Below are 41,691 nucleotides of genomic sequence, written 5' to 3' on the forward strand. Positions count from 1 at the left end.
GAGCGGCGTGGGCGCACTCGGGTCGGCCGGTCTCCTGGGGTTCGTCGGGGTCTCGGACCTGGACGCCGCGCAGCGCTTCTACGGCGACGTGCTGGGCCTCGATCTCTCCGACGAGCGGCCGTTCGCGCTGGTCGGCGACGTCGGCGGGACGATGCTGCGGATCACCGAGGTCCCGGAGCCCGCCGCGGCGCCCTACACGGTGCTCGGCTGGTCCGTGCCCGACATCGCCGCGGCCGTCGACGAGCTCACCGCCCGCGGCGTGGCGTTCACGCGCTACGAGTTCATGGACCAGGACGAGCGCGGCATCTGGACCGCGCCGGGCGGTGCGCGGATCGCCTGGTTCCTCGATCCCGACGGCAACAACCTCTCGCTCGCCGAGCTCGCGCCGGGCCGCTGACGGTCACGGGCCCCTGCACCGGGCCGCAGTTCGTCACCCGGGCATGAAGAAGGCCCATCGTCGCTGGTGAGCGAGGCGATGGGCCTGGTGGTGGCGGGTGAAGGATTCGAACCTTCGAAGCTTTCGCGACGGATTTACAGTCCGCTCCCATTGGCCGCTCGGGCAACCCGCCAGGGTGTGCCACCCCGCAGGATGACGTCGTAGAGACTACAGACCCGGGTGGTCCGCCGGTGCAGGCGGGGCCCGACGAGCGTCAGCCGACCCGTCAGGAAGGACGATCATGGCGAACCCCTCGTTCGACGTCGTGAGCAAGGTCGACCGCCAGGAGGTCGACAACGCGCTCAACCAGGCGAGCAAGGAGCTCTCGCAGCGCTTCGACTTCCGCGGTACGGGCGCCGACGTGACCTGGGCCGGCGAGGAGGCCATCACGATCAGCGCCGAGACCGAGGAGCGCTGCACGGCGGCGATCGACGTCTTCAAGGAGAAGCTGATCAAGCGGGGGATCTCGCTGAAGGCCTTCGACGTGGGCGACCCGGCGATCTCCGGCAAGACCTACAAGGTCACCGGCTCGCTGGTGCAGGGCATCAGCAAGGACAAGGGCAAGGAGATCTCCAAGGTCATCCGGGACGAGGGCCCCAAGGGCATCCAGGCCCAGATGCAGGACGACCAGCTGCGCGTGACGGGCAAGAAGAAGGACGACCTGCAGGCCGTCATCTCGCTGCTCAAGGAGCGCGACTTCGAGATCGCGCTGCAGTTCACGAACTACCGCTGACCGGCGCGCCCGGGTCCACCGAGGCGCGGAGGGCGACGAACCGTCGCCCCGCCTCGGTGATCTCGACGAACTCGGAGAGATTTTCACCGCGCTGGGGAATGGCGCGGATGCCCTCGACGTGGACGTAGCCGTGGCTGCGCAGGTGTCGCAGGTCATTGTCGAGGCCGCCGGACATGACGTAGTCACCGAAGTGGCCGCTCGCGAGCTTCTCGAGGTTCTCGCACTGCCACGGGGACATCGAGATCGCGAACAGGGAGTCCAGGCGGTCGTTGGTCCGCTCGAGCTCGGAGGTCACCTCCTTGAGCTGGGCCTCGACCCCACCCGGCAGCTTGATCGACACGAGGTCGGCCAGCCGCGGGACCACGAGGGCGACGACCAGCACGGCGGTGACGGCGACGATCAGCTCCGCGGGCGCGCCCGGGGCCACCACGAGCTCGTAGAGCAGGATCGCCTCGACGACCACGCAGAGCGCGAAGACGGCGTGGGTCCAGCCCCATTTCCCGGGCGCATTCACCATGATCCCCCGCGCTTCCGCGTCGTCGACGGATCCAGAAGGTTAAAATGTCGGGAACGGGCGCCGCAACACCTCACGAGTGGTAGCAGAGACGCACCCCACGGTGACATTCTGCCGCCCCCAGAATGGCTCCGACGAATCGAGTGCCGATGGCCGTCGCCGCGGTCCGTGACCGTCGTCCCGCCGACCTCGACGCCCTCGCCGCCGCGCTGGTCGAGGTGCACCGGGCCGACGGCTACCCCGTCGAGGGGGTCGCCGAGCCGCGCACCTGGCTCACCCCGCCCGGCACCCTGCGCGCCTGGGTCGCGACGCTCGACGACGCCGTCGTCGGCCACGCCCTCGCGATGACCGCGCAGCCCGCGATCGCCGCGGTCGAGGCGTGGGCGCAGCTCGGCGGGGACGTCGCCACCACCGTCGTCGGCGCCCGCCTCTTCGTCGCCCCCGCGGGTCGCGGGCACCACCTCGGCACGCGGCTCGCCCGCACCCTCACCGACTGGGCCACGCGGCACGCGCTCGACGTCGTCGGCGACGTGATGGTCAAGGACACCGTCGCGATCGCGATCTACGAGCGCCTCGGCTGGCACCGGATCGGCAGCGCGATGCACGACACCGGCCGCGGCGACCGCGTCCCGGCCCACCTCTACGCCAGCCGACTGATCACGGCCGGCCAGTACGCGTAGAGCGGGACGACCGCGTCCGCTGCGCCCGTGTCTCTCCGGGGAGACGTCAGGGTCATCCCGGAGCCCCGCGCCCCGACAACCGAGCAGTGTCGAGGCATGACGTCCGGACGGTCGTGGCTCGCGGTGGTCGCCCTGCTCGTGGCCCTGCCGCTCGGCCCCGCGACGACCGACCCGCCGCCGGCACCGACCGGCGAGATCGTCGTCGGCACCGTCGGCGGGGACGGGGAACCGCGCGTCCTGCCGGCGCCCGGCCGGACCCGTCCGTACCCCTGGCCGGAGCTCGAACGCGGCACAGTCCCCGACTCGCCCGCGTGACACCGACGCGGCGGACCCGCCGCGTGGGGTAGGCAGAGCGCCATGAGCGAGCGGATCGTCGTCGTCGGGGGCGGCTTCGCGGGGGCGGGTGTGGCGCGGCGGCTGGAGAAGCTCCGGCCGGAGGCCGACATCCGGCTCGTCTGCCCCGACGACTACATGCTCTACCTCCCGCTGCTGCCCCAGGTGGCGGCCGGTCTGCTGCCGGCGCCGGCGGCGGTCGTGTCGTTGTCGCGACGGCTGCGCCGGACGGTGCTGGTGCCCGGGCGGGCGACGGGCGTCGACCTGGACGCCCGTCAGGTGCTCGTCCGGAGCATCACCGGCAACCCGCAGGTCCTCGCCTACGACCGGCTGGTGCTCGCGCCCGGCAGCGTCACGAAGGTCATGGACGTCCCCGGCCTGCGGGAGTACGGCCGCGGCTGCAAGACGCTCGCCGAGGCCGCGTACCTGCGCGACCACGTGCTGGGCCAGCTCGAGGTCGCGAACACGTCCGACGACCCCGAGGAGCGCGCGCGCCGCTGCCGCTTCGTCGTCGTCGGCGGCGGTTACGCCGGGGTCGAGACGGCGGCCAACCTGCAGCTGATGACCACCGCGCTCGCCCGGCGGTTCCCCCGCCTCGACCCGGAACTCGTGCAGTGGCACGTCGTGCAGCACCACGACGGCCTCATGCCGGGCCTCGGCGACCGCCTCGGGGAGGACACCAGGCGGGTGCTCGAGTCGCGCGGCATCCACGTCGACCTCGGGACGAGCCTGACGGCGGTCGACGACGCGTCGGCGACGCTCTCGGACGGCCGCCGCCTCGCGACGCAGACGCTGATCTGGACCGCGGGCGTCTCCCCCAGCCCGCTGATGTCGCACCTGGACGCCGCCACCGACCACGGCCGGCTGGTGGTGGAGGCGGACCTGTCGGTGCCCGGACGCCCGGAGGTGCTCGCCATCGGGGACGCCGCGGCGGCGCCCGACCTCGCGACCGGGCACGGCGCCGTCTGCCCGCCGACGGCCCAGCACGCCGCCCGTCAGGCGCCCGTCGCCGCCGACAACGTCGCCGCCGGCCTGGCCGGGCGCCCGACGCGGGAGTACCGCCACCGCGACCTCGGCATGGTCGTCGACCTCGGGGGTGCCGACGCCGTCGCCAAGCCGTTCGGGATCGATCTCACCGGCGGGGTCGCGGCGGGGGTGACCCGGGCCTATCACCTGTGGGCCATGCGGGCCCCGGCGGCGATGGCGCGGGTCGCGTCGGCGTGGGCGCTGGATGCGCTGCACGGCGCGAGTGCGGTCCGGCTCGGTTTCCTGACGGGCGCGAGCGGGCGCCTCGCGGAGTTCGAGCACACCGACGAGTACCTCGACCCCGCGGCGACCCGGGCGGCGATCGCCGAGCTCACGCCGGGCGGCTCCCCGTGAGCTCGCGGCGGGCCAGCGTGCGCAGGTGCTCGACGTCGACGTCGAGGGCGTGCAGGACCTGCGACGCGTCCTCGGCGTCGTCGTGCAGGACCGCCACGAGCAGGTGGCGGACGCCGGGCGTCGGGTCCGCGGACCCGTCGGCGAGCCGGACGTCCGGTGCGGTGATCGTCATGGGGACACCGTCGCGGGCCGCGGGAGCCGGCACCTCGGGGTCGAGCCCCGGTCCGTCCCGGGGTCGTCACCACTCCTTGGCGTAGTAGTAGCTCGGCTCGGTCGCGCCGGGCTCGATGAACGCGTAGCCGTGCGCGGCGTAGAAGCGGCGGGCGTCGGTGTCCTCGCCGTCGACGTTGACCTCGACGATCCGCCCGCCCCGCTCGGCCGCCAGGGCCTCGACGGCCGACAGGAGCGCGTGCCCGATCCGCCGGCCGCGACGGTCCGGGCGCACGTAGAGCTCGTCGAGCAGCGCGACCGGGCCGTCGAACCAGGCGTTGGGCCGGAACGAGACGACCGCCAGCCCGTCGGGAGGGTCCCCGTGGAGCAGGGCGACGAGGCCGTCGCCCGGCAATCGCTCGGTCAGCCGGCGCGTCAGCACCTCGACTCCCGGCGTCGGGGTGTCGAACTCGGTGTTGAAGTCGTCGAGCAGCGTCGCGACGATCCCGGCGTCGGCGGGCCCGGCCCGCCGGACCTCACCCACCGGAGCCGTAGCGGCGGGTGATCACCTCGAAGTGGTGCCCGCCGGGGTCGTCGAAGTACAGGCCGCGGCCGCCGTCGTGGGTGTTGTACTCGCCGACCCACCGTTGCTGCGGGTCAGCCCAGTACGTGATGCCGCGGTACTGGAGCTTCGCCAGGACGACGTCGAACTCGTCCTCGCTGATCAGGAACGCGACGTGCTGGCCGGGCCATTCGATGGGCGGGGCGGCGTAGTCGATGGTGAAGGTGTCGTCGACGTCGACGGCGATGAACGGCCCCCAGGGATGTGGGTCGGGCAGGCCGAGGACGTGGGCGAGGAACTGGGCGGATTCCTGCGCGTCGTGGGCGGCGAGCGCGAGGTGGTCGATGCGAACAGCCATGGGGTGGGTGACTCCAGGGCTCCGGCGCCTCCATCCGCCGGCCTGACACCGGCCCGGACGCGACGCTGGGCCCATCCGACCGTGACCGGCGGGCCCCGTCAAGGCCACCGCGAGGTGGGGGATTTCCTGACGTTGAACGTCAGCGTCCAAGTCCCAGGCTGACACACCCCGTGTCTCAGCGGGCGAGGGCCTCGAGGCGGGCGATGCGGTCCTCGAGCGGCGGGTGGGTCGAGAACAGGCGCGAGAGGCCCTCGCCCGGCCGGAACGGGTTGGCGATCATCAGGTGCGACTGGCTCACCAGCTGCGGGTCGGGCGGCAGGGGCGCCACGGCCGTGCCGTACTGCAGCTTGCGCAGCGCCGAGGCCAGGGCCAGCGGGTCGTGCGTCAGCGCCGCGCCACTGGCGTCGGCCTGGTACTCCCGCGACCGGCTGATCGACATCTGGACGATCGCGGCCGCGAAGGGCCCGATGATCGCGACGGCCAGGGTCGCCAGGACGTTCCGGTTGCCGCCGAAGAGCTGGGCGGCGAGCACGAGATAGGACACGACGCTCGAGAGCGCGCCCGCGACCGAGGAGATGAGGATGTCGCGGTGGTAGACGTGCGAGAGCTCGTGGCCCAGGACGCCGCGCAGCTCGCGCTCGTCGAGCAGCGTGAGGATGCCGGTCGTCGCGCACACCGCGGCGTTGCGCGGGTTGCGGCCGGTGGCGAAGGCGTTGGGTGCCTCGGTGGGGCTGACGTAGAGCCGCGGCATCGGCTGGTGCGCCCCGGTCGCGAGCTCGCGGACGATCCGGTACATCGCGGGCTGCTCGGCCTCGCTGACCGGGCGGGCGTGCATCGCGCGGAGGGCCAGGCGGTCGGAGAAGAAGTACGCGTAGCCGTTGACGCCGAGGGCGACGACGAGCGCGACGAGCAGGCCGGTGCGGCCGAACAGCGAGCCGATGACCAGCACGATCGCGCTGAGCACGCCCAGCAGGGCGGCCGTCTTCAGCCCGTTCTTCACGACGACCTCCCCAGGCGGATCTCCCGCAAGGGACAACGTGGCCGCCGCAACGGCCGTTCCCTGCTCAGGGCGCCGCGCGGGCGGCCTCGATCACCTCGCGGGACGCACCGAGGGCCTCGAGGTCCTCGGGACGGCCGTGGCGCAGGAAGTGCTCGACGCCGACCTTGAGGAACAGCGCCCGGGCGGTGCCGGCCACCTCGCCGTCGAGCCCGCCGAGGTGGGCCGAGCCGGAGACGTAGATCTTGCGGCCCACCTTGGCGTCCACGCGCGAGCGCAGCCACAGCGTCGTGCCGACCGGGACCGGGCGCCGGAAGTCGGTCTCCAGGCGCGCGGTCACCGCGGAGCGCGTGACCTGCGTGTAGGCCGTGCCGAGGGCGTCGTCGAACGCGGTCATCAGCATCCCGCCGTGCAGGAGGCCGGGCGCGCCCTGGTGCTCGTCGAGGACGTCGAAGCGGCTGACCACGGAGATCCCGTCGTCGCCGACCCACGAGCGGACGCGCAGGCTGCCGGGGACGTCACCGCAGCCGCGGCACCCCTCGTAGTGCGAGGTGGTCCGCTCGCCCGGCGCGGGCGCCTTGGGGTTGCGCTGCGGCGGCTCGGCGTCCGCCGGCGGGTCGATCGAGATCGGCACGCGCCAGACGTTACCCATGGCAACGACTCCCGGGCCGCGAGCCGCGTCACGTGCACGGCATGCTGAGGGCCATGGCCGACCCCGATGTCCGCGTGGAGCGTCTCGACGGCGTGGCGCTGCTCACCGTCTCCGACCCGAAGCGCCGCAACGCGATGACCGGCGCCCTCTCCGAGCGCCTCGTGGCCGTCCTCGACGAGGTCGGGGCCGACGAGTCGGTGGGCGCCGTCGTCGTCACCGGCGACGACGACCCGAAGCCCGCGTTCTGCGCCGGCGGCGACCTCGACGAGCTCGCGGCGGCGGGCGAGGCGGGGCCCGACGCGCTGCAGCACATCTACGCGGGCTTCCTGGCGCTCGCCGAGTGCCCGCTGCCGACGTTCGCGGCCGTCGACGGGCCCGCCGTGGGCGCGGGGCTCAACCTCGCGCTCGCCGCGGACGTCCGCATCGCCGGCGAGACCGCCCGCTTCGAGCCCGGGTTCCTGCGCCTCGGCGTGCACCCCGGGGGCGGGATGACGTGGATGGCGCAGCGGATCGTGGGCCCGCAGGTGACGACGGCGATGCTGCTCGGCGGCGAGGGCCTCGACGCGGCCCGGGCCGCCGAGCTGGGCCTGGTCGTCAAGGTCGCCACCGGGGAGGGCGCCGACGGTCGCTCCGCGGCCGTCACCGAGGCGCTGCGCATGGCGGCGACGTCGGCGCAGGCGCCGCGCGAGCTCGTCGTCGCCACCAAGGCCAGCATCCGTGCCACCGGGCAGCTCGACCGGCACCGCGACGCCGTCGCCGTCGAGGTCGGGCCGCAGCTGGAGTCGCTGCGCTCGGAGGGCTTCCGCGAGGGGCTCGCCCGGGTGCGCGCGGCGACCGGGAAGAAGTAGGCGTCCGAAGGGACCAGGCAGGACCGCCACGCGGAACACCGACCGTGCACGATCGTCCTTTTTCGGTCCAGCCTGTGACCCACGACCAGCCGCCCGACGGTGACGGAGCGGTGAGGTTAGCCTGAGTAGTCCGCTCCTGATCGAGGGGACGTACCACGAGGAGTGCGAAGGGACGGAAGAGCTCGATGAGCACTGACACCGCCGTCGGGCCGCCGAGTCGGGAGGTGCGCCAGACCCATCGGGTCGTCATCCGCTTCGCGGGCGACTCCGGGGACGGCATGCAGCTGACCGGTGACCGGTTCACCTCCGAGGCCGCGGCGTTCGGCAACGACCTCGCCACACTGCCCAACTTCCCCGCCGAGATCCGCGCCCCTGCCGGGACGCTCCCCGGGGTGTCGAGCTTCCAGCTCCACTTCGCGGACTACGACATCCTCACCCCGGGCGACCGCCCCGACGTCCTGGTGGCGATGAACCCGGCCGCGCTGAAGGCGAACATCGCCGACCTCCCGCACGGCGGGATGCTCATCGTCAACACCGACGAGTTCACCAAGCGCAACCTCGCGAAGGTCGGCTACGAGTCCAACCCCCTCGAGGACGACTCGCTCGAGCCCTACACGACGCACCAGGTCGCGATGGCGACGCTGACGCGCGGGGCGCTCGAGCCGACCGGGATGAGCAAGAAGGACGCCGAGCGCGCGAAGAACATGTTCGCGCTCGGCCTGCTCTCGTGGATGTACCACCGCGGCACCGAGGGCACCGAGCAGTTCCTGCGCGAGAAGTTCGCGAAGAAGCCGGAGCTCGCCGAGGCCAACATCCTCGCCTTCCGCGCCGGGTGGAACTACGGCGAGACCACCGAGAGCTTCGCGGTCACCTTCGAGGTCGCCCCGGCGCGCCTGGCCGAGGGCACCTACCGCCAGATCACCGGCAACCTCGCGCTCGCCTACGGCGTCGTCGCCGCGGGGCAGCAGTCGAAGCTGCCGGTGTTCCTCGGGACCTACCCGATCACGCCGGCCTCGGACGTCCTGCACGAGCTCTCGAAGCACAAGGGCATGGGCGTCACGACGTTCCAGGCCGAGGACGAGATCGCCGGCATCGGTGCGGCGCTCGGCGCGTCGTTCGGCGGCGCGCTCGGCGTCACGTCGACGTCCGGTCCCGGTGTCGCGCTGAAGTCGGAGACGATCGGTCTCGCGGTGGCCCTCGAGCTGCCGCTGCTGATCCTCGACGTGCAGCGCGGCGGCCCGTCGACGGGCCTGCCCACCAAGACCGAGCAGGCCGACCTGCTGCAGGCGATGTACGGGCGCAACGGCGAGGCGCCGGTGCCGATCATCGCCCCGCAGTCGCCCGCCGACTGCTTCGACGCCGCCCTGGACGCGGTGCGGATGGCGCTGACCTACCGCACGCCGGTGTTCCTGCTCTCCGACGGCGCGATCGCCAACGGCTCCGAGCCGTGGGCCATCCCCGACGTGGCCGACCTGCCGGACCTCTCCACGACGTTCGCCACCGAGCCGAACGCCCCCGACGGGTCCGGCGAGTTCTGGCCCTACCTGCGCGACGCCGACACCCTGGCCCGCCCGTGGGCGATCCCGGGCACGGCGGGCCTCGAGCACCGCATCGGCGGTCTCGAGAAGGCCGACGGCCGCGGGACGATCTCCTACGACCCGGACAACCACGACCGCATGGTCCGGCTGCGCCAGGCCAAGATCGACGGCATCCCGGTCCCCGACCTCACCGTCGACGACCCCGACGGGGACGCCGAGGTCCTCGTCATCGGCTGGGGCTCGTCGTACGGCCCGATCGGCGCGGCGTGCCGCCGCGTCCGCGCGGCCGGCATGTCGGTGGCCCAGGCCCACCTGCGCCACCTCAACCCGATGCCGAAGAACCTCGGCGACGTGCTGCGCTCCTACCGCCGGGTGGTCGTGCCGGAGATGAACCTCGGGCAGCTCTCGATGCTGCTGCGCGCGCGGTTCCTCGTGGACGCGCACTCGTACACCAAGGTCGCCGGCCTGCCGTTCCAGGCCGAGGAGCTCGCCGGCGTGCTCACCGACGCCGTGAAGGGGGACCTGCCCGCATGACCGCCGTCGAACTCGGCCAGCCCTCGTTCGGTGGGGGTCTCGACCTCGTCCCCACCACCGACGAGACGCAGAAGGCCAAGGACTACACCTCCGACCAGGAGGTCCGCTGGTGCCCGGGCTGCGGCGACTACGCCGTGCTCGCGTCCGTGCGCGGGTTCCTGCCGGAGCTGGGGCTCAAGCGCGAGAACATCGTGTTCGTCTCGGGCATCGGCTGCTCGTCGCGCTTCCCGTACTACCTCGACACCTACGGCATGCACTCGATCCACGGGCGTGCGCCGACGATCGCGACCGGCCTGGCCGTGTCGCGCCCGGACCTCTCGGTCTGGGTCGTCACGGGTGACGGCGACGCGCTGTCGATCGGGGGCAACCACCTGATCCACGCGCTGCGCCGCAACATGAACATCACGATCCTGCTGTTCAACAACAGGATCTACGGCCTGACGAAGGGCCAGTACTCGCCGACCTCCGAGGTCGGCAAGGTCACCAAGTCGACGCCGATGGGCTCGGTCGACGCCCCGTTCAACCCGGTGTCGCTGGCCCTGGGCGCCGAGGCGACGTTCGTGGGCCGGGCGCTGGACTCCGACCGCAAGGGGCTCACCGAGGTCCTGCGCCAGGCCGCCGCGCACCGCGGCGCCTCGCTGGTCGAGATCTTCCAGGACTGCCCGATCTTCAACGACGGGTCGTTCGACGTCCTGCGCAAGGGCGACGACGTGGCCGAGCGGCTGATCAAGCTCGTCGACGGCGAGCCGATCACCTTCGGCAACGAGGGCGAGCACGGCGTCGTGCGGTCGGCCTCGGGCGGGCTCGAGGTCGCCCGGGTGGCCGACGTCGGACAGGACGCGATCGTCGTCCACCGCGCCGGCGAGCAGGACCCGACGCAGTCGTTCGCGCTCTCGCGGCTCTCCGACCAGGACCTCACCCACACCGTCACGGGCATCTTCCGCAAGGTCGACCGCCCGACCTACGACGACGGTGCGCGGGCGCAGGTCGCGACGGCCACCGAGCAGGCGCAGCAGCGGGGCGACACGCTCCAGGCGCTGCTCTCCGGCAGGGACACCTGGGCCGTGATGCCGGAGCCCGAGAACGAGCAGTAGCACCGCACCCGACACGGCGCCCCGCACCGGGGCGGCCGTGCCGGGTGCGGGTCGCGGGTACGCCGCGGCGATCACCGCGTACACGCTGTGGGGCTTCTCGCCGGCGTTCTGGCCGTTCCTGGCCCCGGCGAGCGCCCTCGAGTCCCTCGCCCACCGCGTCGCGTGGACGCTGGTCGGGATGCTCGGGGTCATCACCGTCGCCCGGCGGTGGTCGGACCTGCGGGGGCTGCCGGCCCGGACGTGGCTGCTGATCACCGCGGGCTCGGTGCTGATCGCGGCCAACTGGGGCACCTACATCTGGGCGGCCACCCACGACCACGTCGTCGACTCCTCGCTGGGCTACTACACGACGCCACTCGTGTCGGTGCTGCTCGCGGTGCTCGTGCTGGGCGAGCGGCTGCGGCCCGCGCAGTGGGTGGCGATCGGGATGGCGGTGGCGGCGGTCGTCGTCCTCACCGTCGGCACCGGCCGCCTGCCGTGGATCTCGATCGTGCTGGCGCTGAGCTTCGGCACCTACGGCCTGGTCAAGAAGCGGGTGCCGCTCGACCCGATCCCCGGGCTGACCGCCGAGGGCTTCCTGCTCGGGCCCGTGGCCATCGCGTTCCTCGTCGTCCTGCAGGTCGTCGGCGCCGGGACCTTCACCGGCCACGGCGTCGGGCACGTCCTGCTGCTCATGGCCGCCGGGCCGATCACCGCGATCCCGCTGCTGCTCTTCGCGGCCGGGGCGCAACGGCTGACGCTGGCGACGCTGGGCGTGCTGCAGTACATCAACCCGACGCTGCAGTTCCTCTACGGCGTGGTGGTGGGCGACGAGCCGATGCCGGTGTCGCGGTGGATCGGGGTGGGCCTGGTCTGGGCGGCCCTGGTCCTGTTCACCACCGACGCGCTCCGCGCCCGCGCGTGACCTTCCCGGCCGTCACCGGGAAGATCACCCCTGTTGGCCGGCTGCGGTGGTGCGTCCTCCTCGTCGTCGTGGAGTTCACCGCGGGGCCTCGTCGGCCGCGCCGAGCCGCGCCGCCTCGTGGGCTACCAGGGCTGACCCGTCCGGCTATGTGAGCACTTTCCGGGCCTATCGGCCCGGAAAGTGCTCACATGGGTCAGCCGGTGCGCGCGACCGTGTAGTCGAGGAGGGCCGCGAGGGCCTGGCGGGCGGGGCCGTCGGGCAGGGTCGCCAGCTCGGCGCGGGCCTCGTCGGCGCTCGCGGCGAGGGACGCCCGTGCCTCGTCGAGCCCCCGCGAGCCACGCAGCAGCTCCAGCGCCTCGCCGACCTCCGGGTCGCCCAGCTCGCGGGTGCCCACGCCCAGCTCGCGCAGCCGCGGCACCTCCGGACCGTCGCCCGCGAGCGCGTAGAGCACCGGCAGCGTCGCGACGCCCTCCCGCAGGTCGGTGCCCGGGGTCTTGCCCGAGTCCCCGGACGGCGAGGCGATGTCGATGATGTCGTCGGAGACCTGGAACGCCGTTCCGATGATCTCCCCGAAACGGCGCATCGCGGCCACCTGCTCCGGCGTCGCACCCGCGAACATCGCCCCGAAGCGTCCCGAGGTGGCGATCAGCGAGCCCGTCTTCTCCGCCACCACGGCCAGGTAGTGCTCGACCGCGTCCTCGCCGTCGCGGGGACCGCGCGTCTCGCGCATCTGGCCCGTGACGAGCTCGGCGAACGTCTCGGCGATGATCCGCACCGCCTCCGGCCCGAGCTGCGAGACCAGCCGCGAGGCGTGGGCGAACAGGTAGTCGCCGGTGAGGATCGCGACGGAGTTGTCCCACCGCGCGTTGGCGCTGTCCGCGCCGCGGCGCATGACGGCCTCGTCCATGACGTCGTCGTGGTAGAGCGTCGCCAGGTGCACGAGCTCCACCGACGTCGCCGCCACCACGACGTCGTCGGAGGTCCCCCCGGCCAGCTGCGCGGCCAGCAGGGTCAGCAGCGGCCGGAACCGCTTCCCGCCGGCCTCGATGAGGTGCAGCGAGGTGTCGGTGACGAACCGGTAGTCGCTGTGCACCTCGCGGCGCAGCAGGTCCTCGACGCGGTCGAGGCCGTCGGTCACGGCCGCGGCGAGCTCGGGGTCGGAGATCGGCAGTCCCGCGACCTGGGTCAGTTGGGGGCCGGTCATCAGCCCAGGAAGGACAGGCCGTCGGCCCATCCGAGGACGGCGGTCGGCACGACGCCGAGCAGCAGGGTCACCACGACCCCCAGTGTGATCGCCACCGTCGTGAAGGGGCCAGGCACGCTGACGGTCGGGCCGTCCGCGGCGGGCTCCGAGAAGTACATGAGCACGATGAGCCGCAGGTAGAAGAACGCGGCCACCGCGCTGACCACCAGGGCCACGATGACCAGCGGCGTCATGCCGTCGGCGAGGGCCGCGCTGAACACCGCGAACTTGGCGGTGAAGCCGCTGGTCAGCGGGATTCCGGCCAGCGCCAGCATGAGGAACGTCACCGCCGCGGCGACCACCGGCGAGCGCTTCCCGAGCCCCGCCCACGCCGAGAGGTGCGTCGCCTCGCCGTCGGACCCGCGCACGAGCGAGACCAGCCCGAACAGCGCGACGGTGGTGAACCCGTAGGCCAGCAGGTAGAACAGCGTCGCCGAGAGCCCCGCCGGCGTGATGGCCATCGCGCCCAGCAGCAGGAAGCCGGCGTGGGCCACCGACGAGTACGCGATCATGCGCTTGACGTCGGTCTGCGTGAGCCCGAGCACGGCCCCGACCACCATCGACACGATGGCGACGGCCCACAGCACCCCGCGCCACTCCCACACCGTGGAGCCGAACGCGACGGTGAGCACCCGCAGGATGGCGCCGAACGCGGCCACCTTGGTGCAGGCCGCCATGAACGCCGTCACCGACGTCGGCGCGCCCTGGTAGACGTCCGGGGTCCACGTGTGGAACGGGCCGACCGACGCCTTGAACAGCAGGCCGACCACGAGCAGCGCGAGCCCGCCGAACAGCAGCGAGTCCGGGCGCAGCGAGCCGGCGGCCGCCTGGGAGATGTCGGTGAGCTTCACCGAGTCCGCGTAGCCGTAGAGCAGCGCGAGGCCGTAGAGGAAGAACGCCGACGAGAACGCCCCGAGCAGGAAGTACTTGACCGCCGACTCCTGGCTCATCAGCCGCCGGCGCCGGGCGAGCCCGCACAGCAGGTACAGCGGCAGGCTGAGCACCTCGAGGGCGATGAACATCGTCAGCAGGTCGTCCGCGGCGCAGAAGACGAGCATGCCGCCGAGGGCGAACAGGACCAGCGGGTAGACCTCGGTCTGGCCCGCGACGGCGTCGCGGCCGCGCCGGTTGCGGGAGCCGTCACGCCCGGAGCCACCCGACCCGCCCGCGCGCGCCCGACCCGACGAGCCGCCCCCGGACCGGGCGCCGACGGCCACCCGCTCTTTCTCCTCGGCCTCGCCGAGGGCGATCGGGTCGGCCACGAACGCCCCGCCGGGCTCGACGGAGCGGTCGGCGAGCAGCAGCACGCTCGGCACGGCCAGGGCGAGCAGCGTGCCCCACAGGAACAGCGACGGGCCGTCGACGGCCAGCGCGCCGGACAGGGTCGTGACGGCCGGGGCGCCCGACGTGGCCCGCACGATCACGGCGAGCAGGCCCACGACGACGATGGTGAGCGTCAGCCCGAGCTGCACCCGGCCGCGCGAGCGCCACGGCAGCAGGGCCTCGAGGAGCACCGAGACGCACGCCCCGCCGAGGACGATCAGGACGGGCGCGATCGCGCCGTAGTCGACCGTCGGGAACGCGGGCGCCAGGGGTCCGGTCATCGCGGCACTCCGTTGGTCGGGGCGGGCGGGGTCACGGGATCGGGCACGCCGACTTCGGTCATGGTCGCCGCCACCGTCGGCTCGAGGACGTCGAGCACGGGGCCGGGGAAGAAGCCGAGCACCAGCACGAGGGCGACCAGCGGGGTCAGCAGAGCGACCTCGCCGCGGGTCAGGTCGCCGAAGCGGGCGGTGGTGCGCCGCATCCACGAGTCGTCACCCGTGTCGGCCCCGAGAGTGGCCGCCGAGGCTGCGCCCGGTCCGTCGCCGACGACCGCGGCGCCGCGCAGCGGGCCGGTCATCGTGCGCTGGAAGACCCAGAGCATGTAGAGCGCGGCGAAGACGATGCCGACCGTCGCGACGACCGTGAACGCCGGCTCGCGCGGGAACGACCCCAGCAGCACGAGGAACTCGCTGACGAAGGAGTTCGTGCCGGGCAGGGCGATCGTGGAGAGCCCCGCGACGAGGAACATCCCGGCCAGCAGCGGCGCGGCCCGTCCGACGCCGCCGTACTCGGTCATGTCGGCCGTCCCGCCGCGGCGGATCAGCAGGCCCACGACGAGGAACAGCATGGCCGTCGAGATGCCGTGGTTGACCATGTAGAGCGCCGACCCGGTGAGCGACTGCGACGAGAACGCGAAGATGCCCAGCGCGATGAAGCCGAAGTGCGCGATCGACGTGTAGGCGACGAAGCGCTTGAGGTCGGTCTGCGCGGCGGCGAGCAGGGCGCCGTAGAGCACGCCGATGACGGCGAGCGTGAGCACCAGCGGGGCGAGCTCCTGCGACGCGGCCGGGAACAGCGGCAGCGTGTAGCGCAGGAAGCCGAAGGTGCCGACCTTGTCGAGCAGGCCCAGCAGGATGATGCTGCCCGCGATCGGGGCCTCGGCACCGGCGTCGGGCAGCCAGGTGTGGAACGGCACCAGCGGCGCCTTGATCGCGAACGCGGCGAAGAACCCGAGGAAGAGCGGGATCTGGGTCGACAGCGGCAGCTGCGCGGCCATGCCCTGCAGCGCCGTCCAGTCGAACGTGCCCTGGCCCAGGCGGGTGTCGCTCGCGACGAACAGCCCGATCACCGACGCGAGCATGATCAGGCCGCCGAGGAACGAGTACAGGAAGAACTTCACCGCGGCGTACTGGCGGCGGGGTCCGCCGAAGCGCCCGATGAGGAAGTACATCGGGATGAGCATCGCCTCGAACAGGACGTAGAACAGGAACACGTCCGTCGCGGCGAACACGCCGACGAGCACGCCCTGGGTCGCGAGGATCAGCGCGGTGAACCCGGCCCCCGTGCGGCCGGCGGGCAGCTTGTCGGCCGCCGCGAACACCAGCACGATCGGGACGAGCACGGCCAGCAGCGCGATCATCGTCAGCGCGATGCCGTCGAGCCCGAGCGCGAAGCGCGTGCCGAACGCCGGGATCCAGTCCACGGCGAGCTCGCCCTGGAAGCGGGGTGTCCCCGGGCCGGTCCGGAACAGCGACCAGATGATCACCACGAGCACCAGCGAGACGCCGGCGACCCCGAGGCCGACCGCGCGGGCGGCCCGGTCGAGGTCCTCCCGGCGCGCCATGACGCCGCACACCGCGGCCCCGACCAGCGGGACCAGCAGCAGGGCCAGGAGCAGCGCGCTCATCCGATGCCGCCCACGGCGAGCAGGGCCGCGACGAGCACGACGGAACCTCCGAGGATGGTCAGGGCGTAGGAGCGGACGAAGCCGGTCTGCGTGCGCCGCAGCCGGCCCGACGTGCCGCCCAGCAGGGCGGCGGTGCCGTTGACGGCGCCGTCGACGCCGCGGTTGTCGAGGTAGACCAGCGCGCGGGACAGCCAGATGCCCGGGCGGGCGATGAGGCCCTCGTTGATCGTGTTGGCGAACAGGTCGGCGCGGGCGGCCCGCACCGGCAGGCTGACCCGCTGCGGGCGCTCGACCGGCACCTCGCGGCGCCCGACGAGCAGGTAGGCGAGGCCGGCCCCGGCCAGCATCATCACGGTCGCGACGTAGGGCACCAGCCCGACCGGGAACGCCGCGGGCAGGTCGTGGGGCTCGACCGGGACGCCGATCGAGGCCTCCAGGTAGTGGCCCAGACGCTCGCCCCCGACGAGGAACGCCCCGGCCCCCACCGAGCCGATCGCGAGCAGCACCATCGGCGCCGTCATGGACGCGACCGACTCGTGCGGGTGGTAGTGCTCGGGCGGGTCCTCGAGGTCGGCGCCGTCGATCCGGCGGGGGTGCAGGTCCTTCCAGCGCTCCGGCCCGAAGAACGTCATGAGCATCAGGCGCGTCATGTAGAACGCGGTGAGCCCGGCCGCCCCCAGCGTGGCGATGCCGAAGATCCAGCCGGCCACCGGCCCCGCCGTCAGCGAGGCCTCGATGATCAGGTCCTTCGTGTAGAAGCCCGACAGGAACGGGAAGCCGATCAGGGCCAGGAAGCCCGCGGTGAACGTCCAGAACGTCACCGGCATGTGACGCCACAGCCCGCCGAAGCGGCGCATGTCGGTCTCGTCGGCCATCCCGTGCATCACCGAGCCGGCGCCGAGGAACAGCCCGGCCTTGAAGAAGCCGTGGGCGAGCAGGTGGGCGAGCGCCGCGGCGTACCCGACCGGCCCGAGCCCGACCGCCAGCATCATGTAGCCGATCTGGCTGACCGTGGAGTACGCGAGGACCTTCTTGATGTCGTCGTACGCGCAGCCGATGATCGCGCCGAGCACCAGGGTGATCGCGCCGATGATCGTGACGACGAGCTGCCCGACCGGCGCCAGGTCGTAGAGCGGGTTCGCGCGGGCGATGAGGTAGACGCCGGCGGTGACCATCGTGGCCGCGTGGATGAGCGCCGACACCGGGGTCGGGCCCTCCATGGCGTCGGGGAGCCAGGCCTGCAGCGGGAACTGGCCGGACTTGCCGCAGGCGCCGAGCAGCAGGAGCAGCGTGATCGCGGTCAGCGCGCCCGGCGAGATCTCCCCGGCGCGCGCGAACACCTCGCCGTACTGGGTGGTGCCGAGCTCGAGGAACAACAGGAAGATCGCCAGCGCGAGCCCGACGTCCCCGACGCGGTTCATCAGGAACGCTTTCTTGGCCGCGCTGCCCGCCGAGCGGCGTCCTGTGTAGAAGCCGATGAGCAGGTACGACGCGAGACCGACGCCCTCCCAGCCGAGGTAGAGCGTCACGAACCCGTTGCCGAGCACCAGTACGAGCATCGCGGCGACGAACAGGTTGAGCTGCGCGAAGAACTTGCGCCGGTCCGGGTCGTGGGACATGTAGCCCACGGAGTAGATGTGGATCAACGAGCCGACGCCGGTGATGAGCAGCGCGAACGTCAGCGACAGCGGGTCGATCCGCAGCCCGAACTCGACGTCGAGCGCGCCGACCGCGATCCACTCGTAGAGCCCGAGGTCGCGCACGCGCTCCTCGGCGGGCAGCGCGAGCGAGCCCGCGAACAGCACGACGGCGACGGCGAACGACGCGACGACTCCTGCGACGCCGAGGAGGTGCCCCCAGCGGTCGGTGCGCCGCCCGCCGACGAACAGCACGAGCGCGCCCAGCGCCGGCAGCGCGACGAGGAGCCAGGCGGCGCCCGCGGCGCCCTCGGCGGGGAGCACCTCGGGGAGCGGGGCGGCGGCCATGAGAGGCGACACGTCTCTCCCTCTAGTACTTGAGCAGGTTCGCGTCGTCGACCGAGGTCGTCCGGCGCGTGCGGAAGATGGCCATGATGATCGAGAGGCCGACGACGACCTCGGCCGCGGCGACGACCATGACGAAGAAGGCCATGATCTGGCCGCCGAGCGACCCGTTGATGCGGGAGAACGTGACGAGCGTCAGGTTCACGGCGTTGAGCATGAGCTCGATGCACATGAACACGACGATCGCGTTGCGCCGCACCAGCACGCCCACCGCGCCGATGGCGAACAGCAGCGCGGAGAGCAGCAGGTAGACGGTGGGGCTCATCGGGCTCCCTCGCTGTCGCCCTCGCTGAGGCGGTCGTGGGTGCTGCCGGCGCCCACCTCGGTGCCGTCGCCGCCGCGCAGGGCACGCGCGTCGACGTCACCGGCGGGGCCGCTGTCCGACTGCACGTCGGCGATGTCGGCGTCGAGCCGCTCGCGGCGGGTCGCCTCGATGATCTTCGAGAGCGACGCCGGGGCGACCGAGCCGTCGGGCAGCAGCGCCGGGGTGGCGACGGAGTCGGCCGTCGCGAAGACGCCGGGCCCGGAGCGGGAGCCGTAGCCGGACAGCGGGCCGTGCAGGCGCTCGACCACGCGCTCGCGCTGGCCGGCCTGCTTGCGGCGGGCCTGCCCGGCGAACGTGTAGACCATCGCGCCGACCGCCGCGGTGATCAGCAGCGCCGAGGTCAGCTCGAAGGGCAGCAGGTAGTCGCGGAAGATGCTCGTGCCGAGCGCCTGGACGTTGCCGCGGGCCTCCGGGCCGTAGCCCGGGCCGAGCCCGACCGGCCCGACGGCCGTGAGCGTCTCGGTGACGGCGGCGACCGCGAGGCCGCCGAGCCCGACGCCCAGCACCGCCGCCGCCAGGCGCTGGCCGCGCAGCACCTCGACGACGCTGTCCGACGCGTCGCGCCCGACCATCATGAGCACGAAGACGAACAGCATCATGATCGCGCCGGTGTAGACGATGATCTGCGTGAAGCCGAGGAACGGCGCCTGCTGGACCATGTAGAGCACGCCCAGCGAGAGCATGGTCATCACGAGCCACAGGGCCGAGTGCACCGCGTTCCGCGCGAAGATCATGCCGAGGCCGCCGGTGAGGGCGGCCGGCCCGAGGATCCAGAACGCCACCGACTCGCCGGTGGACATCTCCCCGCCGCCCGTCATCGGGGCGGCGGCCAGCAGGGCGTTCACCGGGCCTCCTGGGTGGGCACCGCGTCGGGCGTCGCGGCGCCCGACACCATGGGGATCTCCTCGCGGACCTGGTCCTGGACGTCGGGGCGACGTGCCATCTCCGGACCCTGCACGTAGTAGTCCTGCTCGTTCTCGCCGAGCCGCATCGGGTGGGGCGGCTGCTCCATGCCCGGCAGCAGCGGGGCGAGCAGGCGGTCCTTGTCGTAGATCAGGTCCTGGCGGTCGTCGTCGGCTAGCTCGTACTCGTTGGTCATCGTCAGCGAGCGGGTCGGGCACGCCTCGATGCACAGGCCGCAGCCGATGCAGCGCAGGTAGTTGATCTGGTAGATCGCGCCGTAGCGCTCCCCGGGCGAGAAGCGCGCCTCGTCGGTGTTGTCGCCGCCCTCGACGTAGATCGCGTCGGCCGGGCAGGCCCAGGCGCACAGCTCGCAGCCGACGCACTTCTCGAGGCCGTCCGGGTGGCGGTTGAGCTGGTGCCGCCCGTGGTAGCGCGGGGCGGTCACCTTCTTCACCCGGGGGTAGTCCTCGGTGACGACCTTGCGGAACATCGTCGAGAAGGTGACGCCGAAGCCGGCGATCCCGTCGAACATGCCCATCAGCGGTCTCCTTCCGCACCGGTGCCGGCACCGACGGTCTCGGGGTCCTTCTCCCGGCCGGCGGGCACCGCGCGGCGCCGGCGCTTCGGCGTCTCCGGCACCGTGAGGTCGAGCGGAGGGACGGGGTAGTCGGTGATCACCGCGGGCTCCTTGTCCTCGTCCTCCGGCGCCTGGTCGGGGATCAGCAGGGCCGCGCCGACGAGCACCACCAGGGCGATGCCGCCGATCACGAGGATCTGGCCGGTCGAGAGCTCGCTGCGCAGCACGCGCAGCGTCGCGACGAGCATCAGCCAGACCAGGCTGACCGGGATCAGCAGCTTCCAGCCGAGGCGCATGAACTGGTCGTAGCGCTGGCGGGGCAGCGTGCCGCGCAGCCAGACGTAGACGAACAGGAACGCCAGCGTCTTGCCGAAGAACCAGAGCAGGGGCCACCAGCCCTCGTTCACGCCCGGGATCAGCGACAGCGGCCACGGCGCCATCCAGCCGCCGAGGAACAGCGTCGTGGCCACCGCCGAGAGGGTGACCATGTTGACGTACTCGGCGAGGAAGAACAGGGCGAACTTCAGCGACGAGTACTCGGTGTGGAAGCCGCCGACCAGCTCGGACTCGGCCTCGGGGAGGTCGAACGGCGCGCGGTTGGTCTCGCCGACCATCGACACCGCGAAGATCACGAAGCTGACCGGGAGCAGCCAGACGTACCAGCCGGTCGACTGCGAGGCGACGATGTCGGCGGTCGAGAGCGAGCCGGCGTAGAGGACGACCGCGATGATCGACAGGCCGAGCGCGAGCTCGTACGAGATCACCTGGGCGGCACTGCGGAGGCTGCCGAGCAGCGGGTAGGGCGACCCGGACGCCCAGCCGGCGAGCACGATGCCGTAGACGCCGATCGACGAGCAGGCGAGCACCACCAGCACGCCGACCGGCAGGTCGGTGAGCTGGAGCGCGGTCTGCTCGCCGAAGATCGACACCTCGGGCCCGAGCGGGATCACCGACCAGGCGACGAAGGCCGGCACCACCGAGAGCACCGGCGCGATGAAGAAGACCGCCTTGTCCGCGAGGACCGGGCGGATGTCCTCCTTGAACGCGAGCTTGAGCCCGTCGGCCAGCGACTGGAGCAGGCCGAACGGGCCGTTCCAGTTCGGGCCGGGCCGCTGCTGCATGCGGCCCACGACCCGGCGCTCGAACCAGATCATGAACAGCGTGATCAGCATGAGCAGCACGAAGATCACGAGGACCTTGATCAGCGTGAGCCAGAACGGGTCGTCCGCGATCAGCGTCTGCGTGTACCCCGGCGGGGGCGGATTCACGAGGAGCTCCCCTCGGTGGACCGGCTGCCGCCGGTCAGGCGGACGGTCCCGCCGTGCGCGAGGCCGAGACCGGCGAGGGTGACGACCGGACCGTCGACACCGTGGGGCACCCGCGCCGGGGCCCACACCACGTCGTCGGGGAGGTCGGCGATCTCCACCGGCAGGATCAGCGACCCGCGCGGGCCCTCGAGCTCGGCGGGGTCGTCCTCGGCGAACCCGAGCCGCCGCGCCGTGAGCGCCGAGAGGCGGATCTTCGGCGGCCGGGCCGTGCCCGCGAGCTCCGGCTCACCGGCCAGGAGCGCGCCGCCGTCGAGCAGCTGGCGCCAGGTGGCGAGGCGCAGGGCGGGGTGGTGCGTCTCGACGACCTCCACGACCTCGGCCACCTCGACCAGCTCGCCGTCGACCACCTCGGCGACCTCGACGTCCACGATCTCGACGTCGGTCACCTCCTCGGCGGCCTCCGCTGCTCCGTCCGCCGCCCGCTCCTCGGGAGCGACCGCGGAGTTTGCGCGCCTAGAAGCAGCGAACAGCGCGTTCGTTCCCCCCGGGCCGGTGACCCGGTGGCCGGCGAGGGCCTCGGCGACGCGGGCGAACTCCGCGCGGGCCGCCTCGGGGGTCTGGGTGAAGAGGTCGACGTCCATCTCGACGGCGAGGGTGTCGAGCACCCGGCAGTCGGGCAGGGTCGTCGCCGCCGTGCCGCCCACCCGGCCCGCGGAGCCGCCGGACGGGTCGATCGTGGTGGCGAAGCGGCGGTCGCGGCCCTCCCAGTTGCGGAAGGTCCCCGCCTTGTTGATCACCGGGGCCACCGGCAGCACCACGTCGGCGCGGTCGGTGACCTCGCTGCGGCGCTGCTCGAGGGACACGACGACGTCGGCGGTGTCGAGCGCCCGGCGGGCGAGGTCCGGGTCGGGCAGGTCGTCGACGGCGACGCCGCCCACCACCAGCCCGGCGAGCTCCCCGTCGGCCGCGGCCCGGAGGATCTCGCCGAGGTCGCGGCCCGCGTCGGACGGCAGCTCGGTGACCCCCCACCGGGACGCGAGCTCGGCCCGGGCCCCGGCGTCGCCGACGGGCGCGCCGCCGGGCAGGACGGTGGGCAGCGCGCCGGCGTCGAGCGCCCCGCGCTCGCCCGCGCGTCGCGGCACCCAGGCGACGCGCGCGCCGGTCCGGGCGCCGAGGTCGGCGACGGCGTCGTAGAGCCCCGGGACCTCGGCGGCACGCTCGCCCACGAGCACGACCGCGCCGGGCGTCGCGAGCCCGTCGGCGACCGCGTCGGGCAGCGTGCCGAGCGCGGCCACCTCGCCACCGGGGGCGCAGCGGACCAGGCGTCCGCCGGTCTTGACCACCGCGGGCGTCGACCACTGCGAGAGGTGGTGCACCGCCGTGCCGGTCCGCGCGGCCTTGCGCAGCCGTAGGAAGACGATCGGCGCCTCCTCCTCGGGCTCGAGGGCCACCAGCAGGACCGCCGGCGCCTCCTCGAGCGCGTCGAAGGAGACGTGGTCGGGGCCGGTGCCCGCGACGCGCCCGCCGAGGAAGCCGAGCTCCTCGTCGGACGCGGCACGCGCCCGGGCGTCGACGTCGTTGGTGCGCAGCGCGAGGCGGGCGAACTTGGCGTACGCGTAGCCGTCCTCGACGGTCAGGCGCCCGCCGGGCAGCACGCCGACCCCCTGCTTGCGGTGCCCCTCGTCGTCCTCGGGGCCCTCCCCGTCCCGGGCCGCGACCAGCAGCTGCGCCGCGCGCTCGACCGCCTCGGTCCACGACGTCTCCGTCAGCTCGCCGTCGTCGCCGCGCACCATCGGGCGCAGGACGCGGTCGGCGGCCTGGGTGTAGCGGAACGCGAAGCGGGTCTTGTCGTCGATCCACTCCTCGTTGACCTCGGGGTCGTCGCCGGCGAGGACGCGGGTGACGCCACCGCGCCGCCAGTCCCGGCGGATCGCCGCACCCGACGCGTCGTGCTCGGAGACGCCCGGCGTCGACACGAGGTCGAACGGCCGCGAGCGGAAGCGGTACGACGCCGAGGTCAGCGCGCCGACCGGGCAGATCTGGATGGTGTTGCCGGAGAAGTAGGACTGGAAGTCCTCGCCCTCGCCGAAGGCGGTCTCCTCGGTGCCGATCTGCTGGTGGGCGCCGCGCTCGAGCAGCTCGATGAACTGGTCACCGGCGATCTGGCGCGAGAACCGGGTGCAGCGCTGGCAGAGCACGCAGCGCTCGCGGTCGAGCAGCACCTCGTCGGAGATCGGCAGCGGCTTGGCGAACGTCCGCTTCTCCTCGACGAAGCGCGACTCCGCCCGCCCCGACGACATCGCCTGGTTCTGCAGGGGGCACTCGCCGCCCTTGTCGCAGATCGGGCAGTCGAGCGGGTGGTTGATGAGCAGCAGCTCCATGACGCCCTGCTGCGCCTTGTCGGCGACCGGCGACGTCATCTGGGTGTTGACGACCATGTCCGTCGCGACGGTCATGGTGCAGCTGGCCTGCGGCTTGGGCATCTTGCGCCCGCCCATCTCCACCTCGACCAGGCACTGGCGGCAGGCGCCGGCGGGGTCGAGCAGGGGGTGGTCGCAGAAGCGCGGGACGACGATGCCGAGCCGCTCGCACATGCGGATCAGCAGCTCGCCCTGCGGGGCGTCGACGATCCGGTCGTCGATGGTCAGCCGCACGTACCCCTCGGGCACGGGCGGGAGGTCGTCGCGCTCCGAGACCTTCTCCGGGGCCCTCTCCGATGCCGCAGTCACGCGCTGGCTCCGCTCAGCTCGGCGATGCGCTCGACCTCGGGGTGCGTCCGCTGGGCGGTGCAGAGGTCGACGAACTCCTGCCGGAAGTACTTGATGCCGCTGGTGATCGGCGAGACCGCACCGTCGCCGAGCGCGCAGAAGGAGCGGCCCAGGACGTTGTCGCAGACGTCGAGCAGGGTGTCGATGTCGGCCTCGGTGCCCTCGCCGTCGACCATCCGGCGCAGGATGCCGGCCAGCCAGTAGCAGCCTTCACGGCACGGCGTGCACTTGCCGCACGACTCGTGCTCGTAGAACTCGGTCCACTTCATGACCGCCCACGGCACCGACACGGTCTCGTTGAAGATCATGAGCGCGGTGGTGCCGAGCATCGAGCCGGCCTCGGTGGCGCCCTCGAAGTCCAGCGGGACGTCGAGGTGCTCGTCGGTCAGCAACGGCGTCGACGAGCCGCCCGGCGTCCAGAACTTCAGCGGGATGCCGTCCTTCATGCCGCCGGCGAGCTCGAGGAGCTGGCGCAGCGTCGTCCCGAGCGGGGCCTCGTACTGACCGGGGCGCTCGACGTGCCCGGACAGCGAGTAGATCTTCGGTCCGGGCGAGCGCTCGCGGCCCATCGTCCGGAACCAGTCCTTGCCGCCCGCGACGATCGACGGGACGGTCGCGATCGTCTCGACGTTGTTGACGACGGTCGGCGCGGCGTAGAGGCCCGCGGTCGCCGGGAACGGCGGCTTGAGGCGCGGCTGGCCGCGCCGGCCCTCGAGCGAGTCGAGCAGCGCGGTCTCCTCGCCGCAGATGTACGCCCCGGCGCCGGCGTGCACCACGATGTCGAGGTCGAAGCCCGTGCCGTGGATGTCCTTGCCGAGGTGGCCCGCGTCGTAGGCCTCGCGCACGGCGGCGTGCAGGCGCCGCAGCACGTGCACGACCTCGCCGCGGACGTAGATGGCGCAGAAGTGCGCGCGGATCGCCCAGCTCGTGATGATGCAGCCCTCGATGAGCGAGTGCGGGTCGGCCATCATCAGCGGGACGTCCTTGCAGGTCCCGGGCTCGCCCTCGTCGGCGTTGATGACGAGGTACTTGGGCTTCGCCGCGGGGCCGGTGGGCTCTTCGCCGGGCTTCGCCTGCGGGATGAAGCTCCACTTCATGCCCGTCGGGAATCCGGCGCCGCCGCGGCCGCGCAGGCCGGAGTCCTTGACCAGCGCGATCAGGTCGTCCGGCGGGGTCGCCAGCGCGGTGCGCAGGGCGTCGTAACCACCGAGCTCGGTGTAGTGGCGCAGCGTCCACGACTCCGGCCCCAGCCAGCGCTTGGTGAGGACCGGGGTGAGCGGATCGGGCGTGGTCATGAGTCGTCCCCCTGGTCGGGCACGGGTGGTGCGGTCCAGCCGCGCTCCTCGGCGAGCCGGGCGCCGCGCAGGCTCTCCTCGGCCGCGGACGGGCCGGCGACGGCGTCGAGACCGCCGACGGCCGGGTCGTCGAAGAACCCCGCGAGCAGCAGCTCGACCGCGCGGAACTCGGTGAGCGGCGCCCCGCGCGTCGGCTGCGGCTTCTCGCCGCGGGCCAGCGCGTCGATGATCTCGAGCGCCGAGTCGACGGTCTGCTTGTCGAAGAACTCGTAGTCGACGGTCAGCACGGGCGCGAGGTCGCACGCGGCGAGGCACTCGGCGTGCTCGATCGTCATGGCCCCGTCGGCGCTCGTCTGCTCGTGACCGATGCCGCCGAGGCGTTCGCGCACCGCCGCGTAGATGTCGTCGCCGCCCAGCGCCGCGCACAGCGTGTTGGTGCAGACGCTGACGAGGTGACGGCCGACCGGCTCGCGCTTGTACATCGTGTAGAAGGTCGCGACCGCGGAGACCTCGGCCGTCGTGATCTGCAGGGCCTCCGCGCAGAACGCGATGCCGGCGCGGGAGACGTGGCCCTCGACGTGCTGGACGAGGTGCAGCAGCGGCAGCAGCGCCGAGCGCGGCTCCGGGTAGCGGGCGATGACGGCGGCCGCGCGGTCACGCACCCCGTCGAAGACCGTCGTGTCGACGGCGGCGAGCCCGGCGTGCTGCGCGGTCGTGCCGCCCGCCTCGTCGATCGCGTGCTCCGGCTCCGACGGCGGCGTCGCCGGCGCCTCCGGACCCAACGTGCGGCTCATCGGTCACAACCCCCCATCACGGGATCGAGGCTGGCCAGCGCGGCGATGACGTCGGAGACCATCCCGCCCTCGGACATCGCCGGCGCCGCCTGCAGGTTGACGAAGCTGGGGTCGCGCAGGTGGACCCGCAGCGGGCGGGTGCCGCCGTCGGAGACCAGGTGCGCCGACAGCTCGCCGCGCGGCGACTCGATCGGCACGCACGCCTGCCCCGGCGGGACCTTGAAGCCCTCCGTGACCAGCTTGAAGTGGTGGATCAGGGACTCCATCGACTGGCCCATGATCCGGCGGACGTGCTCGAGCGAGTTGCCCATGCCGTCCGCGCCGATCGACAGACGCGCCGGCCAGGCGATCTTCGCGTCCTCGACCATGACCGGACCCGGCTCGAGGCGCTCGAGGGCCTGCTCGATGATCCGCAGCGACTGGCTCATCTCCTCGACCCGCAGCAGGTAGCGGGCGAAGCTGTCGCCGGCGGTGTCGGTGGGGACCTCGAAGTCGTAGTGCTCGTAGCCCAGGTACGGCTCGACCTGGCGCAGGTCCCACGCCAGACCGGCGGACCGCAGGATCGGTCCGGTGACGCCGAGCGCGAGGCAGCCGTCGAGCGGCAGGTAGCCGACGCCCTCGAGGCGCTGGCGCCAGATCTTGTTGCCGGTGAGCAGCTTGTGGAAGCCGGGCAGCCGCTCGCGCATGACCGTCACGAAGGAGCGGATGCGCTCCTCGTAGCCCTCGGGCAGGTCCTGCACGACCCCGCCGGGCCGGACGAACGCGTGGTTCATCCGCAGGCCCGTGAGGAACTCGAGCAGGTGCAGGACCTCCTCGCGCTCGCGGAAGCCGTTGGTCATGCCGGTGAGCGCGCCGAGCTCCATGCCGCCCGTGGCGAGGGCGACGAGGTGCGAGCCGATCCGGTTGATCTCCATGAGGAGGACGCGGATGGTGGCGGCGCGGTCGGGCACCTCGACGCCGAGCAGGCGCTCGACCGAGAGGCAGTAGGCGGTCTCGTTGAACAGCGGCGAGAGGTAGTCCGCGCGCGTCACGAAGGTGACGCCCTGGGTCCAGGTGCGGAACTCGCAGTTCTTCTCGATGCCGGTGTGCAGGTAGCCGATGACCAGGCGGGCGTCGGTGACGGTCTCGCCGGAGAGCTCGAGCACGAGGCGCAGCACGCCGTGGGTCGACGGGTGCTGCGGACCCATGTTGATGACGATGCGCTCGTCGCCCGCGGTCTGGTCGACCATCTCGTCCCAGTCGCCACCGGTGACCGTGTAGACGGTGCCCTCGGTGGTCTCGCGACTGGAGGCGGCATAGGGGTCGTCCGTGGTGGTCACGTTGCCAGGATCCTCACGTGTATGCCCTCCGCTGGTCGGGCGGCGGGATCTCCGCGTCGTGGTACTCCACGGGGATGCCGCCGAGCGGGTAGCTCTTGAGCTGCGGGTGGCCGTTCCAGTCGTCCGGCATGAGGATCCGGGTCAGGCTCGGGTGGCCCTCGAAGACCACGCCGAACATGTCCCAGGTCTCGCGCTCGTGCCAGTCGGCCGTCGGGTAGACGTCGACCAGCGACGGGCAGCGCGCGTCGTCGAGCTCGAGGGCGATCTCGAGGCGCAGCCGCCGCCGGTAGGTCATCGACAGCAGGTGGGTGACGACGTGCAGCTGCTGCGGCACGCCCTCGCCGTAGTCGACGCCGGAGACCCCCGAGCAGAACTCGAAGCGCAGCGCGGGGTCGTCGCGCAGGGTGCGGGCCAGGCGCACCAGCTGCTCGCGGGCGACGTACCAGGTCATCTCGCCGCGGTCGACGGTCACCTGGTGCACGCAGGTGTCGAAGTCCGCTCCACCGTCGTCGGCGAGCGCCGCGGTGGTCTCGTCGACGACCTCGTCGAACCAGCCGCCGTAGGGCCGCTCGGCCGGCGCCGGCGCGTAGCCGGGCAGGCGCAGGCCACCGAAGCCCGAGGTGTCGCCGGAGCCCTGGATGCCGAACATGCCCTCGCGGGCCCGGCCGGCGGCGGAACCGCTCACGTCACGACGGGCGATCTCCTGCGGGCCGAAGGCGGTGCCGGCCGAGCCGGGGTTCGAGGCGCCGGTCGGGCCGCTGGCCCCGCCCGCCCCGGTTCCCGGCGGCTTCGGCTTGTTCTCGTCACCAGACATGCTCGGCCTTCGCCTCCCCCGTCTTGCGGTCCTTCTTGCCGTAGACCTCCGAGGAGGGCAGCAGCTCGAGCTTCTCGCCCTGCGCCCGGCGCTCCGCGGCGAGCTCGGCGCGCACCGGGCCGAGCGGCTCGTTCTGGATCTTCTGGTGGAGCTTGAGGATCGCGTCGATGAGCATCTCCGGCCGCGGCGGGCAGCCCGGGAGGTACATGTCGACGGGCACGACGTGGTCGACGCCCTGCACGACGGCGTAGTTGTTGAACATCCCGCCCGACGACGCGCAGACGCCCATGGCGAGCACCCAGCGGGGCTCGGCCATCTGGTCGTAGATCTGGCGCAGAACCGGGGCCATCTTGTTGGTGACGCGGCCCGCGACGATCATCAGGTCGGCCTGGCGGGGGCTCGGGCGGAACACCTCCATGCCGAAGCGGCCGAGGTCGTAGCGCGGTGCGCCCGAGGTCATCATCTCGATCGCGCAGCAGGCCAGCCCGAAGGTGGCGGGCCACAGCGATGCCTTGCGGGTCCAGTTGACCAGGCTCTCGACGCTGGCCAGCACGATCCCGTTCGGGAGCTTCTCTTCCAGTCCCATGACAGTTACCGCCTAGCTCCAGTCCAGCCCGCCGCGCCGCCACACGTAGGCGTAGGCGAAGGCGACGGTGGCCACGAACAGCACGATCTCGACGAGGCCGAACAACCCGAGCGCGTCGATGTTCACCGCGAACGGGTAGAGGAAGACCATCTCGATGTCGAACAGGATGAACAGCATCGCGGTGAGGTAGTAGGCCACCGGGATGCGGCCGCCGCCGGCGATCGGCTGCGGCGACGGCTCGATGCCGCACTCGTAGGAGTCGAGCTTCGCGCGGTTGTACCGGCGCGGCCCGATGAACGGCGCGGCCGTGACGGAGAACAGCCCGAACGCCGCCGCGAGCGCGAACATGACGATGAGCGGGACGTAGAGGTCCAGCATCGTCGCTCCTTCCCTCCCCGGCGGTGCCCGTCGGGAGTGCGGTGGTGGTGGGGCCCACGACGGGGGCCGTGTGGCGGATCACGCTCGTCGGGCGGAGGCCGACCCTAATGAGGACGGTGCTCCCGTCCCGTGATCAGGGCGCCCTAACCCGGACTGCTCAGGCGGCTCGTCCGGCCGCGGTGGGGACCCCCTTCCGGCTCGGCGTCCCGGCGGGGGTGTCGCTCAGGGGAGGGACCATCCGGAGGGCCAGCTCGAGGACGCGGTCGGCCGCGTCCCCGTCCCGCCCGTCGGACAGCCCGGCGAACAGCTTGAGCGCCGCGCCCATCACCCGGCGCCGCGGCAGCCCGAGGCGCAGGGCGTGGTGCATGAACCGCGGCCGCCCCAGGGCGCCCGCGGCCCGGTTGCCGACGCGGTAGTAGCGGCCGAGCTCGTGGCGGACGGCCGACGGGTAGGCGCCGAGGGCACGCTCGCGGGCGGACCCCTGCGGGCGTGCCGTCGCCTGGACGACGCACTCGGCGGCGAGCGCCGCGGACTGCAGGGCGTACGCGATGCCCTCGCCGCTGAACGGGTTGACCATCCCGCCGGCGTCGCCGACGAGCACGAGCCCGTCGCGGTAGATCGGCGTGCGGCTCAGGCCCATCGGGAGTGCGGCGCCGCCGATCGGGCCGGTGGCGTTGTCCTCGGTCAGGCCCCACTCGCCGGGCAGGGTGTCGAGCCAGGAGCGCAGCATGGCGCGGTAGTCGCGCTTGTCGCTCTGCCGGGTCGCGAGCACGCCGAGGCCGACGTTGGCCGTGCCGTCGCCCATCCCGAAGATCCAGCCGTAGCCGCCGTGGAGGTCGGGGCCGACGCCCGGGCCGTCGTAGAGGCCGAGGTGGGTCTCGAGGTAGTCGTCGTCGTGGCGGGGGCTCGTGTAGTAGCGGCGGACGGCGACGCCGAGCGGGCGGTCGTCGCGCTTGGCGATACCGAGGCTCAGGGCGGTGCGGGCACCGACGCCGTCGCAGGCGACGACCAGCGGGGCCCGGTACGTCGTGGGCGTGCGCTCGGGGCCCCGCCGGGCCTCGACGCCGGTGACCCGGCCGGTGCGCTCGTCGCGCGTGGTGCCGGTGACCGAGACCTGCTCCTCGACGCGGGCACCGGCCGCGCGGGCGTGGTCGGCGAGCATCTGGTCGAAGTCGCGCCGCGGGCGGACGAGGCCGTAGGCGGGGTAGTGGGCGAGCTCGGGCCAGTCGAGCTCGACGCTGGCGCCGCCGCCCACCACGCGCAGGCCGCGCTGGTGGCGCCAGCCGGCCTCCTCGCGGGTGTCGACGCCGAGGTCGACGAGCTGCTTGACCCCGCGCGGGGTGACGCCGTCGCCGCAGACCTTCTCGCGCGGGAACACGGCCTTCTCGAGCACGAGGACGTCGAGCCCGGCGCGCGCCAGGTACGTCGCGACCGTGGAGCCCGCGGGCCCGGCACCCACGACCACGACGTCGGCGTCGCTGTCGGGGCTGCGGCGCGCTCCGGTGGTGGCGGACACGGCGACAGTGCTCCTTGTGAATCCGTTCACTAGCTCGGCACACCGGAGTGTAGGGATCGCGTGGCGAGATCGCCCGCCGAGGGTGGTTTGGATGCGGTGACCAGCGGTCAAGGGCGGCGGTGCGGCCGCTCGTGGTGCCGGTCGCTCAGGAGGGCCGGGTGGCGGTGTGGAGGGCGACGATGCCGCCGGAGAGGTCGCGCCAGGCCACCGAGCGCCAGCCCGCGTCCGCGATGCGCGCAGCGAGGGCCACCTGATCGGGCCAGGCGCGGATCGACTCGGCGAGGTAGACGTACGCGTCGGGGTTGGAGCTGACCGCCGTCGCCACGCGGGGCAGCGCGCGCATGAGGTAGTCGGTGTAGACCCGGCGGAAGGGCCCCCAGGTCGGCCTCGAGAACTCGCAGACCGCGAGCGTGCCGCCGGGGCGGGTGACGCGGGCGAACTCGGCGAGCGCGGCGTCGGGGTCGACGGTGTTGCGCAGGCCGAACGAGATCACGACGGCGTCGACGGAGGCGTCGGGCACCGGCAGGTGCAGCGCGTCCGCGGCGACGAACGGCAGGCCGGCCGTCGCGGGGCGGGAGCGCCCGGTGCGCAGCATGCCGAGCGAGAAGTCGGTGGCCAGGCAGCGCGCGCCGGTGCGGGCGAGCTCGACCGTCGACACCCCGGTCCCCGCGGCGACGTCGAGCACGGTGTCGCCGGGCCCGACCGCGAGGGCGGCGCGGGTCGCGCGGCGCCAGCGGACGTCCTGGGCGAACGACAGCACCGTGTTGGTGAGGTCGTAGCGCGCCGCGACGCCGTCGAACATGCGCGCCACGGCGCTCGGGTCGCGGTCGAGCTCGGCGCGGGTCCCCCGGGGGCTCATCGGGGGGCCGACCCGGCCATCTCCGGTTCCTCGTCGTCCTGCTCGTCGGTCGCGACGGCCTGCTCGTGGCGCCACCGCGCGGCGGCCTCGGCGGTCTCGCGACGACGACGCCGGGCGCGGGCCAGCGCCCACGCCGACGGCCCCACGACGCCCCACAGCACGACGAGCCCGAGCAGCACCGGCATGAGGCCCTCGGTCCAGGTGCGGCCGGCGACGCGGACGAGCTCGGGGTCGGTGCGGTCGTACTCGACCTCGACGAGCTGGCCCGGCTCCAGGCCGCGCGGGTAGAACACGCCCTTCTCCGGGGTGAGCACCGCGCCCTCGACCGTGGTGAAGCGGACGTAGACGTGCGGGCGGTTGCCGCCCTCGAGCACCTCGGCGACGGCGCTGCCGGACGCGGCGTCGATGGCGGCGTCGTTGCGGGCGGCGCCGACGAGCACGAGGCCGAGCAGGACGCTCACGACGACACCGACGACCACCACGATCTCGGGCGCCCGGCGGCCGGCCGGCCGCACCAGGGCCAGGGCGTCGGTGAGGAACGGGCCGATCCGCGCGCGGGCCCGCGCGGCGAGCTCGCGCAACCAGGTCACCGCGCCGATTCTAGGGAGGCGCCTCACGACCCCTCCTGCCGCCCGCCCGGGACGTCGCTCGGGTGGGCGGTGGTGTCGGGTTCGGGGTCGTCCGGGCCGGGGTCGACGTCGTCGGCGCTGTCCCGCAACTCGTCGACGTGGAGCAGGTCGCGGCGCACCCCGTCGCCCCGGTGCGCGAGCCGCCCGACGACGTGGGCGGTGACCGGCGCGGTGACGAGCTGGAACGCCCCGACGAGCACGAGCATCCACACGTCGACGCTGGTGCGCAGGTGCAGCGCACCCCCGATGACGACCAGCACCAGGCCCACCGTCTGCGGCTTCGTGGCGGCGTGCATGCGGCTGAGCACGTCGGGCAGCGACAGCAGCCCGACCGACGCGACGAGGGTCAGCAGGACCCCGAGGACGATCGCGACCGTGCCGACGGCGTCGAGCGTCGCCGCGAGGCCGTCCTCGCTGCCCGCGCTCACCGGTCGGTCCCCCGGCGCACGAACCGCGCGACGGTGGTCGACCCGAGGAAGCCGACCAGGCTGATCGCCACCACCACCGGCACGAGCGCGGAGTTGCCGGTCAGCGCCGCGTAGACCACCAGCCCGCACAGGAACTCGGCGACGAGGACGTCGAGGGCGACGAGCCGGTCGAGCCCGGTGGGGCCGCGCAGCAGACGCACGACGACGAGGATCGCCGAGAGCCCGAGCAGGACGAGGGAGACGACGAGGACGCCGTCGAGCAGGGCGGGCAGGCCGGTCACGGGACCTCCTCGGCGCTCGGCGCGGCGACCGGGGCGGCGGGCCGCCCCAGCCCCGCCACGATGTCGGCCTCGAGGCGCTCGACCTGGCGCCGGAACGCGGCGACCGCGTCGGCGTCGTCGGCGCCGAGCACGTGGGCGTAGATCGTGCGCTCCTCGGGCCGGGCCTCGATGACGACGCTGCCCGGCACCAGCGAGAGCATCTCGACCACCATCGCCATGACGAACTCCGACGACGACGCGAGCCGCACCGCGACCACCGAGCTGCGGATCGGGTGGCCCGGGCGCAGCGCCTCCAGCGACTGCCACGCCACCTGCAGGCTCGACACGACGAGGTCGCCGACGAACCGGGCGAGGGCCCGCAGCGCCGGCAGGGGGCGCAGCCACCCGCGGCCGGGGGCGGGCGGCAGCGGGAACACGGCCAGCACGACGATCGCGACCGCGAGCCCGCCGAGCACGTTGGCCCAGGAGAACGTGCCCCACAGCAGCACCCACACCAGCACCAGCCAGCCGACGGGGACCGCGCGGCGCAGCAGGCCGGTGGTGTCCGGCGGGGTCGGCGGGGCCTGCTCGCTCATCGCGCCACCCGGTCGTCGACGGTCTGGGCGAACACGGCCTGGATGTAGGGGGTGCGGGCGACGAGGTCGTCGGCGGCCTGGTCGGCGACGGTGTAGAGCGGTCCCGCGAGGACCGTCAGCGAGAGCCCGAGCGCCACGAGCGCTCCGGTGGCGCCCGCCATGACCTTCGGCAGCCGGCGCGACACGCGGTCGCCGGGCGAGCCGAGCAGCCGGCCCGTCAGCACCGGCGTGCCGTCCGCCGGGGCCATGCGCGCGACGGGCCAGTCGACCTCGGCGCCGGTGTTGCCGTCCTTCTGCGCGATGGTGCGGGCGGTCCCGGGACGCACGCCGGTGAGCACCCCGGCCCGGGGCGCGGGAGCACCTGGGAGACCCCCGGTCGAGGCGGCCGTGGACGCGGCGGGCGCGCGGTCGTCCTCCTCGTCCGGGTCGAGGGGCGACTCCTCCTGCGACGGATCGGCGCCGTCGTCCGCGGCGTCGGGCACCGGGATCTGGTCGGCCGGGCGCCAGAACGCGAGCACCCACACCTTGGTGACCGCGTAGAGCGTGAGCAGGCTCGTCAGCACCGACACGACGACGAGGACCCACGCGAGCGCGGAGCCGTCGACGACACCAGCCTGGACGAGACCGAGCTTGCCCACGAACCCCGACAGCGGCGGGATGCCGCCCAGGTTGATCGCGGGCACGAACCACAGCACGGCGAGCACCGGGGACGCGCGCATCAGGCCGCCGAGGCGGCTCACCGACGTCGACCCGCCCACGCCCTCGATGAGCCCGACGACGCAGAACAGCGTGGCCTGCACGGTGATGTGGTGCACGACGTAGAACACCGCGCCGGCCACGCCGAGCGGTGTCGCGAGCGCGATCCCGAAGATCATGTAGCCGATGTGGCTGACCAGCGTGAACGACAGGACGCGCTTGATGTCGGCCTGCGCGATCGCTCCCAGCGCCCCGACGAGCATGGTGAAACCGGCGGCCACGAGCAGGATCGTGTGCGTGACCTCCGAGCCCGGGAAGATCAGCGTCTCGGTCCGGATGATCGAGTAGACGCCGACCTTGGTGAGCAGGCCGGCGAACACCGCGGTCACGGGCGCGGCGGCCGTCGGGTAGCTGTCGGGCAGCCACGCCGAGAGCGGGAACACCGCCGCCTTGATGCCGAACGCGGTGAGCAGCACGAGGTGGATCGCGAGCGCCGTGCCCGGGGGCACCGACTCCATGCGGATCGAGATCTGGGCCAGGTTCAGCGTGCCGGCCGCGGCGTAGACCAGCGCGATGCCGACGAGGAAGACCAGCGACGAGACGACGTTGACGACGACGTACGTGACGCCGGCGCGCACCCGCGAGCGGCTCCCGCCCAGGGTCAGCAGCACGTAGCTCGCCATGAGCAGGACCTCGAACCCCACGTAGAGGTTGAACAGGTCCCCGGACAGGAAGGCGTTGGCGACGCCCGCGGCCAGCACCAGGTAGGTCGGGTGGAAGATCGTGATCGGGGTCGCCTCGTCGCGGTCATAGACGCCCTGCCCGATCGCGTAGACGAGCACCGCGAGCGTCACCGTCATCGACGTCAGCAGCATCAGCGCCGAGAGCGGGTCGACCACGAGCGTGATCCCCAGCGGCACCGGCCACGACCCGACCGTCACGACGATCGGGCCGCTCTGCACGGCCGCGACCAGCAGCAGCGCCGCGATCACCACCACGACGGCGAGCACGGCGACGCTCAGCGCGCGCTGGAGCGTCGGGCGCCGCGAGAGCACGAGGGTCGCCCCCGCCCCGAGCAGCGGCAGCAGCACGGGCAGCGGGATGAGCGTGGCGAGCAGGCTGGACCCGGGGTTCACCGCGCCTCCCCCGCCGGCTCGAGCGCGGACTCCTCGTCGGTGTCCTCGTCGTCCTCGTCGTCCTCGTCGGTGTCCGACGTGTTCTCGCAGCCCGTCGTGTCGAGCTCCTCCTCGTCCTCCTGCTCGCCGATCTCGAGGCGGCGGCGCACCGAGCGGTCCTCGACGTCCTCGGTGAGGTGGTCCTCGCGCTCGAGGGTCCAGGTGCGGTGGATCAGCGCGAGCAGGAACGCGGTCACGCCGAGGGTGATGACGATGGCGGTGAGCACCAGCGCCTGGACGAGGGCGTCGCTCATCTCGGCCTCCGGTGCGCCGCCGACCAGGGGCGGGGCACCCGCGCGGCCGCCGGCCACGACGACGAGGACGTTGGTGGCGTTGCCGAGCACGAGGATGCCGAGCAGCACGCGGGTCAGGCTGCGCTCGAGGATCAGGTACACCCCGACGGTGTAGAGGACGCCGATGAGGGCGAGCAGGACGATCGGCGAGGTCACGACGGCACCTCCTGCCGGGAGACGGTGGCGAGACGGCGCCGGTCGAGCTCGGCGCCGAGGCTGCGCAGGACGTCGAGCACGAGCCCGACGACGACGAGGTAGACGCCGACGTCGAAGATCAGCGAGGTCACGAACTTGACGTTCCCGAGGATCGGGACGTCGGCCTCGAGCACGGCGGTCTGCAGGACCTCGCCGCCGAGCAGCAGGGCGCCGACACCGGTCCCGCCCGCGCACAGCAGCCCGAGCCCGAGCAGCAGGCCGGCGTCCACGGGCACCGCCTCGCCGAGCTCGTAGCGCCCGCCCGCGACGTAGCGCACGACCAGCGCGAGGCCCGCGACGAGCCCGCCCGCGAAGCCGCCGCCGGGGGCGTTGTGGCCGGCGAACAGGAAGTACACGGAGACGACCATCATCGTCGGGAAGACGAGCCGGGTGATCACCTCGAGGAGCAGCACGCGGTCCTGGTCGCCGCGGCGGGCCGCGCGCAGCCACCCGCCGGCGCGGGTGCTCGGGGTGACGACGGGCTGCGCCTCGGCCCGCGGCGGCGAGCCCGAGCGGCGGTGCAGGAACACCAGGCTCGCGACCCCGGTGGCGGCGGCGACGATGACCGAGAGCTCGCCCATCGTGTCCCAGGCGCGGATGTCGACCAGGGTCACGTTGACGACGTTCGCGCCGGCCCCGAAGCCGTAGGCCTGACTGGGGTAGGCCGCGGAGACCGCGGGGGCGTTGCGGGCGGCCAGCGCGACCGCGCCGAGCCCGGTCATGAGCAGCCCCACCGGGACGGCGATGAGCAGGCGCCGACCCCGCTGGCGCGGGGTGTGCCGGTCGGCGATGTCCCGCGGCAGCGTGCGCAGCACGAGGACGACGACCACGAGGGTCGCCGTCTCGACGAGGGCCTGGGTGAGCGCGACGTCGGGTGCGCCGGCCAGGGCGAAGATCAGCGCCGTCGCGTACCCGAGCCCGCCGACCACGAGCACCGCGCCGAGCCGGCGCCGCACCCGGGTCGCGACGATCGCGCACGCCGCGCCGATCGCGGCCGCGAGCACCTGGAACGGCGAGTCCGCGAGCCGGTCGATCCGGACCTCGCCGAGCTCGGGGCCGACCAGGAGCACGAGCCCCGGGCCGATCACGAGCACCGCGAAGATCGTCGAGAGGACCCACGACAGCGAGCCGCGCTGGGTGAGCGCCGTGACCCGCAGCGAGGTGTTCTCCAGGGCGTGCACGACCCCGCGCCAGGTGATCTCGGCGCGCACCGGGGCGAGGGGGTGGCGTGCGGTGGCGCGCGCGCTGACCGCCGGCACACCGAGGGCGAAGCCGAGGACGACCGCGAGCACCGAGAGACCCAGCGCGATCCCGACCGAGGGGACGACCGCCAGCTCGAGCAGCGCGGGATAGCTCACCGGCAGCGTGTCGGCGTACGGCTCCAGCAGGGGCGCGAGGCCCGTGACCCCGACGCCGGCGACGAGCCCGCCGACGCCGAGCACCACGGGCGCGGTCGGGAACAGCGCGCCCGGCGGCTGCCAGCGCACCTCCTCCACGCCCGGCTTGCGCCAGAACGCGCCCCAGACGAACCGCGTGCTGTAGGCGACGGTGAGCACCGAGCCGAGCACGACGAGCACGAGCAGCGGCACCGCCGCGGGGCCGTAGGCGTCGTGGAGGAACGCCTCGAAGGCGGCCTCCTTCGTGACGAACCCCAGCAGCGGGGGCAGGCCCGCCATCGAGGCGGCGCCGAGGATCCCGGCCGTCGCGAGCACGGGCGCACGGCGCCCGAGGCCGGACAGCTCGCGCAGGTCCCGGGTGCCGGCGCGGCGGTCGATCACGCCGACGACGAGGAACAGGCAGGCCTTGAACATCGCGTGGGCCACGACCAGCCCGAGCGCCGCCAGCGCCGCGTCCCGGGTGCCCGCACCCGCGAGCAGGATCATGAACCCGAGCTGCGACACCGTGCCGTGGGCGAGCACCAGCTTGAGGTCGTGCTGGCGCAGCGCCTGGAGCCCGCCCAGCAGCATCGTCGTGACCGCCAGCGCGGCCACCAGCGGACGCCACGGCTCGACGTCGGCGAGCCCCGGGGCGAGGCGCAGCACGAGGTAGACGCCGGCCTTCACCATCGCCGCGGCGTGCAGGTACGCGCTGACCGGCGTGGGGGCCGCCATCGCCGAGGGCAGCCAGAAGTGGAACGGCACGAGCGCCGACTTCGTGGTCGCGCCGACGAGCACGCAGACGACCCCGGCGGTGACCGCCGCGGGCGTGGCGGCCGGACCGGCGAAGAACGCGACGAGGTCGGAGAGCCGGGTCGTCCCAGCCGCGTCGGCGAGGATCACCAGCCCGACGAGCATCGTCAGCCCGCCCGCCGCGGTGACGACCAGCGCCTGCACCGCCGCCGCGCGGCTCGCCCGCTTCTGCGCGTCCTGGCCGACGAGCAGGAACGAGAAGACAGTCGTGAGCTCCCAGCAGACGTAGAGCACGAACACGTCGTCCGACCAGACGAGCGCGAGCATCGCGCCGGCGAATGCGGTGAGCACCCCGGCGAAGCGCCCGAGCCCGCGGGCACCGGCCGCGAAGTACCGCGTGCAGTACAGGAGCACGAGCGCGCCCACGCCGGTGACGAGCAGCGAGACCGTCGCGGCGAGCGGGTCGAGGCGCAGGGCGATGTCGATCCCGAGGGCCGGGATCCAGGGGACGACCTCCTCGCGCGGCGTCCCGGCGACGACGTCGGGGAGCTGGGTGAGGATCCAGACGAAGGCCGCGGCGGGCACGAGGGCGAGGACGCCGAACGCGCGGCGTCCGAGGGCCCGGACCAGCGCGGGCGCGGCCAGCGCCGCCACAGCGTGCGCCACCACCAGCACCAGCACGCCTGCCGCGCTCCCCTCCGTCGATGTGTCTCCGTCGGTGTGTCCCCGTCGCCCCGAGGCGGCGCCATCCTTCCTGATGGCCCGTGGTGACGGCGTGCGGAGACGACAGGGTCACTCCTCGGGTTCACCCGGGGCTCACGGCCGGGTGGTCACTCGCCGCTGCTGAGGGCCTCGCGGACGGCCGCCGCGGTGAGCTCGCCCGCCGCGCGCCGGGTGCCGCGGTCGATCTCCACCTCGACCACCCGGGTGCCCGGCCGGCCCGTGGGCGCGAGCGCATCCGGCAGGTCGGCGGGGGTGGCGCGGCGGTGGAGCACGTGGTGGGCGGCGCAGAGCGAGGCGATGTCGGTGCCGTGCGGGGTGCCGAACACGCGCTCGAACGCCGCGGCGTAGCGCGGGGCGCCCTGCTCGAGCGTGGTGAAGATGCCGCCGCCGTCGTCGTTGGCGACCACGATCGTGAGCTCGCCGCGCGGCTCCTCGGGCCCGACGAGCAGGCCGTTGGTGTCGTGGAGGAACGTCAGGTCGCCCAGCAGCGCGTAGGTCGGGCCGGGGTGCCCGAGCGAGACGCCGACGGCCAGCGAGACGGCGCCGTCGATGCCGGAGACGCCGCGGGCCGAGTGGACCCTGACGTCGGCACGCGGCGTGGCGGCGAGGGCGACGTCGCGGATCGGGGCGGAGGAGCCGACGACGAGATGGGCGCCGGCCGGGAGCGCGGCGACGGTGGCCGCGGCGAGCGCGGGACCGTCCTTGCCGGGGTCCTGCCCGATCACGGCCGCGGCGCGGTCGGAGGCCTCGGCCCAGGCGCGCGCGAAGGTGAGGTCCGGCTTCCAGTCGTCGGGGTCCGGCAGCGCGCCGACCGCGGAGACGGCCCCCGCGACGTCGGTCCAGCCCGGGCGCGGACGCCCGCCGGTCGGGGCGACGGCGGGCACCGCCAGCACCTCGATCCCCGGGTCGGCGAGCAGCCGCGAGACGGAGCGGTGCAGCGTGGGGCGGCCCAGGACGACGACCTGCTCGGGGCGCAGGTCGTCGCGCAGGCCGTCGAGCGCGGCCGGGAGCACCCAGGTGCCGGCGTGCAGGGCGCGGCCGCCGAGGGGGTCCGACCACAGGGGCGAGGTGGGCTCGGCGAGCACCGGCACACCCTCGGGCAGGCGGGTGCCGGCGGGCACGGCCGCGCCGCCGTAGCCGGCGACGACGAGCGTGCGGGCGCCGGCGCGCAGCGGCAGGGGGGCGAGCGTGGACGTCGGCGGGGCCGCGACCGTGCGCGTCCACGGCGCCGCGTCGGGGCGCCCGGCCAGCGCGGGGTCGGGCTCGCCGGGGGCGTCGTCGGCGGGGTCGAGCAGCGGCTCGCGCAGCGGGACGTTGAGCTGCACCGGTCCCGGGTCGCCGCCGCTCGTGCCGGCCGCGCGGTCGAGGGCCCGGGCCACCACGGCCCGCCAGGTGCGGGCGGCGCCGGCGCGGTCCTCGGCGAGCGGCATGACGATCGAGGCGCGGGCGGCCTCACCGAACAGGCCGGCCTGGTCGATGGTCTGGTTGGCGCCGCTGTCGACGAGCTCGACGGGCCGGTCGGCGCTCACGACGAGCATGCCGACCCCGGCGCGGGAGGCCTCGAGGACCGCCGGGTGCAGGTTCGCGACGGCCGTCCCGGAGGTCACCACCACCGGCACGACCCGCCCCGTCACCGACCCGAGGCCGACGGCGAGGAAGCCCGCGCCGCGCTCGTCGACGCGGACGTGCAGGCGCAGGCGACCGTCACGGTCGGCGGCGTCGAGGGCGACGAGCAGCGGGGCGTTGCGGGAACCGGGGCACGCGACCGCGTCGGTCACCCCGGCCCGCACCCACTCGTCGACGACGACGTGGGCCTGCGCGGTCGAGGGGAACACACACTCCACGGTAGGGGCGTCGGGGCGGACGCACCCGCCCGGCCGGGGTGATCCCGGCCCCTGATCGGCTCCGCACTCCCCGTGCCCCCGTGCAAGCGATGCGGCTTTCCTGGCGTGGGACGCCAGGCTCGCCACATCCTCGCCGGCGCGACGCGCCGTGCTGTGTCCGGCGGGTCGGCGTGGCACGGGGTGTTCCAGCCTGGCGGCCACGCTGACGTTGGACGTCAGGATCGCCACCGGCTCGATCGCCGCGACACGCCGGGGAGTCCGCCGGGCGCTCGTTCTGTGCTCTGACCTGGGTTCTTGATCCACACCGGTTGTCGGGGGTCGGGTCTAGCGTCTGTTCCGTGAGCATCGACGACCCCGCGACCGGCACCGCGGTGCCGTTCGGGGTCCGCGGTGCGCCGGGGGTGCACCGGGTGCTCGGTGCGCTCGATCCCACGACGTTGGCCGGCGCCGAGGTGGTCGGGTACGCGCACGCCTGTTTTCGGGCCCGCAACCAGGCCTCGGCGCGGTTCCTGACCGCGCTGCACGAGGCGGGCCGGGCGGTGGCCGGGCAGAAAGGGCGCCGGTCGCTGCTCGACGAGTTCTCCGGCGACGAGGCCGCCGCCGCGCTGGGCTGGTCGCGGGCGATGGCCGCACGCTGGCTGGACCTGGCCGACGACGTGCTGGTCCGGCTGCCCGAGGTGCACGCCGCGATGCGTTCCGGCGCGCTGGACGACACCAAGGCCCGCGTCGTGTCGGACTGGACCCGGGACCTGGCCGATGATGTGGCGCACCGGGTGTGCACCGAGGTGCTGCCCGAGGCGCCCGGGCTGCCGGTGGGGGCGTTGATCGAACGGATCCAGCAGATCGCGGTCGCGTTGGACCCGGAATGGGCGGCGCGGCGGGAACGCAACGCCGAGAAACGGGCGCGGGTGCTGGCCTCGAGCAACCCGTCGGGCACCGCGAACGTGTGCGGCTACGACCTGCCGATGGATCGCAGTGTGGTCGGAATGGCGCGGATGGACTCGATCGCGGCGGCGCTGCGCCGCCGCGGGGTGCGCATCAAGATCGAGACGTTGCGGGCGCAGGTGTACATGGCGTTGTTCGACGGCACC

41 protein-coding genes and 1 tRNA gene are annotated in these 41,691 nt (G+C 73.5%); 10 read left to right on the forward strand and 32 right to left on the reverse strand.

The features are described 5' to 3' along the window. Window positions 1–7: 7 nt before the first annotated feature. Window positions 8–397: a VOC family protein gene (locus tag WCD41_RS17900; protein WP_337714799.1), complete on the forward strand. Its 390-nt coding sequence runs from the start codon at window positions 8–10 to the stop codon at window positions 395–397. A gap of 88 nt (window positions 398–485) precedes the next feature. Here the strand turns inward: WCD41_RS17900 and WCD41_RS17905 are convergent. Next, window positions 486–569, reverse strand: a tRNA-Tyr gene (locus WCD41_RS17905). A 108-nt stretch (window positions 570–677) separates the two neighbouring features. Between WCD41_RS17905 and WCD41_RS17910 the strand changes: the two genes are divergently transcribed. Continuing rightward, window positions 678–1,169 (forward strand): YajQ family cyclic di-GMP-binding protein, encoded by a 492-nt coding sequence (locus tag WCD41_RS17910; RefSeq protein WP_337714800.1) that lies wholly within the window; start codon window positions 678–680, stop codon window positions 1,167–1,169. Here WCD41_RS17910 and WCD41_RS17915 read toward each other — a convergent pair. Continuing rightward, window positions 1,153–1,686 carry a hypothetical protein gene (locus WCD41_RS17915; RefSeq protein ID WP_337714801.1) on the reverse strand — a complete coding sequence of 178 codons (534 nt, stop codon included), beginning with the start codon at window positions 1,684–1,686 and terminating at the stop codon, window positions 1,153–1,155. The genes WCD41_RS17910 and WCD41_RS17915 overlap by 17 nt on opposite strands. A 146-nt stretch (window positions 1,687–1,832) precedes the next feature. Between WCD41_RS17915 and WCD41_RS17920 the strand changes: the two genes are divergently transcribed. The 3 genes from WCD41_RS17920 (at window position 1,833) to WCD41_RS17930 (ending at window position 4,076) form a co-directional block, all read left to right on the forward strand. Continuing rightward, window positions 1,833–2,363, forward strand: coding sequence for a GNAT family N-acetyltransferase (locus WCD41_RS17920; RefSeq protein WP_337714802.1), 531 nt, complete (start codon window positions 1,833–1,835; stop codon window positions 2,361–2,363). A 96-nt stretch (window positions 2,364–2,459) separates the two neighbouring features. Then, a complete protein-coding gene (locus WCD41_RS17925; RefSeq protein ID WP_337714803.1) occupies window positions 2,460–2,678 on the forward strand; it encodes a hypothetical protein in 219 nt (72 codons plus the stop codon). Between the two features lie 42 nt (window positions 2,679–2,720). Then, window positions 2,721–4,076, forward strand: coding sequence for an NAD(P)/FAD-dependent oxidoreductase (locus tag WCD41_RS17930; protein ID WP_337714804.1), 1,356 nt, complete (start codon window positions 2,721–2,723; stop codon window positions 4,074–4,076). On the opposite strand, the gene WCD41_RS17935 is transcribed toward WCD41_RS17930, so the two are convergent. The 5 genes from WCD41_RS17935 to WCD41_RS17955 form a co-directional block, all read right to left on the reverse strand. After that, a complete protein-coding gene (locus WCD41_RS17935) occupies window positions 4,054–4,248 on the reverse strand; it encodes a hypothetical protein (RefSeq protein WP_337714805.1) in 195 nt (64 codons plus the stop codon). The two genes, WCD41_RS17930 and WCD41_RS17935, sit on opposite strands and share 23 nt — an antisense overlap. Before the next feature lie 66 nt (window positions 4,249–4,314). Continuing rightward, the gene (locus WCD41_RS17940; protein ID WP_337714806.1) at window positions 4,315–4,770 is read right to left on the reverse strand and encodes a GNAT family N-acetyltransferase; all 456 of its coding nucleotides are present in this window, start codon (window positions 4,768–4,770) and stop codon (window positions 4,315–4,317) included. Next, the gene (locus WCD41_RS17945; protein WP_337714807.1) at window positions 4,763–5,146 is read right to left on the reverse strand and encodes a VOC family protein; all 384 of its coding nucleotides are present in this window, start codon (window positions 5,144–5,146) and stop codon (window positions 4,763–4,765) included. Before WCD41_RS17945 ends, WCD41_RS17940 begins: the two co-directional genes overlap by 8 nt. 175 nt (window positions 5,147–5,321) lie before the next feature. Then, window positions 5,322–6,146 (reverse strand): zinc metalloprotease HtpX, encoded by an 825-nt coding sequence (htpX, locus tag WCD41_RS17950; RefSeq protein WP_337714808.1) that lies wholly within the window; start codon window positions 6,144–6,146, stop codon window positions 5,322–5,324. 64 nt (window positions 6,147–6,210) lie between these two features. Beyond that, window positions 6,211–6,795, reverse strand: coding sequence for a PaaI family thioesterase (locus tag WCD41_RS17955; protein ID WP_337714809.1), 585 nt, complete (start codon window positions 6,793–6,795; stop codon window positions 6,211–6,213). A 53-nt stretch (window positions 6,796–6,848) separates the two neighbouring features. On the opposite strand from WCD41_RS17955, the gene WCD41_RS17960 reads away from it, so the two are divergent. The 4 genes from WCD41_RS17960 (at window position 6,849) to rarD (ending at window position 11,713) form a co-directional block, all read left to right on the forward strand. Beyond that, window positions 6,849–7,643 carry an enoyl-CoA hydratase-related protein gene (locus WCD41_RS17960; protein WP_337714810.1) on the forward strand — a complete coding sequence of 265 codons (795 nt, stop codon included), beginning with the start codon at window positions 6,849–6,851 and terminating at the stop codon, window positions 7,641–7,643. A 185-nt stretch (window positions 7,644–7,828) separates the two neighbouring features. Further along, window positions 7,829–9,715, forward strand: a complete 1,887-nt coding sequence (locus WCD41_RS17965; protein WP_337714811.1) for a 2-oxoacid:acceptor oxidoreductase subunit alpha — start codon at window positions 7,829–7,831, stop codon at window positions 9,713–9,715. Further along, window positions 9,712–10,809 carry a 2-oxoacid:ferredoxin oxidoreductase subunit beta gene (locus tag WCD41_RS17970; protein ID WP_337714812.1) on the forward strand — a complete coding sequence of 366 codons (1,098 nt, stop codon included), beginning with the start codon at window positions 9,712–9,714 and terminating at the stop codon, window positions 10,807–10,809. The genes WCD41_RS17965 and WCD41_RS17970 overlap by 4 nt, the downstream gene beginning before the upstream one ends. A gap of 37 nt (window positions 10,810–10,846) precedes the next feature. Continuing rightward, window positions 10,847–11,713: an EamA family transporter RarD gene (rarD, locus tag WCD41_RS17975; RefSeq protein WP_337714813.1), complete on the forward strand. Its 867-nt coding sequence runs from the start codon at window positions 10,847–10,849 to the stop codon at window positions 11,711–11,713. Between the two features lie 193 nt (window positions 11,714–11,906). Here the strand turns inward: rarD and WCD41_RS17980 are convergent, their stop codons facing one another. From WCD41_RS17980 to menD, 25 genes are all read right to left on the reverse strand, one after another. Continuing rightward, the gene (locus WCD41_RS17980; RefSeq protein WP_337714814.1) at window positions 11,907–12,917 is read right to left on the reverse strand and encodes a polyprenyl synthetase family protein; all 1,011 of its coding nucleotides are present in this window, start codon (window positions 12,915–12,917) and stop codon (window positions 11,907–11,909) included. Further along, window positions 12,917–14,560 (reverse strand): NADH-quinone oxidoreductase subunit NuoN, encoded by a 1,644-nt coding sequence (gene nuoN, locus WCD41_RS17985; protein WP_337714815.1) that lies wholly within the window; start codon window positions 14,558–14,560, stop codon window positions 12,917–12,919. Before nuoN ends, WCD41_RS17980 begins: the two co-directional genes overlap by 1 nt. Further along, window positions 14,557–16,188 (reverse strand): NADH-quinone oxidoreductase subunit M, encoded by a 1,632-nt coding sequence (locus WCD41_RS17990; RefSeq protein WP_337714816.1) that lies wholly within the window; start codon window positions 16,186–16,188, stop codon window positions 14,557–14,559. Before WCD41_RS17990 ends, nuoN begins: the two co-directional genes overlap by 4 nt. After that, on the reverse strand, window positions 16,185–18,173 hold the full coding sequence (nuoL, locus tag WCD41_RS17995) for an NADH-quinone oxidoreductase subunit L (protein WP_337714888.1): 1,989 nt from the start codon (window positions 18,171–18,173) through the stop codon (window positions 16,185–16,187). The genes WCD41_RS17990 and nuoL overlap by 4 nt, the downstream gene beginning before the upstream one ends. A gap of 22 nt (window positions 18,174–18,195) precedes the next feature. Next, window positions 18,196–18,495, reverse strand: a complete 300-nt coding sequence (nuoK, locus tag WCD41_RS18000) for an NADH-quinone oxidoreductase subunit NuoK (RefSeq protein WP_274229991.1) — start codon at window positions 18,493–18,495, stop codon at window positions 18,196–18,198. Then, window positions 18,492–19,373 carry an NADH-quinone oxidoreductase subunit J gene (locus WCD41_RS18005; RefSeq protein ID WP_373695150.1) on the reverse strand — a complete coding sequence of 294 codons (882 nt, stop codon included), beginning with the start codon at window positions 19,371–19,373 and terminating at the stop codon, window positions 18,492–18,494. The genes nuoK and WCD41_RS18005 overlap by 4 nt, the downstream gene beginning before the upstream one ends. A gap of 23 nt (window positions 19,374–19,396) precedes the next feature. Then, entirely contained in the window at window positions 19,397–19,996 is a 600-nt protein-coding gene (gene nuoI / locus WCD41_RS18010) for an NADH-quinone oxidoreductase subunit NuoI (RefSeq protein ID WP_337714817.1), read from the reverse strand. Beyond that, complete coding sequence (gene nuoH, locus WCD41_RS18015; protein WP_337714819.1) at window positions 19,996–21,303, reverse strand: NADH-quinone oxidoreductase subunit NuoH; 1,308 nt, start codon at window positions 21,301–21,303, stop codon at window positions 19,996–19,998. The genes nuoI and nuoH overlap by 1 nt, the downstream gene beginning before the upstream one ends. Further along, window positions 21,300–24,032: an NADH-quinone oxidoreductase subunit G gene (locus WCD41_RS18020; RefSeq protein ID WP_337714821.1), complete on the reverse strand. Its 2,733-nt coding sequence runs from the start codon at window positions 24,030–24,032 to the stop codon at window positions 21,300–21,302. Before WCD41_RS18020 ends, nuoH begins: the two co-directional genes overlap by 4 nt. Next, window positions 24,029–25,366: an NADH-quinone oxidoreductase subunit NuoF gene (gene nuoF, locus WCD41_RS18025; protein ID WP_337714823.1), complete on the reverse strand. Its 1,338-nt coding sequence runs from the start codon at window positions 25,364–25,366 to the stop codon at window positions 24,029–24,031. The genes WCD41_RS18020 and nuoF overlap by 4 nt, the downstream gene beginning before the upstream one ends. Continuing rightward, the gene (gene nuoE, locus WCD41_RS18030; RefSeq protein ID WP_337714825.1) at window positions 25,363–26,160 is read right to left on the reverse strand and encodes an NADH-quinone oxidoreductase subunit NuoE; all 798 of its coding nucleotides are present in this window, start codon (window positions 26,158–26,160) and stop codon (window positions 25,363–25,365) included. The genes nuoF and nuoE overlap by 4 nt, the downstream gene beginning before the upstream one ends. Then, window positions 26,157–27,479 (reverse strand): NADH-quinone oxidoreductase subunit D, encoded by a 1,323-nt coding sequence (locus WCD41_RS18035; RefSeq protein WP_337714827.1) that lies wholly within the window; start codon window positions 27,477–27,479, stop codon window positions 26,157–26,159. The genes nuoE and WCD41_RS18035 overlap by 4 nt, the downstream gene beginning before the upstream one ends. A gap of 13 nt (window positions 27,480–27,492) precedes the next feature. Continuing rightward, a complete protein-coding gene (locus WCD41_RS18040) occupies window positions 27,493–28,293 on the reverse strand; it encodes an NADH-quinone oxidoreductase subunit C (protein ID WP_337714829.1) in 801 nt (266 codons plus the stop codon). Then, window positions 28,283–28,879, reverse strand: coding sequence for a NuoB/complex I 20 kDa subunit family protein (locus tag WCD41_RS18045; RefSeq protein WP_133830028.1), 597 nt, complete (start codon window positions 28,877–28,879; stop codon window positions 28,283–28,285). The genes WCD41_RS18040 and WCD41_RS18045 overlap by 11 nt, the downstream gene beginning before the upstream one ends. 12 nt (window positions 28,880–28,891) lie before the next feature. Next, window positions 28,892–29,257 (reverse strand): NADH-quinone oxidoreductase subunit A, encoded by a 366-nt coding sequence (locus tag WCD41_RS18050; RefSeq protein ID WP_337714833.1) that lies wholly within the window; start codon window positions 29,255–29,257, stop codon window positions 28,892–28,894. A 157-nt stretch (window positions 29,258–29,414) separates the two neighbouring features. Further along, entirely contained in the window at window positions 29,415–30,773 is a 1,359-nt protein-coding gene (locus tag WCD41_RS18055; protein WP_337714836.1) for a geranylgeranyl reductase family protein, read from the reverse strand. A 145-nt stretch (window positions 30,774–30,918) separates the two neighbouring features. Then, entirely contained in the window at window positions 30,919–31,632 is a 714-nt protein-coding gene (locus WCD41_RS18060) for a demethylmenaquinone methyltransferase (RefSeq protein ID WP_337714838.1), read from the reverse strand. Further along, window positions 31,629–32,222 carry a DUF3592 domain-containing protein gene (locus WCD41_RS18065; RefSeq protein WP_337714840.1) on the reverse strand — a complete coding sequence of 198 codons (594 nt, stop codon included), beginning with the start codon at window positions 32,220–32,222 and terminating at the stop codon, window positions 31,629–31,631. Before WCD41_RS18065 ends, WCD41_RS18060 begins: the two co-directional genes overlap by 4 nt. 23 nt (window positions 32,223–32,245) lie before the next feature. After that, window positions 32,246–32,689, reverse strand: coding sequence for a monovalent cation/H(+) antiporter subunit G (gene mnhG / locus WCD41_RS18070; RefSeq protein WP_337714842.1), 444 nt, complete (start codon window positions 32,687–32,689; stop codon window positions 32,246–32,248). Then, entirely contained in the window at window positions 32,686–32,970 is a 285-nt protein-coding gene (locus WCD41_RS18075; protein ID WP_337714844.1) for a monovalent cation/H+ antiporter complex subunit F, read from the reverse strand. The genes mnhG and WCD41_RS18075 overlap by 4 nt, the downstream gene beginning before the upstream one ends. After that, window positions 32,967–33,545 carry a Na+/H+ antiporter subunit E gene (locus tag WCD41_RS18080; protein ID WP_337714846.1) on the reverse strand — a complete coding sequence of 193 codons (579 nt, stop codon included), beginning with the start codon at window positions 33,543–33,545 and terminating at the stop codon, window positions 32,967–32,969. The genes WCD41_RS18075 and WCD41_RS18080 overlap by 4 nt, the downstream gene beginning before the upstream one ends. Next, window positions 33,542–35,377, reverse strand: a complete 1,836-nt coding sequence (locus WCD41_RS18085) for a Na+/H+ antiporter subunit D (RefSeq protein WP_337714847.1) — start codon at window positions 35,375–35,377, stop codon at window positions 33,542–33,544. The genes WCD41_RS18080 and WCD41_RS18085 overlap by 4 nt, the downstream gene beginning before the upstream one ends. Then, window positions 35,374–35,865 carry a Na(+)/H(+) antiporter subunit C gene (locus WCD41_RS18090; protein ID WP_337714849.1) on the reverse strand — a complete coding sequence of 164 codons (492 nt, stop codon included), beginning with the start codon at window positions 35,863–35,865 and terminating at the stop codon, window positions 35,374–35,376. The genes WCD41_RS18085 and WCD41_RS18090 overlap by 4 nt, the downstream gene beginning before the upstream one ends. Next, window positions 35,862–38,714: a Na+/H+ antiporter subunit A gene (locus WCD41_RS18095; protein ID WP_337714851.1), complete on the reverse strand. Its 2,853-nt coding sequence runs from the start codon at window positions 38,712–38,714 to the stop codon at window positions 35,862–35,864. Before WCD41_RS18095 ends, WCD41_RS18090 begins: the two co-directional genes overlap by 4 nt. 149 nt (window positions 38,715–38,863) lie before the next feature. Then, entirely contained in the window at window positions 38,864–40,591 is a 1,728-nt protein-coding gene (gene menD / locus WCD41_RS18100; protein ID WP_337714853.1) for a 2-succinyl-5-enolpyruvyl-6-hydroxy-3-cyclohexene-1-carboxylic-acid synthase, read from the reverse strand. A gap of 347 nt (window positions 40,592–40,938) precedes the next feature. Between menD and WCD41_RS18105 the strand changes: the two genes are divergently transcribed. Next, a partial coding sequence (locus WCD41_RS18105) for a DUF222 domain-containing protein (protein WP_337714855.1) occupies window positions 40,939–41,691 on the forward strand: 753 nt, incomplete at its 3' end.

Origin of the sequence: Actinomycetospora aeridis (assembly GCF_037400275.1) — a bacterium.
Taxonomy (GTDB): Bacteria; Actinomycetota; Actinomycetes; order Mycobacteriales; family Pseudonocardiaceae; genus Actinomycetospora; species Actinomycetospora aeridis.

Excerpts from the sequence above, each read along its gene's own strand:
- WCD41_RS17910 (WP_337714800.1), top strand. The coding sequence starts at position 678 with ATGGCGAACCCCTCGTTCGACGTCGTGAGCAAGGTCGACCGCCAGGAG.
- WCD41_RS17915 (WP_337714801.1), bottom strand. The coding sequence starts at position 1,686 with ATGGTGAATGCGCCCGGGAAATGGGGCTGGACCCACGCCGTCTTCGCG.
- WCD41_RS17920 (WP_337714802.1), top strand. The coding sequence starts at position 1,833 with ATGGCCGTCGCCGCGGTCCGTGACCGTCGTCCCGCCGACCTCGACGCC.
- WCD41_RS17925 (WP_337714803.1), top strand. The coding sequence starts at position 2,460 with ATGACGTCCGGACGGTCGTGGCTCGCGGTGGTCGCCCTGCTCGTGGCC.
- WCD41_RS17930 (WP_337714804.1), top strand. The coding sequence starts at position 2,721 with ATGAGCGAGCGGATCGTCGTCGTCGGGGGCGGCTTCGCGGGGGCGGGT.
- WCD41_RS17935 (WP_337714805.1), bottom strand. The coding sequence starts at position 4,248 with ATGACGATCACCGCACCGGACGTCCGGCTCGCCGACGGGTCCGCGGAC.
- WCD41_RS17945 (WP_337714807.1), bottom strand. The coding sequence starts at position 5,146 with ATGGCTGTTCGCATCGACCACCTCGCGCTCGCCGCCCACGACGCGCAG.
- WCD41_RS17955 (WP_337714809.1), bottom strand. The coding sequence starts at position 6,795 with ATGGGTAACGTCTGGCGCGTGCCGATCTCGATCGACCCGCCGGCGGAC.
- WCD41_RS17960 (WP_337714810.1), top strand. The coding sequence starts at position 6,849 with ATGGCCGACCCCGATGTCCGCGTGGAGCGTCTCGACGGCGTGGCGCTG.
- WCD41_RS17965 (WP_337714811.1), top strand. The coding sequence starts at position 7,829 with ATGAGCACTGACACCGCCGTCGGGCCGCCGAGTCGGGAGGTGCGCCAG.
- WCD41_RS17970 (WP_337714812.1), top strand. The coding sequence starts at position 9,712 with ATGACCGCCGTCGAACTCGGCCAGCCCTCGTTCGGTGGGGGTCTCGAC.
- WCD41_RS17980 (WP_337714814.1), bottom strand. The coding sequence starts at position 12,917 with ATGACCGGCCCCCAACTGACCCAGGTCGCGGGACTGCCGATCTCCGAC.
- nuoN (WP_337714815.1), bottom strand. The coding sequence starts at position 14,560 with ATGACCGGACCCCTGGCGCCCGCGTTCCCGACGGTCGACTACGGCGCG.
- WCD41_RS17990 (WP_337714816.1), bottom strand. The coding sequence starts at position 16,188 with ATGAGCGCGCTGCTCCTGGCCCTGCTGCTGGTCCCGCTGGTCGGGGCC.
- nuoL (WP_337714888.1), bottom strand. The coding sequence starts at position 18,173 with ATGGCCGCCGCCCCGCTCCCCGAGGTGCTCCCCGCCGAGGGCGCCGCG.
- nuoK (WP_274229991.1), bottom strand. The coding sequence starts at position 18,495 with ATGAGCCCCACCGTCTACCTGCTGCTCTCCGCGCTGCTGTTCGCCATC.
- WCD41_RS18005 (WP_373695150.1), bottom strand. The coding sequence starts at position 19,373 with ATGACGGGCGGCGGGGAGATGTCCACCGGCGAGTCGGTGGCGTTCTGG.
- nuoI (WP_337714817.1), bottom strand. The coding sequence starts at position 19,996 with ATGGGCATGTTCGACGGGATCGCCGGCTTCGGCGTCACCTTCTCGACG.
- nuoF (WP_337714823.1), bottom strand. The coding sequence starts at position 25,366 with ATGACCACGCCCGATCCGCTCACCCCGGTCCTCACCAAGCGCTGGCTG.
- nuoE (WP_337714825.1), bottom strand. The coding sequence starts at position 26,160 with ATGAGCCGCACGTTGGGTCCGGAGGCGCCGGCGACGCCGCCGTCGGAG.
- WCD41_RS18040 (WP_337714829.1), bottom strand. The coding sequence starts at position 28,293 with ATGTCTGGTGACGAGAACAAGCCGAAGCCGCCGGGAACCGGGGCGGGC.
- WCD41_RS18045 (WP_133830028.1), bottom strand. The coding sequence starts at position 28,879 with ATGGGACTGGAAGAGAAGCTCCCGAACGGGATCGTGCTGGCCAGCGTC.
- WCD41_RS18050 (WP_337714833.1), bottom strand. The coding sequence starts at position 29,257 with ATGCTGGACCTCTACGTCCCGCTCATCGTCATGTTCGCGCTCGCGGCG.
- WCD41_RS18060 (WP_337714838.1), bottom strand. The coding sequence starts at position 31,632 with ATGAGCCCCCGGGGGACCCGCGCCGAGCTCGACCGCGACCCGAGCGCC.
- WCD41_RS18080 (WP_337714846.1), bottom strand. The coding sequence starts at position 33,545 with ATGAGCGAGCAGGCCCCGCCGACCCCGCCGGACACCACCGGCCTGCTG.